The 55,920-nt window shown below is 58.9% G+C and carries 58 protein-coding genes and 4 tRNA genes (2 of these 62 cut by a window edge); 24 read left to right on the forward strand and 38 right to left on the reverse strand.

What is annotated here, in order from left to right; genetic code table 11:
* Positions 1-270 carry the start of a coiled-coil domain-containing protein gene (locus LLY24_RS14985; protein WP_259037106.1) on the reverse strand. Its footprint begins 561 nt before the window's first position, so 270 of the gene's 831 nt are visible here — the first part of the coding sequence; its start codon is at positions 268-270; its stop codon lies off the left edge, out of view.
* Positions 271-279: 9 nt separating this feature from the next.
* Positions 280-1,572 carry a nucleotide sugar dehydrogenase gene (locus LLY24_RS14990; RefSeq protein ID WP_259037107.1) on the reverse strand — a complete coding sequence of 431 codons (1,293 nt, stop codon included), beginning with the start codon at positions 1,570-1,572 and terminating at the stop codon, positions 280-282.
* A 273-nt stretch (positions 1,573-1,845) separates the two neighbouring features.
* Here LLY24_RS14990 and ubiG point away from each other — a divergent pair, with 273 nt between their 5' ends.
* On the forward strand, positions 1,846-2,604 hold the full coding sequence (ubiG, locus tag LLY24_RS14995; protein WP_259037108.1) for a bifunctional 2-polyprenyl-6-hydroxyphenol methylase/3-demethylubiquinol 3-O-methyltransferase UbiG: 759 nt from the start codon (positions 1,846-1,848) through the stop codon (positions 2,602-2,604).
* Entirely contained in the window at positions 2,601-3,269 is a 669-nt protein-coding gene (locus tag LLY24_RS15000; RefSeq protein ID WP_259037109.1) for an HAD-IA family hydrolase, read from the forward strand. The genes ubiG and LLY24_RS15000 overlap by 4 nt, the downstream gene beginning before the upstream one ends.
* 40 nt (positions 3,270-3,309) lie before the next feature.
* Here the strand turns inward: LLY24_RS15000 and LLY24_RS15005 are convergent, their stop codons facing one another.
* From LLY24_RS15005 to LLY24_RS15065, 13 genes are all read right to left on the reverse strand, one after another.
* Complete coding sequence (locus tag LLY24_RS15005) at positions 3,310-4,071, reverse strand: YciK family oxidoreductase (RefSeq protein ID WP_259037110.1); 762 nt, start codon at positions 4,069-4,071, stop codon at positions 3,310-3,312.
* Positions 4,072-4,139: 68 nt separating this feature from the next.
* Positions 4,140-4,937 (reverse strand): tol-pal system protein YbgF, encoded by a 798-nt coding sequence (gene ybgF / locus LLY24_RS15010; RefSeq protein ID WP_259037111.1) that lies wholly within the window; start codon positions 4,935-4,937, stop codon positions 4,140-4,142.
* A gap of 21 nt (positions 4,938-4,958) precedes the next feature.
* A complete protein-coding gene (gene pal / locus LLY24_RS15015) occupies positions 4,959-5,495 on the reverse strand; it encodes a peptidoglycan-associated lipoprotein Pal (RefSeq protein ID WP_259037112.1) in 537 nt (178 codons plus the stop codon).
* A gap of 37 nt (positions 5,496-5,532) precedes the next feature.
* Positions 5,533-6,822, reverse strand: coding sequence for a Tol-Pal system beta propeller repeat protein TolB (gene tolB / locus LLY24_RS15020; RefSeq protein WP_259037113.1), 1,290 nt, complete (start codon positions 6,820-6,822; stop codon positions 5,533-5,535).
* Positions 6,822-7,982: a cell envelope integrity protein TolA gene (gene tolA / locus LLY24_RS15025; RefSeq protein WP_259037114.1), complete on the reverse strand. Its 1,161-nt coding sequence runs from the start codon at positions 7,980-7,982 to the stop codon at positions 6,822-6,824. The genes tolB and tolA overlap by 1 nt, the downstream gene beginning before the upstream one ends.
* A 7-nt stretch (positions 7,983-7,989) precedes the next feature.
* Complete coding sequence (tolR, locus tag LLY24_RS15030) at positions 7,990-8,433, reverse strand: protein TolR (RefSeq protein WP_259037115.1); 444 nt, start codon at positions 8,431-8,433, stop codon at positions 7,990-7,992.
* A gap of 12 nt (positions 8,434-8,445) precedes the next feature.
* Positions 8,446-9,141: a protein TolQ gene (gene tolQ / locus LLY24_RS15035; protein WP_259037116.1), complete on the reverse strand. Its 696-nt coding sequence runs from the start codon at positions 9,139-9,141 to the stop codon at positions 8,446-8,448.
* Between the two features lie 39 nt (positions 9,142-9,180).
* Entirely contained in the window at positions 9,181-9,594 is a 414-nt protein-coding gene (gene ybgC, locus LLY24_RS15040; RefSeq protein WP_282563410.1) for a tol-pal system-associated acyl-CoA thioesterase, read from the reverse strand.
* Positions 9,591-10,628: a Holliday junction branch migration DNA helicase RuvB gene (ruvB, locus tag LLY24_RS15045; protein ID WP_259037117.1), complete on the reverse strand. Its 1,038-nt coding sequence runs from the start codon at positions 10,626-10,628 to the stop codon at positions 9,591-9,593. Before ruvB ends, ybgC begins: the two co-directional genes overlap by 4 nt.
* 7 nt (positions 10,629-10,635) lie before the next feature.
* Positions 10,636-11,241, reverse strand: coding sequence for a Holliday junction branch migration protein RuvA (ruvA, locus tag LLY24_RS15050; RefSeq protein WP_259037118.1), 606 nt, complete (start codon positions 11,239-11,241; stop codon positions 10,636-10,638).
* Positions 11,242-11,320: 79 nt separating this feature from the next.
* Positions 11,321-11,893, reverse strand: a complete 573-nt coding sequence (gene ruvC / locus LLY24_RS15055) for a crossover junction endodeoxyribonuclease RuvC (protein ID WP_259037119.1) — start codon at positions 11,891-11,893, stop codon at positions 11,321-11,323.
* A gap of 71 nt (positions 11,894-11,964) precedes the next feature.
* On the reverse strand, positions 11,965-13,746 hold the full coding sequence (gene aspS, locus LLY24_RS15060) for an aspartate--tRNA ligase (protein ID WP_259037120.1): 1,782 nt from the start codon (positions 13,744-13,746) through the stop codon (positions 11,965-11,967).
* A gap of 60 nt (positions 13,747-13,806) precedes the next feature.
* Complete coding sequence (locus LLY24_RS15065; RefSeq protein ID WP_259037121.1) at positions 13,807-14,076, reverse strand: FmdB family zinc ribbon protein; 270 nt, start codon at positions 14,074-14,076, stop codon at positions 13,807-13,809.
* Positions 14,077-14,290: 214 nt separating this feature from the next.
* Between LLY24_RS15065 and LLY24_RS15070 the strand changes: the two genes are divergently transcribed.
* Positions 14,291-15,220, forward strand: coding sequence for a D-2-hydroxyacid dehydrogenase (locus tag LLY24_RS15070; RefSeq protein WP_259037122.1), 930 nt, complete (start codon positions 14,291-14,293; stop codon positions 15,218-15,220).
* Position 15,221: 1 nt separating this feature from the next.
* On the opposite strand, the gene yccX is transcribed toward LLY24_RS15070, so the two are convergent.
* The 9 genes from yccX to LLY24_RS15115 form a co-directional block, all read right to left on the reverse strand.
* Positions 15,222-15,497, reverse strand: a complete 276-nt coding sequence (gene yccX, locus LLY24_RS15075; protein WP_259037123.1) for an acylphosphatase — start codon at positions 15,495-15,497, stop codon at positions 15,222-15,224.
* Positions 15,498-15,533: 36 nt separating this feature from the next.
* Positions 15,534-16,460 (reverse strand): YihY/virulence factor BrkB family protein, encoded by a 927-nt coding sequence (locus LLY24_RS15080; RefSeq protein ID WP_259037124.1) that lies wholly within the window; start codon positions 16,458-16,460, stop codon positions 15,534-15,536.
* Positions 16,461-16,587: 127 nt separating this feature from the next.
* The gene (locus tag LLY24_RS15085) at positions 16,588-17,502 is read right to left on the reverse strand and encodes a LysR family transcriptional regulator (RefSeq protein ID WP_259037125.1); all 915 of its coding nucleotides are present in this window, start codon (positions 17,500-17,502) and stop codon (positions 16,588-16,590) included.
* Between the two features lie 70 nt (positions 17,503-17,572).
* Positions 17,573-18,991, reverse strand: coding sequence for a cardiolipin synthase (gene cls / locus LLY24_RS15090; protein ID WP_259037126.1), 1,419 nt, complete (start codon positions 18,989-18,991; stop codon positions 17,573-17,575).
* Positions 18,992-19,135: 144 nt separating this feature from the next.
* The gene (locus LLY24_RS15095; protein WP_259037127.1) at positions 19,136-20,641 is read right to left on the reverse strand and encodes a fumarate hydratase; all 1,506 of its coding nucleotides are present in this window, start codon (positions 20,639-20,641) and stop codon (positions 19,136-19,138) included.
* A gap of 170 nt (positions 20,642-20,811) precedes the next feature.
* Positions 20,812-21,639: an endonuclease VIII gene (nei, locus tag LLY24_RS15100; RefSeq protein ID WP_259037128.1), complete on the reverse strand. Its 828-nt coding sequence runs from the start codon at positions 21,637-21,639 to the stop codon at positions 20,812-20,814.
* Between the two features lie 58 nt (positions 21,640-21,697).
* Positions 21,698-23,722 (reverse strand): excinuclease ABC subunit UvrB, encoded by a 2,025-nt coding sequence (gene uvrB, locus LLY24_RS15105; protein WP_259037129.1) that lies wholly within the window; start codon positions 23,720-23,722, stop codon positions 21,698-21,700.
* Positions 23,719-24,156, reverse strand: coding sequence for an OsmC family protein (locus tag LLY24_RS15110; RefSeq protein ID WP_259037130.1), 438 nt, complete (start codon positions 24,154-24,156; stop codon positions 23,719-23,721). The genes uvrB and LLY24_RS15110 overlap by 4 nt, the downstream gene beginning before the upstream one ends.
* Positions 24,153-24,350: a hypothetical protein gene (locus LLY24_RS15115; protein ID WP_259037131.1), complete on the reverse strand. Its 198-nt coding sequence runs from the start codon at positions 24,348-24,350 to the stop codon at positions 24,153-24,155. Before LLY24_RS15115 ends, LLY24_RS15110 begins: the two co-directional genes overlap by 4 nt.
* 168 nt (positions 24,351-24,518) lie before the next feature.
* Here LLY24_RS15115 and ygfZ point away from each other — a divergent pair, with 168 nt between their 5' ends.
* Positions 24,519-25,487, forward strand: a complete 969-nt coding sequence (ygfZ, locus tag LLY24_RS15120; protein WP_259037132.1) for a CAF17-like 4Fe-4S cluster assembly/insertion protein YgfZ — start codon at positions 24,519-24,521, stop codon at positions 25,485-25,487.
* A 21-nt stretch (positions 25,488-25,508) separates the two neighbouring features.
* Here the strand turns inward: ygfZ and LLY24_RS15125 are convergent, their stop codons facing one another.
* Together LLY24_RS15125 and LLY24_RS15130 are read right to left on the reverse strand one after the other, a co-directional pair.
* Positions 25,509-26,273: a TatD family hydrolase gene (locus LLY24_RS15125; RefSeq protein WP_259037133.1), complete on the reverse strand. Its 765-nt coding sequence runs from the start codon at positions 26,271-26,273 to the stop codon at positions 25,509-25,511.
* Between the two features lie 24 nt (positions 26,274-26,297).
* Positions 26,298-27,887 carry a peptide chain release factor 3 gene (locus tag LLY24_RS15130; RefSeq protein WP_259037134.1) on the reverse strand — a complete coding sequence of 530 codons (1,590 nt, stop codon included), beginning with the start codon at positions 27,885-27,887 and terminating at the stop codon, positions 26,298-26,300.
* Positions 27,888-28,117: 230 nt separating this feature from the next.
* Between LLY24_RS15130 and LLY24_RS15135 the strand changes: the two genes are divergently transcribed.
* Positions 28,118-28,315, forward strand: coding sequence for a hypothetical protein (locus LLY24_RS15135; protein ID WP_259037135.1), 198 nt, complete (start codon positions 28,118-28,120; stop codon positions 28,313-28,315).
* Positions 28,284-28,739, forward strand: a complete 456-nt coding sequence (locus LLY24_RS15140) for a DUF2335 domain-containing protein (protein WP_259037136.1) — start codon at positions 28,284-28,286, stop codon at positions 28,737-28,739. Before LLY24_RS15135 ends, LLY24_RS15140 begins: the two co-directional genes overlap by 32 nt.
* Positions 28,740-28,804: 65 nt before the next feature.
* Here the strand turns inward: LLY24_RS15140 and LLY24_RS15145 are convergent, their stop codons facing one another.
* The 5 genes from LLY24_RS15145 to LLY24_RS15165 form a co-directional block, all read right to left on the reverse strand.
* On the reverse strand, positions 28,805-30,046 hold the full coding sequence (locus LLY24_RS15145; RefSeq protein WP_259037137.1) for an NAD(P)/FAD-dependent oxidoreductase: 1,242 nt from the start codon (positions 30,044-30,046) through the stop codon (positions 28,805-28,807).
* 389 nt (positions 30,047-30,435) lie between these two features.
* Positions 30,436-30,510 (reverse strand) — tRNA-His (locus LLY24_RS15150).
* Positions 30,511-30,538: 28 nt separating this feature from the next.
* Positions 30,539-30,613: transfer RNA gene (locus LLY24_RS15155), tRNA-His, on the reverse strand.
* Between the two features lie 47 nt (positions 30,614-30,660).
* Positions 30,661-30,737 (reverse strand) — tRNA-Arg (locus LLY24_RS15160).
* Between the two features lie 81 nt (positions 30,738-30,818).
* Positions 30,819-30,895, reverse strand: a tRNA-Pro gene (locus tag LLY24_RS15165).
* A gap of 231 nt (positions 30,896-31,126) precedes the next feature.
* Between LLY24_RS15165 and folD the strand changes: the two genes are divergently transcribed.
* A complete protein-coding gene (gene folD / locus LLY24_RS15170) occupies positions 31,127-32,008 on the forward strand; it encodes a bifunctional methylenetetrahydrofolate dehydrogenase/methenyltetrahydrofolate cyclohydrolase FolD (RefSeq protein WP_259037138.1) in 882 nt (293 codons plus the stop codon).
* Positions 32,005-32,712 carry a 5'-methylthioadenosine/S-adenosylhomocysteine nucleosidase gene (gene mtnN / locus LLY24_RS15175; protein WP_259037139.1) on the forward strand — a complete coding sequence of 236 codons (708 nt, stop codon included), beginning with the start codon at positions 32,005-32,007 and terminating at the stop codon, positions 32,710-32,712. Before folD ends, mtnN begins: the two co-directional genes overlap by 4 nt.
* A gap of 4 nt (positions 32,713-32,716) precedes the next feature.
* On the opposite strand, the gene pyrC is transcribed toward mtnN, so the two are convergent.
* Positions 32,717-33,763 (reverse strand): dihydroorotase, encoded by a 1,047-nt coding sequence (gene pyrC, locus LLY24_RS15180; RefSeq protein WP_259037140.1) that lies wholly within the window; start codon positions 33,761-33,763, stop codon positions 32,717-32,719.
* A 201-nt stretch (positions 33,764-33,964) separates the two neighbouring features.
* Between pyrC and LLY24_RS15185 the strand changes: the two genes are divergently transcribed.
* From LLY24_RS15185 to LLY24_RS15195, 3 genes are all read left to right on the forward strand, one after another.
* Positions 33,965-34,384 (forward strand): hypothetical protein, encoded by a 420-nt coding sequence (locus LLY24_RS15185; protein WP_259037141.1) that lies wholly within the window; start codon positions 33,965-33,967, stop codon positions 34,382-34,384.
* Positions 34,385-34,390: 6 nt separating this feature from the next.
* Positions 34,391-35,659 (forward strand): ATP-binding protein, encoded by a 1,269-nt coding sequence (locus LLY24_RS15190; protein WP_259037142.1) that lies wholly within the window; start codon positions 34,391-34,393, stop codon positions 35,657-35,659.
* Between the two features lie 72 nt (positions 35,660-35,731).
* Positions 35,732-36,268 carry a response regulator transcription factor gene (locus LLY24_RS15195; protein WP_259037143.1) on the forward strand — a complete coding sequence of 179 codons (537 nt, stop codon included), beginning with the start codon at positions 35,732-35,734 and terminating at the stop codon, positions 36,266-36,268.
* A gap of 6 nt (positions 36,269-36,274) precedes the next feature.
* Here LLY24_RS15195 and LLY24_RS15200 read toward each other — a convergent pair whose 3' ends face one another.
* Positions 36,275-37,048: a 3-hydroxybutyrate dehydrogenase gene (locus LLY24_RS15200; RefSeq protein WP_259037144.1), complete on the reverse strand. Its 774-nt coding sequence runs from the start codon at positions 37,046-37,048 to the stop codon at positions 36,275-36,277.
* A 168-nt stretch (positions 37,049-37,216) separates the two neighbouring features.
* Between LLY24_RS15200 and LLY24_RS15205 the strand changes: the two genes are divergently transcribed.
* Positions 37,217-37,474, forward strand: a complete 258-nt coding sequence (locus LLY24_RS15205; protein WP_259037145.1) for a GrxA family glutaredoxin — start codon at positions 37,217-37,219, stop codon at positions 37,472-37,474.
* A gap of 177 nt (positions 37,475-37,651) precedes the next feature.
* The gene (locus LLY24_RS15210) at positions 37,652-38,395 is read left to right on the forward strand and encodes a VOC family protein (protein ID WP_259037146.1); all 744 of its coding nucleotides are present in this window, start codon (positions 37,652-37,654) and stop codon (positions 38,393-38,395) included.
* Between the two features lie 113 nt (positions 38,396-38,508).
* On the opposite strand, the gene LLY24_RS15215 is transcribed toward LLY24_RS15210, so the two are convergent.
* Both LLY24_RS15215 and LLY24_RS15220 read right to left on the reverse strand, forming a co-directional pair.
* A complete protein-coding gene (locus LLY24_RS15215) occupies positions 38,509-39,171 on the reverse strand; it encodes a CoA transferase subunit B (protein ID WP_259037147.1) in 663 nt (220 codons plus the stop codon).
* Positions 39,172-39,252: 81 nt separating this feature from the next.
* Complete coding sequence (locus LLY24_RS15220; protein ID WP_259037148.1) at positions 39,253-39,954, reverse strand: CoA transferase subunit A; 702 nt, start codon at positions 39,952-39,954, stop codon at positions 39,253-39,255.
* 193 nt (positions 39,955-40,147) lie between these two features.
* Here LLY24_RS15220 and LLY24_RS15225 point away from each other — a divergent pair, with 193 nt between their 5' ends.
* Positions 40,148-41,029, forward strand: coding sequence for a 1-acylglycerol-3-phosphate O-acyltransferase, YihG family (locus LLY24_RS15225; RefSeq protein WP_259037149.1), 882 nt, complete (start codon positions 40,148-40,150; stop codon positions 41,027-41,029).
* A 170-nt stretch (positions 41,030-41,199) separates the two neighbouring features.
* Positions 41,200-41,988, forward strand: a complete 789-nt coding sequence (locus tag LLY24_RS15230; protein WP_259037226.1) for a LysM peptidoglycan-binding domain-containing protein — start codon at positions 41,200-41,202, stop codon at positions 41,986-41,988.
* A 33-nt stretch (positions 41,989-42,021) separates the two neighbouring features.
* On the opposite strand, the gene gcvT is transcribed toward LLY24_RS15230, so the two are convergent.
* Complete coding sequence (gcvT, locus tag LLY24_RS15235) at positions 42,022-43,134, reverse strand: glycine cleavage system aminomethyltransferase GcvT (protein WP_259037150.1); 1,113 nt, start codon at positions 43,132-43,134, stop codon at positions 42,022-42,024.
* A gap of 139 nt (positions 43,135-43,273) precedes the next feature.
* Positions 43,274-44,641, reverse strand: coding sequence for an alanine/glycine:cation symporter family protein (locus LLY24_RS15240; protein WP_267135366.1), 1,368 nt, complete (start codon positions 44,639-44,641; stop codon positions 43,274-43,276).
* A gap of 365 nt (positions 44,642-45,006) precedes the next feature.
* Here LLY24_RS15240 and gcvH point away from each other — a divergent pair, with 365 nt between their 5' ends.
* Both gcvH and gcvP read left to right on the forward strand, forming a co-directional pair.
* Positions 45,007-45,396, forward strand: coding sequence for a glycine cleavage system protein GcvH (gcvH, locus tag LLY24_RS15245; protein ID WP_259037152.1), 390 nt, complete (start codon positions 45,007-45,009; stop codon positions 45,394-45,396).
* A gap of 85 nt (positions 45,397-45,481) precedes the next feature.
* Positions 45,482-48,376: an aminomethyl-transferring glycine dehydrogenase gene (gcvP, locus tag LLY24_RS15250; protein WP_259037153.1), complete on the forward strand. Its 2,895-nt coding sequence runs from the start codon at positions 45,482-45,484 to the stop codon at positions 48,374-48,376.
* Between the two features lie 29 nt (positions 48,377-48,405).
* Here gcvP and LLY24_RS15255 read toward each other — a convergent pair whose 3' ends face one another.
* Entirely contained in the window at positions 48,406-49,308 is a 903-nt protein-coding gene (locus tag LLY24_RS15255; RefSeq protein WP_259037154.1) for a LysR family transcriptional regulator, read from the reverse strand.
* Between the two features lie 191 nt (positions 49,309-49,499).
* Here LLY24_RS15255 and ppnN point away from each other — a divergent pair, with 191 nt between their 5' ends.
* The 7 genes from ppnN to LLY24_RS15290 all read left to right on the forward strand — a co-directional run.
* Positions 49,500-50,882 carry a nucleotide 5'-monophosphate nucleosidase PpnN gene (ppnN, locus tag LLY24_RS15260; protein ID WP_267135354.1) on the forward strand — a complete coding sequence of 461 codons (1,383 nt, stop codon included), beginning with the start codon at positions 49,500-49,502 and terminating at the stop codon, positions 50,880-50,882.
* A gap of 72 nt (positions 50,883-50,954) precedes the next feature.
* Complete coding sequence (locus LLY24_RS15265; protein WP_259037155.1) at positions 50,955-51,683, forward strand: sulfite exporter TauE/SafE family protein; 729 nt, start codon at positions 50,955-50,957, stop codon at positions 51,681-51,683.
* A gap of 137 nt (positions 51,684-51,820) precedes the next feature.
* Positions 51,821-52,051, forward strand: coding sequence for a DUF2188 domain-containing protein (locus tag LLY24_RS15270; RefSeq protein WP_259037156.1), 231 nt, complete (start codon positions 51,821-51,823; stop codon positions 52,049-52,051).
* A 93-nt stretch (positions 52,052-52,144) separates the two neighbouring features.
* Positions 52,145-52,354, forward strand: a complete 210-nt coding sequence (locus LLY24_RS15275; RefSeq protein ID WP_259037157.1) for a hypothetical protein — start codon at positions 52,145-52,147, stop codon at positions 52,352-52,354.
* 525 nt (positions 52,355-52,879) lie between these two features.
* Positions 52,880-53,767, forward strand: coding sequence for a GHMP family kinase ATP-binding protein (locus LLY24_RS15280; protein ID WP_259037158.1), 888 nt, complete (start codon positions 52,880-52,882; stop codon positions 53,765-53,767).
* A 3-nt stretch (positions 53,768-53,770) separates the two neighbouring features.
* Positions 53,771-54,775 (forward strand): pyridoxal-phosphate dependent enzyme, encoded by a 1,005-nt coding sequence (locus LLY24_RS15285; RefSeq protein ID WP_259037159.1) that lies wholly within the window; start codon positions 53,771-53,773, stop codon positions 54,773-54,775.
* 3 nt (positions 54,776-54,778) lie between these two features.
* Positions 54,779-55,920: the 5' portion of a lyase family protein gene (locus LLY24_RS15290; protein WP_259037160.1), read on the forward strand. Its footprint extends 1,426 nt past the window's final position; the window shows 1,142 of its 2,568 coding nt (coding positions 1-1,142); it begins with the start codon at positions 54,779-54,781; its stop codon lies beyond the right edge, outside the window.

The following is a 55,920-nucleotide window of genomic DNA, read 5'->3' on the forward strand; positions in this document are numbered from 1 at the left end:
CATGTAAGCCAGCGTGTCATCGGATTCGAGATCGCCGGACTCCAGCCGCGCATGCATGTTCGAGACTTCACCGCTCATGCTACGCAGCTCTTCGTTCATCCGCTCCCGCTCCCACCAAAGCGCCGCTGCGCTGGCGCCTAGCAGCGCAATGATCAAAATCACCACGAGCCACAGCGGCCATAGCGATGGCCCACGCCGCTGACGCAAATGCTGCGCCGTAACGCTTTGACCAACCTCGGGAACGATGCGATCTGGAGCGGAGTCTGGCATGGCGGTTCCTTACTGAGTGAGCGGGTCGGCGCGGCGGCCGATGCCGCGATAGATCAACCCACAGCTAGCGACGAAATCGGGATCGAAGATGTTGCGTCCATCGAGGATCAGACGCGCCCCGAGTAGTTCACGCAGGCGTGACCAATCAGGGTTCCAGTAGCTCTTCCATTCGGTAACGAGCATTAGCGCATCGGCGCCTTCGCAGGCAGCGTAAGGATCCTGACTGAAGGTGACGAGATCATCGCGCTGGCCCACCAGCGCTTCAAGCGCAGGCACGGCTGCGGGGTCGTGCAACCTTACGCGCGCGCCCTGAGCCCATAGCGCTTCTAGCAGCACGAGTACGGGCGCATGGTCGATACGCGTGGTTTCGGGCTTGAAGGCCGCGCCCCAAATGGCCACGGTGCGCCCGGCAAGCTCCCCATCGAAGTGCGCCCATAGCTTACGAAACAGGGTCTCCTTCTTCTGCTCGTTGATATCCATGACCTGATCGAGCAGCGCCGAGTGGCGTCCGCTTGCGTGCTGCACATCGGCTAGGCGAATCAAGTCGCGGGAGAAGTTCGGCCCACCGAAGCCGCAGCCAGGATAGAGGTACTCGAAGCCGATACGGCTATCGGCACCCATGCCCTGACGTACGTGTTCGACATCGACACCCAGGGTATCCGCTAAGCCAGCGATTTCGTTCATGTAGCTGATACGGGTGGCGAGCATGCCGTTGATCGCAAGTTTGGTCAGCTCGGCGGCACGCTTGGGCATACGTTGGAAGACTTCACTGCGGCGATTGAAAGCGCGCAATAGCTCGCGCACCCGCTGCTCGCCAACCGCCTCGTCGCAGCCCAAGAGCCAGCGTGACGGCCGGGTGAATGCTTTCCAGGCGCGGCCCTCTTCGAGGGTGTCGGGCAGTGCAACACTTGTGTGCTGGGCGCCGAAAACCGCATGCAGGCGCTCGGTCTCACCAACAGGAAAGGTGGAGTTGTTGACCAGTACACAGCCTTGGTGATCCGCGAACAGCGGCGACTGCAGCCAGGCATGGGCATCCTGACGCTGACTCGGCGACAGAGCCAGCCAAACGACATCGGGGGCGGGCGTTTGATCGAGTTGCTCGATGATCTGGAGATTGCCCTCTTCCTGGGCATGCTGGAGCTGGTCGATCAGCTGCGGCTCGCGTTTGAGCCAGCCTAGCTGGGACAGCGCGCTCCAGGGCACGTCAGGATGGGGCAGCCAAGCGACCCGATGACCTACCCAGGCCAGCGCAGCAGCAGCGGTGGCAGCACTTAACTCGCTGCCATAAACGATCACGCGCACGTCACACCCTCCTCACGGTCGGCCATAGAGGCAGCGCATCCAAAAGGAAGCACTTCCACTGTGCGGGCAACCAGCGTCATATCCGGAGTCCTTATACCAGAGGTCCTTTTCATGCGTTCGATCTCGCAAGCGGTTAGAATGACCATCATACGTCACCCACCGCGCGTTGCCACCTTAGTGGTCACCATGGGATTGTTAACCCACTGGTTTTTTCGCGTGGCAGCGCTGGGTCGACATCAAGTTGCCAGCCGAATGGTCATTGGGAGCAAGAGAATGGAAGCGACACCACAGGATAGCACTGCTTATCGTTATCAGGGCAACGTCGACGCGGCCGAAGTCGCCAAGTTCGAGGCGCTTGCTAGCCGCTGGTGGGATCCACATAGCGAGTTCAAACCGCTGCATGACATCAACCCCCTGCGCCTTGACTTCATCGACGCCCGCGCCGGGCTTGCGGGTAAGCGCGTGCTCGACGTGGGCTGCGGCGGCGGTATCCTGAGCGAAGCCATGGCTCATCGGGGGGCAACGGTCACCGGTATCGATATGGGCGAGGCGCCGCTGGGGGTTGCCCGCCTGCATGCTGAAGAGAGCGGCGTGAGCATCGATTATCAGCGCATCAGCGTCGAGGAGTTCGCCGCCAACCATCCTGGCGAATTCGACGTGGTGACCTGCATGGAAATGCTCGAACACGTCCCCGATCCGGCGGCGGTGGTACGCGCCTGCAGCCAACTGGTTCGCCCAGGGGGTTTCGTGTTCTTCTCCACGCTTAACCGCACGCCCAAAGCCTACGCCTTTGCCATTCTGGGCGCGGAGTACGTACTCAAGCTGCTGCCGCGCGGTACCCACGACTACAAGAAATTCATTCGCCCGTCGGAAATGGCGGCCTGGTCGCGCCTCACAGGTCTCGACGTGCGCGAGCAGACGGGGCTGACCTACAATCCAGTAACGCGTCGCTACCGCTTGGTGGCTCACGACGTATCGGTCAACTACATGATGTACTGCCGCCGCACCGACGCCGTCGAGGGCAGAGTATGACGGCACGCCTTGCACCTGCTGAGGCGGTCATCTTCGATCTCGATGGCACCTTGGTGGATACCGCCCCCGACCTGGCGCGCGCCACCAACGCGCTGCGTGCGCATCACGGTTTGGCGCCCCTACCCTTCGAGCGCATTCGAGGTCAGGTCTCCAACGGCGGCAGCGCCTTGGTGACGCTAGCGCTCGGTCTTACGCTTGAAGACGAACATCACGCCCCCGCGCGTCAGTGGCTGCTGGATGCCTATGAGCAAGCCGTGGCCGTCGAGAGCCGGGTCTTCCCCCCCCTCGATGCCTGGCTTGACGAGCGCGAAGTCATCGAGCTTCCCTGGGGAATCGTCACCAACAAGCCGCGCCGCTATACCGAGCCACTGCTCGATGCGCTGAGGCTCGCTCCCGGCGCCCTGCTCTGCGCTGACGATCTAGCGGTCAAGAAGCCTGCACCCGAACCGCTATGGGAAGCGGCGCGAAGGCTCGGCGTGGCGCCAGAGAAGTGCTGGTACGTAGGCGATCACATTCGCGATATGCAAGCCGCCCGTGCGGCGGGGATGGTCGGCGTTGCCGTAGGCTACGGTTATATCGCTGAAGAGGAGGATTACCGCCAGTGGCCGGCGGATGTATGGTTCGAGGATTGCGCTGCCCTGGTCGAAACGCTGCGGGCACGTTAGCCCGCAGCATCACCTTCTTACCGCGCCGGGTGGCGTCAACTTACTGGCGTGGCGGTTGGGCGTCGAACTTCTGCCCGCTAATGCCTTGGCTATCGGGCCCCATCAGCCATAGATAGGTCGGCATGATGTCTTCGGCGCTGCGCAGGGTCATAGGGTCTTCGCCCGGGTAGGCGCTACGCCGCATTTGGGTGCGGGTGGCTCCAGGGTTGAGCGTATTCACGCGCACCTGAGGCTGGTTGACGAGTTCGTCGGCCAGCACTTCCATGAAGCCTTCGGTGGCGAACTTCGATACCGAATAGGCTCCCCAGTAGGCGCGCCCTTTTCTTCCCACGCTGGACGAGGTGAAAATCACCGAGGCGTCCTCGGACTGCTTGAGTAGCGGCAGTAACGCCTGGGTCATCCAGATCGGCCCGTTGACGTTGACCTGCATCACCTGCTCCCACAGCTCCGGAGGATAGTGATCGAACGGCGTAATACGTCCAAGCAGGCCTGCATTATGTAGGAGGCCATCCAGACGCCCGAACTCTTTCTCCAGCGTCTCGGCCATCTCGACGAAATCGGCCAAAACGGCGCCTTCGAAATTGAGCGGGAAGATGGCAGGCTGAGGACAGCCCGCCTCCTCGATCTCATCGTAGACGCTCTCCAGCTTGTCGATCGTTCGACCCAGCAGAATCACGGTGGCACCGTGGCGTGCGTAGCTCAGCGCAGCGGCGCGGCCAATACCGTCGCCCGCGCCCGTCACCAGAACGACGCGGTCGGCCAAAAGGTTGGGGATAGGGCGATAATCGATCTTGCAGCTCATGACACTCTCTTACGCTCTCTTCTGCTTTCCCTGATCAAATTAACTTTCATTGGCGCAAAGGAGGCAGACTAGCCGCCCGCTTGGCGCAGGAAATCACCGGCAAGCCCGGCAGCGCTACTTTGCGGGTAGTCGTTGCGTACCCGCTCGAGAAGCGCACGACTCTCTTCGGCATCGCCCTGGCGGGCTTTGACCAAGCCAAGCTTGTAAAGCGCATCGGGAACTTTGCTGCTGCCGTCATAGTTTTCGATAACACGCGAGAAGGCCGCGTCGGCTTTATCGAGTTCCCCTTCGGCAGCATAAAGCTCGCCAAGCCAGTAATGGCCGTTGGGTGTCAGGCTGGTATCAGGGTGGTTGCTTACGAAGGATTCGAAGGCCTGAATCGCCTGACCGAACTCACGCGCTTGAACGTGGGCAAAGGCGGCCTGATATTCGCTTTGGGCGTCCTGGCTCACATTGCTGGCGCTCGGGGCGTTGGCAACCTGCTGCGCGGCTTCCGGCTCGACCTGCGGTGTGGCCTGCTCGATTTGGCTCGGGCCGCTGCTCATCAGGCGATCTTCGATATCCAGATACTGCTGCTGCGTCTGGCGCTTCAACTGCTCCAACTGGTGACGCAACTCTTCGATTTGCCCGCGCAGTTGTTGGATCTCCTGTTGGTGCTCCTGCACCTGGTTGAAGATGACCAGGCTTCCGCCCGAGCTCTCCTGGCGCTGCGTTTGGTTATAGAAACCGCTGTTGGACGAGGATGAGAGGTCTTGAACCAGCGGCTGCTGCTGAGCAACCGCTGCCAAGGGCAATACGGACAGCGGGAGCGCAATGGCTCCCGCTCCGCACAGCCTCTCAACAAACCGCTTGAGACTGTGATTCATGCTGACTCCGTAGACGAAGGATCAGTAGTTGAAGACCACGCGACGGTTCTGCGAGTAGGCTTCTTCGCTGGAACCGCGTACCGCAGGGCGCTCTTCACCGTAGCTGACGACGCTCATCTGAGACGGGGATACGCCTTGGCTATTGAGGAAACGCTGTACGGCGTTGGCACGACGCTCGCCGAGCGCCATGTTGTATTCGCGGGTACCGCGCTCATCGGTGTGACCGTGGAGAACGACGCGCGCGTTGGGGTTAGCACGCAGGTAGCGAGCGTGAGCCATGACGACAGATTCGTAGTCGCTCTTGATGGTATCGCGGTCGAAATCGAAGTAGATGGTACGTACTTCGGGAATACGCGAATCAGCTTGCTGGTTGGCACCACCAGTGGACGAGCCGTATTGGCCGCCAGTACCTGCGCCTGACGTGCTGGTACCTACGCCGCTGCCACTCTGGCTACCGTAAGAGTCGCCATCTTGGGTGCCGCCGGTGCTGGAACAGCCGGCCAGAACCGCCAGAGAGAGCGCTACTGCCAATGAGCGAGCTAATGTCTTGACTTGCATGATCAGACTCCTTGCCTGAAATATTTCTTAGGTATGACTAGTTTAGAAAAGGTGACCATGCGGGATCGCGAATGTCACCCTGTGCTGCTGGTAGTCTGAATGACGAGCGCCCATCGGCTGAAACTGCACTCAGTACCCCGTTGTTACCCTGTTGGGTAGCGAAGAGTACCATGGTCCCGTTCGGCGCAACACTAGGAGATTCATCCCGCGTACTGTCACTCAATACGACCAAGCGGCCGCCATCACTGTCCTGACGGGCAACCTGGTAACCACGGTTGGAGCGGTGGATCAAAAACAGCTGATCACCGTCCGGCGAGTACTGCGCGCGAGCGTTATAGTTGCCGGTAAAAGTCAACCGCTGCGCTTCACCGCCGCCTAACGTGTACTGGTAAATCTGCGGGCCGCCGCTGCGATCCGAGGTGAAGATGATCGAACGGCCATCCGGCGCCCAAGAGGGTTCGGTATCGATGCTGTTACTTTGAGTAATGCGCTCGATCGACCGGTTGGCGATATCCATGATGTAGATTTCCGGCTGGCCATCTTTGGAGAGCGACATCGCCAGACGTCGGCCATCGGGTGACCATGCAGGGGCGCCATTGATGCCGTCAAAGGAGGTGGCCATAACGCGTTGGCCGCTACCCACATCCTGAATATAGATGGCCGGACGCTCGGTCTCGAAAGAGACGTAGGCAAGTTTGCGTCCATCGGGCGACCAAGCAGGCGACATGATCGGCTGATCGGACGTCAGCACCTGCTGGGGGTTGTGTCCATCGGCATCGGCAACGTAGAGGCCGAACTGCATATTGTCGCCCACACCTTGCGAGGTGACATACGCAATACGCGTGGAGAACGCCCCCCGAATGCCGGTGATCTCTTCGAAGATCTGGTCGCTGATGTAGTGCGCCGCACCACGCAGGTCGTTAGCGTTGGCGTTGACCGTTTCGGTCAACATACGCCGCTGGCCGCTGATGTCCATCAGCTCGAACTGTAGGCGTACGCCGCCATTGGCGGGCTCGGCGCGTCCTACGACGAGGTAACGCACATCGAGTGAGCGCCAGGTGCCGAACTGCACGTCTTGGCTTTGGGTGGGGCGCTCGAACATCGAGCCCCGCTCGATGGGCGCGAAGAAGCCACTGCGTTCGAGATCGTCCTGGACGATCTGCGCCACGTCTTCGGACAGGCCATCGCCACCGCCGAAAGGCACGACCCCGATCGGCAAGGCTTGATCGCTACCGCGGGTAATTTCGATAGTCAGGTTTTGGGCGTTTGCCAAACTGCTGACCAATAGCAGCAGGCAACCCAGGCACACATTTCTCAAAGCTTGCATCAGCGTACATCCCCCGGAGTAAACCGCAGATTGAACTGTCTTAAATTGCGCTGCTGATCCGACGGCAAGTCTCTCAACTCGCTGAAGGGAGCGGCTTGTTCCACCGCCTGCATGGCGGACCGATCGAAGGCGCTGTCGCCGCTCGATGACGCTACCGACGTCGCCAGGACTTCCCCAGAGGGGCCCAGGCGTACCTGAATGGTAGCACTCATATTGTTACCCGACCCGGGCGGGATTATCCACGCCTGCTCGACGGCACGACGAACGATATTAATGAAGCTGTTGGCTGCCTGTTGCGCCTGCTGGGCATTGGCAGCTGCCTCGGCTTCACCGGCAAGCTGACGCTGCATCGCTGCCTCTGCTGCTTCGCGTTGGCGCTGCGCTTCGGCCTCTGCTTCACGCTGGCGTTGGGCTTCTGCCTCACGTTGACGCTGGGCCTCCGCTTCGGCTTCGCGCTGACGTTGCGCTTCGGCTTCTGCCTCACGCTGACGTTGGGCCTCCGCTTCCGCTTCGCGTTGGCGCTGTGCTTCGGCTTCTGCCTCACGCTGACGTTGGGCCTCCGCTTCCGCTTCGCGTTGGCGCTGTGCTTCGGCTTCTGCCTCACGCTGACGTTGAGCCTCTGCTTCCGCTTCGCGTTGACGCTGGGCTTCGGCCTCTGCTTCACGTTGGCGTTGGCGTTGGGCTTCGGCTTCCGCCTCGCGCTGCGTTTCGGCGGCGCGTGCGGCAGCTTCTGCTGCAGCGGCTTCTTCGCTACGACGCCGGGCCTCGGCTTGTGCCTGGGCTTCGGCATCGCGCAGCGCTTGCGCTTCGGCCTCGGCGCGCTCGGCTGCTTGCTGGCGCGCCTGCTCGGCTTCGGCGGCCTGCTGAGCGGCTCGCTCTGCCTGTTCGGCTTGCTCGGCAGCCTGGGTATCGGGCTCTGGCGGCGGCTCGGAGGAGGCATTGAGGGCTGCCTGCTGATCGTTGACCTGCTGCGCCTGGTCGGTAAAGGTCTCGGTGCTGACCCAGGTAGCCTGCACGATCGACGACGAGTCGGGCTCTGCCGTACGGCTTGGCAGAGTGATCAGGCTCGCCACCAAAATGCCCACGTGCAGCAGCACGGCGAGCACCGTGGGCCAGCGGTAGCCGACATCCTGCGGGTCATGGAAGGGCTTGAGTGCCATCGCGTTCTTATCCCTGCCCGTCCTGTGGCGGATCGGAAAGTAGGCCGACGTTGGCCACGCCCGAGCGCTGCAGCGTACTCATCAAAATCACGATCTGGCCGTAAGTGACGTTACGATCGCCACGTACCATCACCGGCGTGTTGGGTACACGCTCCAAAATGGCAATAACGCGCTCGGCCATTTCATCCAGGGTCAGCGACGTGGTGTCTTCGCCCAGACTCATGAAATAGCTGCCGTCGCGGTCTACCGAGATGATAATCGGGTCGGTCTCTTCCGGCGTTTCGATGGGCTCGGAGCTTACCTGGGGCAGCTCGACCTGAACGCCCTGGGTCAGCATCGGGGCGGTAATCATGAAGATGACCAACAGCACGAGCATGACGTCGATAAAGGGGACGACGTTGATTTCGCCCATGGGCTTGCGCTGCCCGGCGCGGTGAAAAGGTCCTTGCATGAGCTTTTTCTCCTAGCGCGCGGGAGGTGTGGCGTCGCGCCCTTGTAGATTGCGGTGCAAGATGGCATGAAACTCTTCGGCGAAGTTTTCGTATTTGCCTAGCAACCGGGCCGACATATTGGCGTAGCGGTTGTAGAAAATGACCGCCGGAATAGCAGCAAAGAGCCCCATGGCCGTCGCGATCAGCGCTTCGGCGATCCAGGGCGCCACCGTTGCAAGGGTGGCCTGCTGGGTCAGCGAGAGCGACTGGAACGAGCCCATGATGCCCCAGACCGTACCGAAGAGGCCGATATAGGGACTCACCGACGCGACGGTAGCCAGCACGACCAAATGCTGGGTAAGGCGCTCTTCTTCCCGCGACCAGGCAACGCGCATGCTGCGCTGTACCCCGGCGAGGACGGTATCGGCCTGGCGCGTTTTCGCCGCCAGCCGATTGAACTCGCGAAAACCGACCTGAAAGATGTGCTCGGCGCCGTGGCGCGGCTCGTCAGCGGGAATCTCGCGGTAGAGTTCGTTGAGATCTACGCCTGACCAGAACGTCTCTTCGAACTGGTTGTACTCTTGCTTGGCACGGCGCAAGGCAATGCCGCGTTGAAAGATGATCACCCAGGAGAGGATTGACCCTATCACCAGTATCAGCATGACCAGCTGGACGACCGTGCTGGCGCTCATTATCAGGTGGGGAATGGACATGGTGTTATCGTTCACAGGTGCCCTCATTAAAATGTCGGTCAATCGTGGGTTGCGCTAGGCGTCGAAAGAGGCCAGAAGCGTTAGGGGCCAGGGTTTGGGCCGCATGCGCGCTGCCGTAAGGCAAGCTATCTCGACTGTCGCACTGCACAGGAGTTCCTCGCCGCGCATTACGCGCTGCTCGAAGGTCATGCGGCAGCGGCCAATCTCTGCCACGCGGGCACTCACGCTCAACGCATCGTCGAGCCGTGCCGGTTTGGCGTAGTGGCAGGCCAAGCGATATACCACTAGCTGCGTGTCGTCGTCTAGCAGTGTTTGCTGATCGAACCCGGTTTGGCGCAGCCATTCACTGCGGGCGCGCTCCATAAACTTCAAGTAGTTAACGTAGTAGACAATACCACCGGCGTCAGTATCTTCCATATAAACGCGCAGCGGCATAGTGAACACGGGGGTATCGTTCTGTGTACTCATGGGCGCTGCTCCCCTTGGGCGTCGAGTGCCTTATCGTGGGGCGTCTTTTGGAAATGCAGCCACGCTTGGCGGGTAACCATGCGCCCGCGCGGCGTGCGCATCATCAGCCCCTGCTGAATCAAGTAGGGCTCGATCACGTCTTCGATGGTATCGCGCTCTTCGCCGATGGCGGCCGACAGCGAATCGACGCCTACCGGGCCGCCGTCGAACTTGTCCATCATCGCCAGCAGCAAGCGCCGATCCATATGGTCGAGCCCGTGATGGTCGACGTTGAGCATGTTGAGCGCGGCATCGGCAATGCCACGATCGACGATGCCGCTGCCCTTGATTTCGGCGTAGTCGCGCACCCGGCGCAGTAAGCGGTTGGCGATACGTGGCGTGCCCCGCGAGCGTCTGGCCACCTCAACGGCGCCCTCTTCGGTCGATTCGACCCCAAGCAGGTGCGCCGAGCGCGAAACGATGCTGGTCAGCTCAGCCAAGTTATAGAACTCGAGTCGCTGAACGATACCGAAGCGGTCACGCAGCGGTGAGGTCAGAAGCCCCGCGCGCGTGGTCGCCCCTACCAGGGTGAAGCGCGGAAGGTCGAGCTTGATCGAGCGCGCGGCCGGGCCTTCGCCGATCATGATATCGAGCTGAAAATCCTCCATCGCCGGATAGAGCACCTCTTCGACCACCGGCGATAGGCGGTGGATCTCGTCGATGAAAAGGACGTCACCGGGTTCGAGGTTGGTCAGCATCGCCGCTAGATCGCCAGCGCGCTCCAACACCGGACCCGAGGTGGATTTCAAGCCCACTTCCATTTCGGTGGCGATGATGTTGGCAAGCGTCGTCTTACCCAGCCCTGGTGGGCCGAAGATCAGGGTGTGATCGAGACTCTCTTCGCGGCGCCGGGCGGCACCGATGAAGATATCGAGCTGCTCGCGCACACGCGGCTGGCCGATATAGTCGGCTAATCGCTTGGGACGAATGGCGTGATCGTGGCGGATTTCACCCTGCTCGGGGGCGGCGGCGATGAGACGGTCGTGCTCTAACATAGCCGCCCTATCCTGCCATGCGCCGCGTTAGCGCGGCTTTGATCAGTGCTTCGGTCGACTGCTCGGGATCGAGTTCAGCGAGCATCTTCGACGCCTCGGTCAGCTTGTACCCTAGGCTCACCAGCGCGGCTTCGGCATCGGCGAGATGATCGCGCGGCGCGCCCTGGCCATTAGCTGCCTCCATGGGCAACGGCGTATTCTCGTCTTGCCACTCGGGGAAGCGGTCGCGCATCTCGATGATCAGCCGCTCGGCGGTCTTCTTACCCACGCCGGGCAGGCGCGTTAGTCCCTTGCTGTCGTTGTCGCGCACGCAGCGCATGAAAGCCGCCTCTTCCATACCGGAAAGGATCGCCAGGGCGAGCTTGGGGCCAACGCCGTTGACTTTGATAAGGGCACGAAAGAGCGCGCGCTCCTGAGCGCGGGCAAAGCCGAACAGCAGATGCGCATCATCGCGAATGCTGAGGTGGGTGTAGAGCGATACGCTTTCACCGACGCCGGGCAGGGCCAGTAGCGTCGTCATCGACGCCTCCACCTCATAGCCTACACCGTGAACATCGATGACGACCCACGGGGGCTGCTTCTCCAATAACTGACCGTTCAGGCGTCCTATCATCTACTCGCTACCAATCGACATGAATAAAGTGACGTCCACTATAAAGTGACTCTGTACAGGTGACCAGTAGTGGCCGCCGTCAGAGCCGCCAACGGCCTGTCGAGCGGCGAGACTTTCGCGCGCCGGCGGTATTTGAGCTCAGCAGTCCGCTGACGCTATAGGCGTGCGTCAGGGCAATGGCCAACGCATCGGCGGCGTCGGCTTGGGGCGTGGTGGAGAGGCGCAAAATGGCCGTGACCATGTGCTGAACCTGGTCTTTCTCCGCACCGCCCTGCCCGGTGACCGCCTGCTTGATCGCCCGTGGCGCGTATTCGCTGATGGCAAAGCCATGATTGGCCATGCACACCAGCGCCGAACCGCGCGCCTGGCCCAATTTGAGCGCTGAATCGGCATTCTTGGCCATGAATACGCGCTCAACGGCCACCTGCGCCGGACGATGCAGCGTCACCACCTCGGCAAGCCCGGCGTAGATTTGAGCCAAACGCTGCTCGAGGGCCTCATCGGCGGTGCGAATGCAGCCGCTGGCCACGTAGTGAGGCTTGCCCGCCACGAGGTCTACGACGCCATAGCCGGTGATGCGCGATCCTGGATCGATACCCAGAATACGCACGGGCGGCGATAGGGAGTGCTTTGCTAGGTCTTTATCGTTCATAGCCAGCCCGTTGTAGCCAGATACAAAAACACCGACGCCTGTTGGCGTCGGTGTTGGCGTTGCTTGCGCGCTTACTCGCTAGCAGCGTCGGCTTGCGCCTTCTGCCGCAGACGAATGTTCAGCTCCTTGAGCTGATCGGCGCTCACCTCGCCCGGGGCGTCGGTCATCAAGCAGGCCGCGCTTTGGGTTTTGGGGAAGGCGATCACTTCACGAATGGTCTTGGCACCGGCCATCAGCATGACCAAGCGGTCCAGACCAAAGGCCAGCCCACCGTGAGGCGGCGCGCCGTACTGCAGGGCGTCGAGCAGGAAGCCGAACTTCTCTTGCGCCTCCTCTTCACCGATGCCGAGAATATCGAACACGGTGCTCTGCATGGTCTGATCGTGAATACGGATAGAGCCGCCGCCAAGCTCGGTGCCATTGAGCACCATGTCGTAGGCGCGCGAGAGTGCCTTGGCAGGATCGGCTTTGAGCTCTTCCGGCGAGCACGAAGGCGCGGTGAACGGGTGGTGCAGCGGGCTCAGGCGGCCGTTGTCGTCAGCTTCGAACATGGGGAAGTCGACGACCCACAGCGGCGCCCAGGGCGCAGTGTAAAGGTCAAGGTCGGCACCCAGCTTGACGCGCAGCGCACCGATCGCCTCGTTGACGATACGTGTCTTGTCGGCACCGAAGAAGATGATGTCGCCATCTTTGGCATCGACGCGATCGAGCAGCTCTTCGACCACGTTCTCCATGAACTTGACGATGGGCGACTGCAGTCCCTCAAGGCCCTTGGCACGCTCGTTGACCTTGATCCAAGCCAGGCCCTTGGCGCCGTAGATGCCTACGAACTTGGTGTATTCGTCGATCTCTTTGCGCGAAAGCGTCGCGCCGTTAGGCACTTTCAGCGCGGCAACGCGGCCATCGTCGGCATGGGCCGGGCCAGAGAAGACCTTGAAGTCGACCTGCTGCATCAGATCGTCGACATCGGTGAGCTCGAGGGGAATACGCAGATCGGGCTTGTCGGAACCAAAGCGATCCATGGCTTCTTGCCAGGTCATGCGCGGGAACGTCGGCAGCTCGACGTCGAGCACTTCCTGGAAAAGCTGACGAATCATGGCCTCGGTGATGGCCATGATGTCATTCTCTTCGACGAACGAGGCTTCGATGTCGATCTGGGTGAACTCGGGCTGACGGTCGGCGCGCAGATCCTCATCGCGGAAGCACTTGGCGATTTGATAGTAGCGGTCGAAGCCCGCCACCATCAGCAGCTGCTTGAAAAGCTGCGGCGACTGCGGCAGAGCAAAGAAGCTACCGGCATGAGTACGGCTCGGTACCAAGTAATCGCGCGCGCCTTCTGGCGTAGCACGCGTGAGCACGGGCGTTTCGATGTCGAGGAAGCCTTCGTTCTCTAAAAACGCCCGTACGCTGTGCGAAATGCGCGAACGCAGGCGCAGCTTCTCGATCATTTCAGGACGACGCAGGTCGATATAGCGGTGCTTGAGGCGAACTTCTTCGCCCACCTTACCGTGCTCATCGAGCTGGAACGGCGGCGTGGCCGCAGCGTTAAGGATTTCCACTTCCTTGCCCAAAAGCTCGATCATGCCGGTCGGCATGTTGGCGTTCTGGGTGCCTTCGGGGCGCAAACGCACGCGGCCGGTAATGCGCAGAACGTATTCACTGCGGGCGCGGTCGGCATTGGCGAACGCCTCGGCGGTATCGGGATCCACGACACACTGCGCGATACCGTCACGGTCGCGCAGATCGAGGAAGATCACGCCACCGTGGTCACGACGGCGGTGCACCCATCCGCAGACGGTGACCGTCTGATCTACCAATGTTTCGTTGAGCTGGCCGCAATAATGGCTGCGCATGTCAAATCCTGTTCTGTTACGTGGCAAATAGAGGGTAGCGTGCTACCCATGCACCGCCGCTTAAGCCGCGGTGTCCTTTTTCTTTGGCGTGTCACTCTTGGCATCGCTGGCCGAGCTTTTACCATCGGCAACGAGGTTCTTCTTGCTGCCGGTTTTGAAATCGGTTTCGTACCAGCCGCCGCCCGCCAGACGAAAACCCGCGGCGGATACCAGGCGCTCGAGCGCCGATGTCTCACAGGCGGGGCATTCGCTCAGTGGCTCGGCACTGATTTTCTGCAGTTTTTCCATGCGATGGCCACAAGCCTTGCACTCATATTCATAGATAGGCATGTTGATGACTCCTAAAAAGCTCATTCCAAAGCAAAGATCGACAAATGCGATGCTGCCAATATGTGGCCAAGCAAGATAAATTCCAAGACGGCGCTGGTTCGAGCGGCGTCATTATACCCTTTTGTCACCCCTGCCGAGCAAGGTTAAGCGACTATTGACCGCTGCCGACATGCCATCACGATAAGACGATCAAGCGATACAAGGAAACGCTGCCATGACCCACGCGGTAATGCTGGATGCCCAAAGCATGGGCCCGAACATCGACCTAAGCCCCATCGAGGCCGTGGTCACCACTCTCGAGACTTTCGATCAAAGCACCACGGCGCAGGCACGTGAACGTCTACACGGCGCTCAGATCGCACTGGTCAACAAGGTAGTGCTCGATGCCGAGACGCTAGGCGCCCTACCCGATCTACGTTTGGTATGCGTCATGGCAACAGGGCTCAATAACGTCGACCTCGACGCCGCCAAGGCGCTTGGTATTGTCGTCAAGAACGTCACCGCTTACGGCACCGCCAGCGTTTCGCAGCATACCCTCATGCTGATGCTAACCTTGGCCAACCGGCTGCCGCTCTATCAGCGCGAGGTTGCCAGCGGCGCGTGGCAGCAGAGCCCCTTCTTCTGCCTGCAGGATCACCCTACGCTGCAGCTCTCGGGCAAGCATTTGGTTATGGTGGGAAGCGGCGAGCTCGGCTCCGAAGTGGCGCGTTTGGCCACCGCCTTCGGCATGCACGTGACCTTCACCGCGCGCCCAGGCGGTGAGGCGGACGACCAGCGCCCTTCGCTGGATAGCCTTATGGATAAAGCCGACGTGATCAGCCTGCACTGCCCGCTCAACGACTTCACCAAGCACCTGATCAATGGCGAACGCCTGGCACGCGCCAAGCCATCGCTACTGCTGGTCAACTGCGCCCGCGGCGGCATCATCGATGAAAACGCCGCACTCGATGCCCTGCGCGCGGGCAAGCTTGGCGGGCTCGCAGTGGATGTTCTGCCCAGCGAGCCACCGCGCGATGGCCATGCGCTGCTGGATGCCTTGAGCGAGCCGCTGAACCTTATCGTGACCCCGCATAACGCTTGGATCACACCGGAAGCGCGTCAAAACATCATCAAACTCACGGCTGAGAATATTCGTAGCGCCTGATTCAGCGCGTCGAAAAGTGATCCGGTACGTGCACGTCATCCACCACTTCGATATCCACGTGGGTGACGTGCGCGTTGGGTGGCCCTTGACGTAACCATTCGCACAATTTGACGATCGACTCGGCAGGGCCGCACATCAGCGCCTCTACTCGGCCATCGGGCAAATTGTGCGCGTAGCCGGTCACACCAAGCGTTAGCGCCTGCGACTGCATACTGCGTCGATAACCCACGCCCTGAACTTTGCCGGTCACCCAGGCACGCACACATTGATCTGGCATCTTACCCTCCTTGCACTATCGTCGTATTCGCGGCGTTTAGCGCTCATAAACCTGGCCATCGCGGCGCAGCAGTTCCTGCTTGACCAGCACGGCGCTGTTACGCGGAACCAGCGGACGGCCACGGCGCAGCAGCAGTGAACGAGTGAAGGCCGCACCGAAGAGCAGAATCAGCGAGCTGTAATAGACCCAAAGTAGAATCATCACGATCGAGCCTGCCGCGCCGTAGGTGGACGCTGTCGCGGTATAGGCCAAGTAGACGGCGATGACGTTGCGCCCGATGGTGAACAAGAGCGCTGTGACCACGGCGCCTAAAAAGACGTCTTGCCATTTCAGCTCGACATCCGGCAGGACTTTAAAGATGGTGGCAAACAGCAGCAGCACGACGCCAAAAGACGTTAGCGATTCGAGCCACGCCGAGAGCACGCTCATGTAAGGCACCATATCGTTGGCGCTGGCCAGTATCGAACGTAGCGCCACCCCGAGCACCAGGGATACCAACAAAATAAAGCCGATTGCCAGCACCACGGTGAGAGATAGCAAACGGCCCTTGAGAAAAATAAAAATACTGTTGCTGGTCGGTTTGGCGACCACGCCCCAGATGGTATTGAGCGAGAACTGCATCTGCGCGAAGACGGTGGTCGCACCGATCAGCAGCGTACCGAAGCCGATCAACGTAGGCATCAGCCCCGACTCCTGAATACGGGACTGCGAGACGGCCTGCTCGATGGCCGTGGCAGCATCGGTGCCGATGGTATCCGCCAGCTGCGCCACGATTTGGCCTTGGGCTGCGTCTTCCCCTAGCACGATGCCAATCACGGTCACCGCAATGATGATGGTGGGAGCCAGCGAAAACAGCGTATAGAACGCCAGCGACCCGGCATAGCTGAAGGCGTTACGCTCGAGCCACAGCGAGACCGCTTCTTTAAATACCCCCACCCAAAACATGGCCATACGTTTGATCATAAATATTCCCTAGCGATCGTAGTCGGCAACGGCGTTGCCTCTATGTGGTTATCCTTTCCAGCATACTCAACCTGGCGCCGGTTCGCAGACGTAATGCGATGAGATCGCATCAGCGCTAGGCGACCGTCTATCCTTGCAAGAAGTCTCGGGGCAGCTTCATCATTTGACGCCATAGCCGCTCGACCCCAGGTTTGTGCACCAGCGAGCAGCGGTAAAGGCGAATTTCCAGCGGAATGTCCCAGCCCTCACCGCCCGCGCGAACGAGTTTTTTTGATTTGAGCTCGTCGCGAATGCAGAAATCGGGAATCCAGGCCAACCCCACTCCCTGTAGCACCATCCCCTTCAAGCCTTCGGCCATGGCGGTTTCATAGACCGTACGCAGCCTCAAGCGTAGCGGCTCGTTTTTTAGCAGCATACCGACGCTACGGCCAAGAAAGGCGCCTTGGGTGTAGCTCAAATAGGGTATCGACTCATCCTCCAACGAAAAGCGCGGCGAACCATCGACGTTGGGCAGCGAGACGGGCAACATTTTTACCTGCGCAATGGAGAACGAGGGAAACAGTTCAGGATCGAGCTGCATCGTGGCGAAAGGATCGTAGTAGGCCAGCATCAAATCGCAGTTGCCTTCGCGCAGCACATGAATGGCCTCCCCTACGTTCATCGCATTCAAGCGCGTTGGTAACTCTCCGACGCCTTTTTGTAGGCGCGAAATCCACGGCGGAAAGAAGCTCAACGCCAATGAGTGTGCTGCCACGATATCCAGCGCTTCGTTGGCAATCGAAAGCCCACGCAGGTGGCTCAATGACTCGTTGAGCTGATCGACCAAGTTACGCGCCGTGACCAAGAAGAGCTGGCCTTCTGGTGTCAGGCCAATAGGGGTCGTGGTGCGATCGACCAATGTTACCCCCAGAGCTTGTTCCAAAGCGCGTATACGGCGGCTGAACGCAGGCTGGGTTACATGGCGTTGGCGCGCCGACGCCGAGAAGCTATGGGTATTGGCCAGGGCGACGAAATCTTCCAGCCACTTGGTCTCGAGGTTCACCTAACTACTCCTTAAACGCGCTGACCTTCGTGTGGTGTTCAGCGCGTTACAATACGACGCGTCTAGCCGCTCACTGAATCGGTGAGGTCAGATAAGCCGCGCGTGATATCACTTTTTTCCATAGCGGTCGTTGGCTGATCTCATCGAGCGTCACCCGACGGCACTGGGCAAAATCTTTTTCCAGCATGGCATGAACGTCGCTGGCGAAGGTGCGGCTAGGCACGAACGCCGTTACCTCGAAGTTGAGCCTAAACGAACGGTTATCCAAATTTACCGTACCCACGGTGGCGGCTTCACTATCGATCAAGATCACTTTTTGGTGGAGGAATCCGGGAAGATAACGGTATATTTTAACACCGGCTCGAAGCATATCGGGCAGAAACGAAAACGCCGAGAGAAACACTAGCAGGTGGTCTGGACGCTCGGGCATCATCACGCGTACGTCGACGCCGCGCATGGCCGCTAGGCGCAGCGCATCTTGCACGCCTTGGTCGGGCACGAAATAGGGGCTCGTCACCCAAAGGCGCTCCTTGGCATTATGAATCATGTGCTGAACCAGCAGGCTCGCCGTATCCTGGCGATCGGCCGGTCCCGAGGGCACCACCACGACGTGATGGTTTTCCTGGTGCACGCCTTTAGGCTTCCAGGTCAGGCTGAGCACGCTATCGGTAGCCCAGTGCCAATCTTCCCAGAAGGCCTCCTGCAGCCCGAGCACGCTCGGTCCTTCCAGTTTCAGGTGCGTATCCCGCCAAGGACCGTGGCGCTTGTTTTGCCCCAGGTACTCGACGCCCACATTGAAACCGCCAAGCCACCCCTGGTAGCCATCCACCACTGCCACCTTGCGATGGTTACGGAAATTGAGCTGAAAGCGATGCTTGAACCCGCGTGATGAACGAAAGGCGCTGACGTCGACACCTGCATCGCTCAGCTCGCTCAAAAAGCCATCCCCAAGCTTACGGCTGCCAACTTCGTCATACAGAAAGTAGACCCGCACTCCTCGCTGCGCGGCGCTTTTGAGATGCTGCTGTAAGCGTTGCCCTAAAGCGTCGTCACGGACGATGAAAAACTGCAGAAGAACGTAGTCCTGAGCGCTGTCGATGCCCGCAAAGAGACTTTCGAAGGTCGCCTCGCCGTCGATCAGAAGCGAGGCGCGATTGCCGCGCGTCAGCGGCATCATGGCAAGTTGCTCAACGGTGTGTACGTCAGGCCCCTGGTTTTGGGCTACATATGGCATGCTATCGGCGCGGTAGCGGGCCAAAACGCGGCGCAATACCGTATCGCGCTCTCCGCGTGCCGAGACGTAACCATAAAAACGCGGGCGCCCGAAGAGCCAGTAGGCAGGCACCGCCAGATAAGGAAAGGTCAATAGTGAAATGATCCAGGCAACGGCGCCCTGGGAGGTACGGCTGGACATGAGTGCCATGATGGCCGACAAAATCCCCAGCAGGTGCAACGTCATAAAGCCCACACCCAACAACCATGAGGCCATAAAGCTATCCTTATCTTTTAAAATGGCGCGTGTTGATCGGCCCACAGTGTATCAGGTTGCTCAACGAAAAAGGCCCCGCCAATGCGGGGCCTAGCGCTGTATTAACAGTGCCTGGAATCGAAGCCTGTTATCTAAGCCAGTGTCTTAGGCCATCTCAGCGATGATCTCTTTCCACTTGGCAGGACCGGTCTGATGCACCGAGGTGCCTTGGGTATCCACCGCCACGGTGACCGGCATGTCCTCTACTTCGAACTCGTAGATCGCCTCCATGCCCAAATCCTCGAAGCCCACGACGCGGGATTTCTTGATCGCCTGAGCCACCAGATAGGCCGAGCCGCCCACTGCCATCAGATAAACCGCCTGGTTGTCGCGGATGGCGTCGATGGCTGCCTGGCCGCGCTCTGCCTTGCCGACCATACCTAGCAGGCCGGTCTCTTCAAGCATGGTGCGAGTGAACTTGTCCATGCGCGTTGCCGTGGTGGGACCCGCTGGCCCTACGACTTCATTGCCGACGGGATCGACCGGGCCGACGTAGTAGATAAAACGCCCTTTGAGATCGACCGGCAGCGGCTCGCCCTTGGCCAGCATATCGACCATGCGCTTGTGCGCCGCATCGCGGCCGGTGAGCAGCTTCCCGTTGAGCAGCAAGGTATCGCCCGGCTGCCAGCTTTTGACGTCTTCCGGCGTAATGGTATCGAGGTTCACGCGTTTGACGTTTTCACCCACTTCGCGGGTGATTTCCGGCCAGTCTTCGAGCTTCGGCGGTGCCAGAGCAGCGGGGCCGGAACCGTCGAGGGTGAAGTGCGCGTGACGCGTCGCCGCGCAGTTGGGGATGATAGCTACCGGCTTGTTGGCGGCGTGGGTCGGGTAGTCCTTGACCTTGATATCGAGCACCGTGGTCAAGCCGCCAAGGCCCTGAGCGCCAATACCGCTCTTATTGACCTTGTCGAACAGCTCCAAGCGCAGCTCTTCGGCGCGGTTACTCGCGCCGCGCGCCTGCAGCTCCTGGATATCGATAGGATCGAGCAGCGCCTCTTTAGCGATCTCCATGGCTTTTTCCGCCGTGCCGCCAATGCCGATGCCCAGCATGCCGGGCGGGCACCAGCCAGCGCCCATCTTGGGCAGCTGTTCGAGCACCCAGTCGACCACGTTATCGGAAGGATTGAGCATGGCAAATTTCGACTTGGCCTCGCTACCGCCACCCTTCGCAGCAACGTGGATATCGACCTTATCGCCCGGAACCAGCTTATGATGAATGATCGCTGGCGTATTGTCCTTGGTGTTTTGGCGCTTGCCGTCGGGGTCTGCCAGCACCGAGGCGCGCAACACGTTGTCAGGATTCAAATACGCCCGACGCACGCCTTCGTTGACCATATCGTCGAGGCTCATCTCGGCGTCCCAGGTCACGTTCATGCCGACATGAACGAAGACGGTGACGATACCGGTATCCTGACAGATGGGCCGATGGCCAGTGGCGCACATGCGTGAGTTGATCAAAATCTGGGCAATGGCATCTTTTGCGGCGGGATTTTCTTCGCGCTCGTAGGCAGCGGCCATGGCGTCGATGAAATCTTTAGGGTGGTAATACGAGATGTACTGCAGGGCATCGGCGACGCTTTGGATCACGTCGTCCTGGCGAATCACGGTCATGAACTGCTCCTGGGTTATCGTTTTATCACCGCCGCAAAGCCCCTAGGCGAGTATTTTGCGGCTGAATTTGCGCCCACGAGTATACTGTATCCCTCCTTCGCAAACATTGACCTCACACATTTCCGTTTAGTATGGGATGTTTTTTAAAAATCAAAGATAACGGTATAAAACTATAATGTGGCTGATTGGCATTTCGGACAGAGGTAGAGGCGCCGGGAGCCTACCATGAGGCGTTCGATCACGCTGGCACAGCGGTGGCAAGCAAGTCCTGCCCGGTCGAAAACCGCAAAGCGCCACTGTCGTCGCGCTTCTCCGGCCGCTTGAGCCTGGGCCACCCAGGTCTCATCGTTGGTCACCCCCGCTTGTCGATAGGCACGCTGGGTCAAGGAAACGATAGCGTGGGAAAGGCGCTCAAGCTGAGCGGCATCGAGCGATGCCGGCGTTAGGTTGGGATGCAGCTCGGCGAAAAACAGAATCTCGGAGCGTAGGTAGTTCCCCAACCCCGCGACGAGCCCTTGATCGAGCAATAATCCACCCAAACGGCGGCGGCGAAAACGCGGCAGCAACAGGCGTTCACGTACTTGCGTGGGGGTGAGGCCCTCGCTCAACAGATCAGGCCCTAAGCGGGCCAAAAAAGGGTGAGTGTCGATATCCTCGGCCTGCCACAGCGACACATCGGAGGCGCTATATAGGCTTGCTGCCCTGCCCTCGGCCACGAGGCGCACGCGCAGCGAGCGCTGGGTATCGGGCAGCGCGTCGGCTTTATGCAGTTTCCAGACGCCATAGAGTTGGTTGTGCGAATAGAGCACGTGCCCATCATCGAAGCGGATCAGCATGGCTTTGCCTCGCGTCTCCACGCGCTCTACGTGCCTGCCAAGCAGGCTTTCTGCGTGAGGCGAAAGCTCGGCAAAGGCAAACCACACTGCTTCGAGCGGCTTCCCATTGAGCTGACGCTCGATACGATCCGCCGCGCGGCGGATCTCTGGGCCTTCGGGCATGTAACGCTCCTTGTTATGGCTGATATATCGTTGCGGCCATCGTCCTTGAACTCGTCTTTCATCCCAGCGCCAGCTGTCGCTCCTTTAACTGGCTGAGCTGGTCGCGCAGGCGGGCGGCTTCCTCGAATTCGAGGTTTTGTGCCGCTTCGAACATGCCGTCTTCGAGCTTGGCAATGGCATTTTGCAGCTCCTGTGGGCTCATCTGGGTAACGTCGTAAATACCCTCGCGATCGGCCACTTTGCGCTCGCTACCCCGCTTGCGCGTGGCTTTTTTACCCGGCGCCTGCGCGGCTTCCATGATATCTGCCACCGAGCGCGTCACCGTCCGTGGGACGATACCGTGTTTCTCGTTGTGCTCCTGCTGCTTGGCCCGACGCCGCTCGGTCTCTTCCATCGCGCGACGCATCGAGTCGGTGATGCGGTCGGCGTAAAGAATCGCCTTGCCGTTGGCGTTACGCGCCGCGCGACCAATGGTCTGAATGAGCGAACGCTCAGCGCGCAGAAAGCCCTCTTTGTCGGCGTCCAGAATTGCCACCAAAGACACTTCGGGAATATCGAGCCCTTCGCGTAGTAAGTTGATGCCTACCAGCACGTCGAACTTGCCCAAACGCAAGTCGCGAATGATCTCCACCCGCTCGACCGTATCGATGTCCGAGTGCAGATAGCGCACGCGCACGTCGTGCTCGTCGAGGTACTCGGTCAGGTCTTCGGCCATGCGCTTGGTCAAAACGGTAACGAGTACACGCTCGCCTGCTTCGGTGCGCAGACGAATCTCGGAAAGAAGATCATCCACCTGAGTGGTGGCCGGGCGCACTTCGAGCTCAGGGTCGAGCAGGCCGGTTGGCCGAACTACCTGCTCGACCACCTGGCCCGCGTGCTCGGCCTCGTAAGGCCCGGGGGTCGCGGAGACGAAGATCGTCTGCGGGCAGATCGACTCCCACTCTTCGAACTTCATTGGCCGGTTATCCAGCGCCGATGGCAGACGGAAGCCGTACTCGACCAGCGTCTCTTTACGCGAGCGGTCGCCTTTGTACATGCCGCCCACCTGGGGCACGCTGACGTGGGACTCGTCGATGAACAGCAGTGCATCGTCGGGCAAGTAGTCGAAGAAGGTCGGCGGCGCTTGGCCGGGATTACGCCCGGAAAGATAGCGCGAGTAGTTTTCGATGCCGTTGCAGTAGCCAAGCTCCAGCATCATTTCGATATCGTATAGCGTGCGCTGTTCCAGGCGCTGAGCCTCGACCAGACGATCGTTCTTACGCAGCCACTCCAACCGTTCCTTGAGTTCTGCCTTAATGGCGTCAATGGCACCCAGGATCGTTTCGCGCGGGGTAACGTAGTGGCTCTTGGGGTAGATCGTCATCCGCGGCACCTGAGCGCGAATGTCGCCGGTGAGCGGATCGAACAGGCGGATGGAGTCGATTTCGTTGTCGAATAACTCCACGCGCACCGCTTCGTCTTCGGCATCGGCGGGGAAGATATCGATGACGTCACCGCGTACCCGGTAGGTGCCGCGGCGAAAATCCATGTCGTTACGCGTGTACTGCAGCTCGGCCAAACGGCGCAGGAAGCTGCGCTGGTCGATCAGCTCGCCACGCGTAAAGTGCAAGCGCATCTTGAGGTACTGGTCAGGATCCCCCAAGCCGTAGATCGCCGAGACCGATACCACGATCAGCGCATCACGCCGCTCTAACAGCGCTTTGGTGGCCGAGAGACGCATCTGCTCGATATGGTCATTGATCGAAGCGTCCTTCTCGATGAAGGTGTCCGACGACGGCACATAGGCCTCGGGCTGATAGTAGTCGTAGTAGGAGACGAAATACTCGACCGCGTTGTCGGGAAAAAACGCCTTGAACTCGCCGTAGAGCTGGGCTGCAAGCGTTTTGTTGGGCGCCATGACGATGGTCGGGCGCTGCAGCGACTCGACCACATTGGCCATCGTAAACGTCTTGCCCGACCCGGTTACCCCAAGCAGCGTTTGATGGGCGAGCCCTGATTCGAGCCCTCCGATCAGCGATTTTATCGCCGTAGGCTGGTCACCGGCCGGCTCGAACTTGGATTGCAGTCGAAACGCTTTGCTCATCGTCTCTCCGTGGACGCGGTATGGGGGTTCAGCGCGGTATGCACATCGATCTCGGCAGCGGTCACCAAGCGATGTACGGGGCAGCGATGGCTTATTTCGAGCAGTCGCTGGCGCTGGGTCTCGTCTTCGATGCCATGCAAGGTCAAGACGACGTCGAGCCGGTAGTGGCCCTGGGGCTCCTGGCTGTCGTCACGGCTAATGGCGACTTCGACGCGCTCGAGCGGCCAGCCCTTGCGCGCCGCATACATCTGTACGGTGATTGCCTTGCAGGAAGCAATGGCAGCATCGAAGTAATCGTGAGGATCCGGCGCACTTCCCTCACCACCAAGCGCCTTGGGTACGTCGACGAAGAACTCCTCGCGCCCCGGCACCTGAACGCGCTGGCGATAGCCGCCCGCCGCTTCGGTGACGACGCTGATCGGCGCGCGGCTCATGACACCTTCACCTTGAGTTTAAGCGCCGCCACCGCTTTGATCAGTTTGTCGCGTGATGCGCGCCCTTCTACCTCGGCGCCGTGACGCCCGACCTCGGCGCTTTCAACGCCGTCGACCATCATCAGTGCCGTAGTGATCGCATTGACCTGGTCGGCATTGTCGACGCCGCTAAACGTGAGTGATTGATAGGCCATGCTGTGCTCCTCGTGCGGGTTCGGCGTCTTCGCCGAATGGGGTTTCGACCCTCCAGTCTAGCACGCTAACGGCTAGCGCCCCGCTTCACCCAGGAGCGGCTATGCAGCTTGCTTGCGCATGGTAGACTGGCCTTAACGTCACCAACGCTTACATAAGGAGATGACCGTATGGCACTGCCTGCCTCCCTGAACGCCTCGGCAACGCTCGACCACTTGGCCGCGCTGGATATCAAGGGCCCCGATGCGGCCAAGTTTCTTCAAGGCCAGACCAGCGCTCAGGTCAACCTCGCCGATGGTCGCTTTGCCCCGCTCACCTGCTTCTGCACTCCCAAGGGACGCATGCTGGCCAACGCCTTAATGATGAAAGTGGGAGATGATCATCTTCGCTTGGCCTTGAGCCGTACGCTGGCCGAACCCTTGGCCCAGCACCTCAAGAAATTCGCCGCTTTCTATAAAACCGAACTGAGCATCGAGAACGGCATCGCCTTGGTCGGCGTCATGGGCAGTGACGTTAGCGCCATTACTTCCGAATTAGCACTCTCCGCACTCGCCGATTGGGAGCAGCACAACATTGATGATGAACGCTTCGCCGTCGCCCTTCCCGGCGAGCGCCTGCTGCTTTGCCTTCCGTCAGATGATCTTGCTGCAACGACGCTGGGCGCCGATGTCGCCGCGTGGCAGTTGGCCGATATCGAGGCGGGGTTGGCTTGGCTTGAGGGTGAACAGTCAGACCAGTTTCTGCCCCAGATGTTCAATTGGGAGGCGCTGGGCGGCGTAAGCTTCAAGAAAGGCTGCTATACCGGCCAAGAAGTGGTGGCCCGCGCGCATTTTCGCGGCCAGGTGAAAAAACGCCTCGCTCGGGCCCGCCTGGATCGCAACGAAATCCCAGCGCTAGGCAGCAGCGTCACCGATGCCAACGACAAAAGCGTAGGCGACGTGGTCGCTGCAGCTAAAAACACCGAAGGTACGGTCGATCTTCTCGCGGTCATGAGCACTAAAGCGATTGAGGCTAATGAAGCGCTCGCACTGGAAGGCGCGGCGGTAACGCTACTGCCCCTACCCTACGCCATCGAGCGCCGCGACCCGGAGCTGATTGCCGCCGCGATCAAGGAGCGCACGGCGCAGGTGCTGTCGTAAGGCTGCGCTATTTAATTAAGGCTAAGGCTTAAGGCCGAACAGGAGCTCGGCCGTTTGGCTCGTTTGGCGTGCCACGGCTACTTCATCGACGCCACGTAGAATGGCGATATGGCGCGCCACCAGCGCAACGCGGCTAGGTTCGTTGCGCTGCCCCTGGTACCCCGCTAGCGGCATATCAGGGCTATCGGTTTCGAGCACGAAACTGTCGTCGGGCACCGCACGCACCGCCTCGTGCACCCGCTTGGCCCGCGCAAACGTCGTCACTCCGCCAAAACCCAGCACGTAGCCAAGTTCGATGAAGCGCTGCGCCTGCTGAGCCGAGCCCGCAAAGGCATGAATCAATCCCCGCGCAGGCAGGTCTGCCTCCTTCAAGCACTTGGCAACTTGATCATTAGCCTGCACGCAGTGGACGACGATAGGAAGGTTGAAGCGTTTGGCTAGCGCTAGCTGGGACTCGAAGTAGTGCCATTGGCGTGAGAGGGTGTCATCGAAGCGCGCATCGATACCGCACTCGCCAAGCCCGACCACGTCGGGGTGCGCGTCGAGCATTTCTGCCAGCGCATCGAGGTCGGCATCACGATGGGCATCGATGAAGTAAGGATGTAGCCCCAAGGCCACGCTAACGTCGCGTCGCTCCCCCAGCGCCAGCACGCGCTTCCAGTGCGCGCGCTGGGTACCCGGCACGACGAAGTGACCAACGCCCACTTTTCTCGCCGCCTCGATGACCGCCTCACGGTCGGCATCGAAGTCGGAAAAGTCGAGATGGCAGTGGGCGTCGATCAGCACAGGAGCCTCCTCAAGAGCGCCTTGTTAGTGCTCCCGCGTGGGCTGGAAGCGTACATCGGGCCAACGCTCTTGGGTCATCTGCAGATTGACCCGCGTAGGAGCAATGTAGGTCAGGTAGCCACCGCCGTCGATGGCGAGGTTGGTGCTGGCCTTACGCTTGAACTCTTCGAGCATCTTGGCATCGTCGCAGTAGACCCAGCGAGCGGTCTGAACGTTCACCCCTTCGTAGATACAGTCGACCTTGTACTCCTCCTTCAGGCGGTGGGCAACAACATCAAACTGCAGCGTACCCACGGCGCCCAGGATCAGATCATTGTTGTCCATCGGCATGAACACCTGGGTCGCCCCCTCTTCTGAGAGCTGCTGCAGACCTTTTTGCAGTGCCTTCATTTTCAGCGGGTCTTTCAGGCGCACGCGCTTGAATAGCTCTGGGGCAAAGTGAGGAATGCCGGTGAAGCGCATGTCCTCGCCCTGAGTGAAGGTATCGCCGATCTGGATGGTGCCGTGGTTGTGCAGGCCGATGATGTCGCCCGGCCATGCCTCTTCCACATGGGCGCGATCCGACGCCATGAAGGTCAAGGCGTCGGCGATCTTGACGTCTTTGCCAATCCGCACGTGACGCATCTTCATGTTCTTTTCGTATTTTCCCGAGCAAACCCGTAAAAAGGCGATGCGGTCGCGGTGATTCGGGTCCATATTGGCCTGAATCTTGAAGACGAAGCCGGTAAAGCGCTCGTCCTGGGCAGGCACCTCGCGGGTATCGGTTTCACGCGGCTGAGGCGGCGGCGCGTATTCGACGAAACCATCGAGCATCTCGCGCACGCCGAAGTTACCCATGGCCGTACCGAAGTAGACCGGCGTTAGCTCACCGCGACGGTAGCTTTCCAGATCGAATTCGTGAGAAGCGCCGCGCACCAGCTCGACTTCCATGCGCAGCTCCTCGGCGGCCTCTTCGCCAAGCACGCGGTCGACCTCGGGGTTGTCGAGGCCCTCGATGCGCTTGTCGTCGGGAATGCGGTTACCCTGCCCCTGGGTGTAGAGGTGAAGTACATCATTGTAGAGGTGATAAACGCCCTTGAAGTGACGACCCATGCCAATCGGCCAGGTCATCGGCGCGCACTGGATGTTGAGCACCGTTTCGACTTCATCCATCACCTCGATGGGGTCACGAATGTCGCGGTCCATCTTGTTGATGAAGGTGAGAATCGGCGTGGTACGCAGACGACACACTTCCATCAGTTTGACGGTACGGTCCTCGACGCCCTTGGCGCCATCGATCACCATCAGCGCAGAGTCGACGGCCGTAAGCGTGCGGTAGGTGTCTTCGGAGAAGTCCTCGTGCCCAGGCGTATCCAGCAGGTTGACGATGCGGCCACCGTAGGGAAACTGCATCACCGAGGTCGTCACCGAGATCCCCCGCTCCTGCTCCATCTTCATCCAGTCCGAGGTCGCGTGACGGTCGTTACGCTTGCTCTTCACCGACCCCGCTAGCTGAATGGCATTCCCAAACAGCAGCATCTTCTCGGTAATCGTGGTCTTACCCGCATCGGGGTGAGAGATGATCGCAAAGGTGCGTCGAAGCTCGGCCTCTTGGGCCAATTGCGCGTCTTTCATCTTGCCTCAGCTAAACTAGGTACTCAGCCATGCATCCAAGCGTGCGCTTGCTATTGGCTAGGGATTCGAAGTGGGCGAGATTGTAACGTTACGGCGCATTCGGTGCTATGTTCATTCCCACTTCCCTAGTGCAGACGATATTGCACACGAGCAGAGAGATCTTTTGCTCCCCCTATCTAATTCATAGCTAAATGCGTTATTTTGAGAGCATGAAGATTATGAGGTGCATCATGAAACTCATCGACTACGTAAAAGCTGCCAGCTCAATCAGCATCTTTCCGCGTAAAAGGAAATTAATAGAGCCCATCACGTTTACACATAACGGCAACGACGCAGCGGCCATGCAGAGCGATTTTCTGAAAGTTGGACAAGATATGCAGATGGCAATGGAACGCTATGGACGACAGCAACAGCTCCCGCACCACTGAATTTTCTCCAGACCTTCAGCGCTCGGAAACCGACAAGCGGCCTCGCTCGCTAGAAGCCAGGAGCGTCACCTACTCAGGCCCGCTCCCTCCTTCAGCTGAGATGGAGCGCTATGAATCGATCACCCCGGGCGCGGCAGACCGCATCTTGACTATGGCGGAGCAGCAACAGCGCCATCGACATATACAGGAAACCCAAGAAAACGAAGCGAACCTACGCATCGCCGATTCCAATATCCGCACTCAGGATGCGAACATCCAAGAAATACGCCGCGGGCAGTGGATGGGCTTTATTCTTGGCCTTACTTTTTTGGGCGTCACCACCACTCTCGGACTTCATGGGCACGAGATAGCAGCCTCAGTACTTGGCCTAGGCGGCGTCGCTGCTGTTGCCACCGTGTTCATTAAGGTGCGCAGTAAGCAGTAGAATTTACCACCACAACGCAAGAAGCGCCTGATGAGGCGCTTCTTGCGTATAGGGCTAGCTAAATTCTAGAAACGATCAGCGCGGAAGGGGCGCATGTCGATCTCGGTGGGGGCGCCGTCCATCATGTCGGCGAGGAGCTGTCCGGTTGCGGGGCCCAGGGTAAAGCCCTGGTGGCCGTGGCCGAAGGCGAGCCAGAGCCCTTTGTGGTTGGGCGCCGGGCCGATGACCGGTTTCATATCGGGCAAGCAAGGGCGAGCGCCCTTCCAGGCTTTCGGGTCGCGCCGCTCATCGAGCGGAAAGATCGAACGGGCGACGTTTTCGGCGGCGGCGAGCTGATGCTCGTCGGCAGGCGCGTCCAAACGGTCGAGCTCGGCGCCGGTGGTCAGGCGCACTCCTGCGTTCATTGGCGCCAGCAGATACCCCACCTCGGCATCCATTAACCAGTTATGCAGCTTGGTGTCAGGCTGCGTCGAGTAGTGCATATGGTAGCCGCGCTTGACGAAGGTGGGGAAATCGTAGCCGAGCGCCTTGAGCCATTCGCCCGACCAGGGCCCCAAAGCAACGACGACCTGATCGGCTGGCTGAGCACCCTCGGCGGTTTGTACTTGCCAACCCTCGCCATCCTGCTCGAGGGCATGGATATCGCTTTGCAGAATACGCCCACCGGCAGCGACGAAAGCATCGGCGTAAGCAGCTACCAGCGCTCCCGGATCAGCGACTGTCCAGGGGTCGAGCCAGTGGATGGCGCCAATGATCTCTTTACCCAAATTGGGCTCTTTGGCCTCGACGCCTTGGCGGTCGAGTACGTTGAACTGCACGCCATAGAGGTCGCGTGCCTCGTTGGCCTCCTTGACGCGTTTATCCAGGCGCTCTTGGGTACGGTAAATCTCGAGCCAGCCCTCACGACGCACGAGGTGGTCGGCCTTGGCCGCTTCGATCATCGGCCCATGAGCTTTGAGGCAAAGCTGAATCAGTGAGGCATACTCAGGCACGATCTTACGATAGTGGCGCCCGCCCGAATGGTGCCAGTAGCTCAGCAGCGGAGAGGCGGCATTGACCATTCCCGCAGGACGATAGCGAATATCCACGCGCCGGTTGGGCAGCACGCTCAAGATCGTCTTGACGTCACGCGGGAAAGGATACGGCCGTACCGCTTCGCGCTGGATGATCCCGGCATTGCCGAAGGAAGTTTCACGGCCGGGCTGCCGACGGTCGATCAAGGTGACCGCTTCGCCCCGCTGCTGCAGGTGCCAGGCAATGCTCACCCCAACCATGCCCGCTCCCAGTACTACCGTTTGACGCGCCATCTCAGCCTCTCCTACCACCGTGAACACACATCGGCGGTCGATCCGCCAACGTCTTGAAAGCGTAGTAGAAAGTAGCACTTGCGCAGAAAACTTAATACGGTGGAAAGCGCTTTTTTCCGCCCTTAAACTGGCCTTAACATCCAAATCATATGGCAAAATCAGGCTTTTCACCTAGCCAGTAGGTTATCAGCCACAATATCTCATGCCGAACGCGATCTTAAGCGAAAAACACGCATACGGAAGGGAGGAAGATGGATAAAAATAAATAGATAAAAAGAGGGAGTAAGCAGACGAAAAATAGACAGCGACTTGAAGTCCGCGATAAGCGCTTTGAAGGTGCTTTAAAAAAGGAAGAGAAGCAGTAAGGAAAAAACTAAAACATGAGGTTATGGGGTGGATGATGGGGATCGAACCCACGACCACCGGAGCCACAATCCGGGGCTCTACCACTGAGCTACATCCACCATAACCTGGGGAGGGTCTGCGTTGTCATGGGGTGGATGATGGGGATCGAACCCACGACCACCGGAGCCACAATCCGGGGCTCTACCACTGAGCTACATCCACCATTGACAATACAGCGCTTGATCATGCTTAGGTTGGCACCCATCGAATGGCACGCCCAGCAGGACTCGAACCCGCAACCTACGGCTTAGAAGGCCGTTGCTCTATCCGGTTGAGCTATGGGCGCACGTGAATCGATAAAGATACCGATGAGCACTTGACCACAACCAACGCCGGGCAAAGCAATTGCACACTCAGGCGTTAGGCGTGGTCGGGGAGGAGGGATTCGAACCCCCGACATCCTGCTCCCAAAGCAGGCGCGCTACCAGACTGCGCTACACCCCGATTGTTACCTAGACACCACTGCGTGGCCCGTCTCAAGCGAGGCATATATTACTGTTTTTAATTTTAAAGTCAACCACGGGCCTGTCTATTTAGCATCACGCCATCGTGGCGTAGAGCGTCTCTGCCTATCGCCCTGCGGCATTAGACCTTTGCCTTATTGGGTGAGCATGAGAAAATCGCCGCGTTTTCATTCTCACTCCTTCACTCTTTTACCGTTAGGAACCACCTTACATGACCGCCCAGCTCATCGATGGCAAGGCCATTGCCGCTCAGGTTCGCCAACGCGTTGCGACGAAGATAGCCTCGCGCCTAGAAAACGGCCTGCGCGCACCGGGACTCGCCGTGGTAATCGTGGGCCAGGACCCCGCCTCGCACGTCTATGTCAGCAACAAGCACCGCGCCTGCGAGCAGGCGGGCATTCTCTCGTTCCAGCACCAACTACCGGCCACCACGAGCCAAGCCGATCTCGAAGCGCTGGTCGACCAGCTCAACCAGGACCCCAGCGTCGATGGCATTCTGGTTCAGCTACCGCTGCCCGATCATCTCGATGCCCGCCCGATTCTCGAACGCATCCTGCCCAATAAGGACGTGGATGGCTTTCACCCCTACAACCTTGGTCGGCTGGCTCAGCGCTTGCCTGCCCTGCGCCCCTGCACGCCGAAAGGCATCATGACCCTACTCGAGCAGAGCGGGCTCAACGTACGCGGGCTGGACGCTACCATCATCGGGGCGTCGAACATCGTTGGCCGCCCCATGGCGCTCGAGCTGATGTTAGCGGGCTGCACGACCACGGTGTGCCACCGTTTCACGCAGGATCTCGAAGCCCACGTGCGGCGCGCGGATCTCGTCGTGGCGGCCGTAGGCAAGCCACACTTCATCCCCGGCGAGTGGATCAAACGGGGCGCCATCGTTATCGATGTAGGCATCAACCGTCTGGAGGATGGGCGTCTCGTAGGTGACGTCGACTTTGCCGCCGCCTCCACGCTAGCAAGTCATATCACCCCCGTTCCCGGCGGCGTTGGCCCGATGACGGTCGCCACCCTGCTCGAAAACACGCTGCAAGCCGCCGAGCAGCACGACGCCGCCGCTCGCTCAGAAGGAGCCGCCTCATGAAGCGTATCGGTATCATTGGCGCCATGGCGCAAGAGGTAAAGATTCTGGCAGGCCAGCTGGAGAACGCTGAGCGTATCGAGCATGCGGGCTTCGTCTTTCATACCGGCACCCGCTATGGCCTGGAGATCATCGTACTGCAGTCGGGCATCGGCAAGGTCAACGCGGCGGTAGGCACCGCCATCTTGCTCGAACGCCACCAACCGGACGTGGTGATCAATACTGGCTCCGCCGGTGGCTTTGCGGCTGATCTGGCCATTGGCGATATCATCGTATCGGACGAAGTGCGCCACCACGACGTGGACGCCGTGGTATTCGGCTACGAAATGGGCCAGGTACCCGGCATGCCTGCCGCCTACACCGCCGACCCAGCGCTTCGCGCGCTAGCACGCGAAGCCATTGACGAGCTTGGCGAAGTGCGCGTACGCGAAGGGCTCATCGCCACTGGCGATGCCTTCATGGCCGACCCGGTTCGCGTCGAGGCCACGCGCCAGCAGTTTCCTGCCATGCTAGCGGTGGAGATGGAAGCAGCGGCCATCGCCCAAACCTGTCACCTCTATCAGTGCCCTTTCGTCGTCGTCAGAGCACTTTCGGACATTCCCGGTAGCGGCGACAACCATCTCTCCTTCGAGCAGTTTCTCGACATCGCCGCCGACCACTCCTCGCGCATGGTCGACGTGATGCTAAAACGGATCAGTCAGCGCTAACGTTTTAGGCGTCTAGATCGCGACACTTCCAGCCGATGGTCTCACCCGCCAATAGCGGTACGATGGTCTGACCATCGGCATAGGGGAAGCTCTTCGGCATGGTCCACGTTGAGCGCTCGAGCCGCACGCGGTCGGCATTGGGCGCCAAGCCATAGAAACGTGGGCCATTGAGACTGGCGAACCCTTCCAGGCGATCAAGCGCACCCACTTGATCGAAAGCCGTGGCATAGAGCTCGATGGCCGCTGGCGCCGTATAGGCACCGGCGCAACCACAGCTCGACTCCTTGTCGCCCTTGGCATGGGGCGCACTATCGGTGCCGAGAAAGAATTTGTGGCTCCCCGAGGTCGCCGCTTCGAGCAGCGCTTCGCGATGGCGTTCGCGCTTCAAGATTGGCAGGCAGTAGTAGTGCGGACGAATTCCCCCCACCAGCATCTTGTTACGGTTATAGAGCAAATGATGCGCGGTGATGGTTGCGCCGATGGTATCCGGCGCCGAAGCGACGAACGCTGCAGCATCTGCAGTGGTGATGTGCTCGAAAACCACCTTCAAGGTGGGGTGGCGTTCGAGCAGCGGCTTCATTACTCGCTCGATGAATACTGCCTCGCGGTCGAAGATATCGATCTCCGGCGTCGTCACCTCACCGTGTACCAGCAGCGGCATGCCCAAACGCGCCAACATGGCAATACTCGCATCACAGTGAGCAAGATCGGTCACGCCCGAGGCCGAATTGGTCGTCGCCCCGGCCGGATAAAGCTTAACTGCTTTTACCAAACCGCTCTGCACGGCGCGCTCGATCTCATCGGGCGTGGTGGTATCGGTAAGATAGAGCGTCATTAGCGGCTCGAAGCGGCTGCCTTCGGGCAGTGCGGCGAGGATGCGATCACGATATTCCAGAGCAAGCGCGGTGGTAGTGACCGGCGGGGTCAGATTGGGCATGATGATCGCCCGGCCCATTTGGGCAGCCGTATGAGCAACTACGGCGTTAAGCGCCGCACCATCGCGCAGGTGTAGATGCCAGTCGTCGGGGCGAGTCAGGGTTATAGCGTCCACGGCACATCCTATCGGGATAATTTTTAATCGTTGAAAGCGGCTGGGCAAGCGGCGACCCCACCTACCCAGGTAAGGAGCGGCGCCTAGTATACCCAATCACGCCGAGGCTTGAATCACGCCTGCTTGCGACATCCCCCACAGCGAGGCGCAAGTGGCGTATGATGCCCTCTTCAAGATACGCCTGAGTAAGAGCACCATTGCATGCAAAGAGTGAGACGCTACGCCGACGTGATCGCAAGCCTCGAGGGTCTGGCCTGGCTGGGGCTGGCCTGGTCGATCACCCTGTCGCTACACCGTGGCAGCACCGAACCCACCCTCGCCTGGCTATTCATTATTGGCGCCATGATTTTCTTCGCCTGGGCGCATCGTCCCATGCGCCTTTTGCTACGCCGGTATCACGTGCGTAAACGGCGCACCGATATGTGGATTCATTTGCTTGCTCTGCCGCTACTGCTCGCGATGATTCTGCATATCGCCATCGAGACGGTGTTAGGTAGCGCCTGGCTGCCCTCGAAGGTGCTGCTGTTCAATCTCTTTGCCAGCGCTGGCTGGCTCACCTACGTCATGACACTGGCGATCAAGTCGGTCATTCACGGCCTCAAACAGCCGGCCACGCGGTAATCTGCCATGCAAAACGCCCTTCCGCTTCCGCTCTCGACGCCCAACCGCAACTTGGTGCGCCTGACCATCGTTCGCGGCATCACCTGGACGGGCTTTTTGCTGCTGATCGTCGTCGGTATCAAGCTCCTCGATTTCAAGTTACCGGTGGCCGAAATCTTCGGTGTGGTCGGTGCCATGGGCGTGCTCAACATTGCCACCTGGTGGCGCCTGGGCCGCCCCAGGGCCGTGGATCACACTGAATATTTGCTCCATCTTTTGGCCGATGTCGCTGGCCTCAGCCTGCTGTTCTACTTTTCCGGCGGCTCGACCAACCCTTTCATCAACTACTACTTGGTACCGATCACCATTGCCGCTGCCACCCTACCCTGGCGCCACGCCTGGACCATCGCCGGCTGCGCCATGGCGGGCTACACCTTCTTGATGTTCTTCTACTATCCAGTAGCCCAGCTGGGCCACGTACATAGCGGCACGCCCTTGAGCCTTCACGTACTGGGTATGTGGTTGAATTTTGGCCTTTCGGCGGGGCTTGTGACCTTTTTCATCTACAAAATGGCGCATGCGTTGCGCAGTCGTGATCAGGCGCTTTCGCGCACCCGTGAAGGCGCGCTACGTAACGAGCAGGTGCTGGCGGTGGCAACGCAGGCGGCAGGCACGGCTCACGAGCTGGGTACGCCACTCTCGACGATGGCCGTGTTGCTTAAGGATATGCAGCACGACACCTCGGCCAGCACCCTGCTTAAAGAGGACATCACCCTACTGCGCCAGCAGGTGGATTTGTGCAAATCTCACCTACAGCGCTTGGTCAGCAATGCCGATCGGCGGCGGATGGCCGAGCCAGAAATTCGCGACGCCGAAGCCTGGCTCGATGACGTGGTACAGCGCTGGCTGGTGATTCGCCCAGACGTGAGCCATACCCTCGATGTCGTCGAGCGGCGTGGCCGCCCCTGGATTGCCGTCGACGCCACCCTCGATCAGGCGCTGACCAACTTGCTCAATAACGCCGCCGATGCCAATCCCGAACAGATCGCCATTCACTTGGAGTGGCAAGAAGAGAGCGTGGTCATCGATATCCGCGATCACGGCCCAGGCATCGCCCTGTCGATTGCCGACCAGTTGGGAGACACCTTCGTGTCTACCAAGAGCAAAGGCATGGGGATCGGGCTCTTTCTCACCCACGCAACGATCAACCGCTTCGGTGGCGGGGTGAGTCTGTACAACCACCCCGAAGGTGGCACCCTGACCGAGGTAACGCTACCCCGCGCCACGGCGCCGTGAGCTCACGGGGGTGAGGTCAGAGGTGGAACAAGCGTTTAGAGTCATTACCGTATTTGCTTGAAAGAGGTCACCATGGAAAACGCGCAACGCCTGCTGATCGTCGACGACGACGAAATGTTCTGCCATGTGCTTAGCCGCGCCCTGACGCGGCGTGGGTTCGACGTCAGCGTCGCCCACGACGCCGAACAAGCCCTGGCCCTGGCAGCCTCGTCGAAGCCTGCACTGGCCACGCTCGATCTCAAACTCGAACACAGCTCCGGTCTCAAACTGCTACCCGAACTCTTGGACGTAGTTCCCGACTGCCGCGTCATCGTGCTCACCGGCTATTCGAGCATCGCCACGGCAGTGGAGGCGATCAAACTCGGCGCGGTCAACTACCTGTGCAAGCCGGTCGATGCCGACGACGTCATGGCCGCCTTCGAGCACCAGGAAGCCGACCCTAATATCGAAGTTGCCGATAACCCACCCTCGATCAATCGCATCACCTGGGAGCACATCCAAAAAGTGCTGCAAGAGCACGATGGCAACATCTCCGCGACCGCGCGTGCACTCGGCATGCACCGCCGTACCCTTCAGCGCAAGCTGCAAAAACGCCCGGTACGACGCTAAGCCGACTTAGTGCGCTGTCCAACCCAGATCGATGTTAAAGCTCGATCCAGTGACCGCCCCGGCGGCATCGGAGATGAGATAGGCGACTAGCACGGCGACCTCTTCGGGATCGATCAAGCGTTTGATGGCGGCATTTTTGAGCATCACCTTCTCGATGACCTCTTGCTCGTCCATGTGATTGAGCTTGGCTTGATCTGCAATTTGGTTCTCGACCAGCGGCGTTTTGACGTAGGCAGGACAGATCGCGTTAGCGGTGATGCCCTGCTCGCCGCCTTCGAGGGCAGCGGTTTTGGTCAGCCCGATCAAGCCATGTTTGGCGCTGATGTAGGCGGCCTTACCTGGAGAGGCCACCTGAGCATGAATGGAGGCGATATTGACGATACGCCCCCAGCCCCGCTTACGCATGTGAGGCCAAGCGGCTTGGGTAAGCAAAAAAGGCGCCGTAAGCATCAAGTCGATGATTTGGCGCCACTTCGCTTCGGGGAAGGCTTCGATGGACTCGACGTGTTGAATACCGGCGTTATTGATCAAGATATCTACGCCGCCAAAGCGTTTGACCGCTTCATCGATGGCACCACGGCAGCTTTCCGCGTCGCTCAGATCGGCTTGGTAAAACGCTGCGCCAGCCGCCTCAGCTACTTCTTTGCCTTTGGCATTGAAGTCGACGGCCAGCACCTGATGCCCTTGCGCACAGAGCCCCTTGACCACCGCCGCACCGATACCGCTGCTGGTCCCCGTGACCACGGCAATGCGCGGAGTGTTATCGCTTGCATGTGACATACGCCTCTCCATATCGAGTTATCGAATACCGCTGCCTGTCAGCATAGCCGTCGCGCACGGGTGGCGCTCGCAAAAGCGGACGTGTAAAGACGGCATTGGTCAACGCTGCCCGTCTGCGTCACAATGCCGCCATCGCCGCTTTTATCACTATCGAGGAGTACGTTGACTATGTTCGTCGTCATCTATGGTCGCATGAGCTGCCCCTTCTGCGTTCGCGCCAAGCATCTGGCCGAGCAGTTGGAGCAGGCCGACAAGATCGAGGGCTATCGCTACATCGATATGCCAAGCGAAGGCGTCACCAAAGAGGACATTGCCAAGACCGCTGGCAAGCCGGTTCACACCGTCCCCCAGGTATTTATCGACCAGCAGCATATCGGCGGCTTTACTGAGTTCGCCCAGTACGTTCGCGCCAATGGCTTACTCTAAGCGCCCAAAAGACTCACTTGATGGCCCACTTCATTGAACGCCTCGCTCCTTCGCTTGCCTATAGTCACGAATAACGCCATAAAGTAAGTGTCTAGCCTGTAGGAATGGCTTGCTTTGAATAACAACCACAATACGTCCATCGACCGTAGCGGCCTTCGGGCTGGCGAGGAGGAGACGATGCAACGCGAAGAGTTCGTCCAGCAGCTGTGGCTGGATTACGTTCATACCTACCCGGATATAGGTGCCCTACCGCTATGGCCTGCCGATGCGCGCGTGGACTACCTCGCGCTGGTCACATTCGATCAAGGCCCCTTCGCAACGCAAGCGCTGTTACCCAAGCTTGGCCATATGGGGTATCGACTACGCCACCAGCAAGACGACATCGAAACCGGCTGTCGACTCACCGCGCTGTCACCGCCCGGCAACGAGGCGTGGCTCGTGCTGATCGAGTTAAACACCAAAGCGTTGCAGGACGATGCCGATATCGCCCTGCTTGAACTGGTCAACCAGGCGCATCCGCAGGATTGTAAAGGCCATAACCTACTATGCCGTGGCCGTCCCTGGCCCATGCCCTCCTGGGAGCGCTATCTCACGCTCAGTGAAGCGCACCCGCTGGCGGGATGGCTTGCGATCATGGGGCCACGCATCCACCACGCCGGGTTCGACTGTCGCGCGCTGGGTAGCCCGCTCGATGCTCTCGATAGCGCCTTTCAGGCCACGGGAATGGAGAGTCTCGACGGCAGCGCCCATGGCCTTTTCCCCTCCCACCCCGCGCTCGTCTCACGCTTTTATCCTACCCTAGGGCAAAAGGTGGTCTTCGGGCACGGTGACGAGCACCGCCTCTGCCTGGGTGGCCTGGGCGTCAATCAGGTCTGCGCCAGCGATCGGCGCCGCAGCGTCGAGGTCATGTGGGCCGCCTAAGCGCATAAACCACCATCTCGAAGCGATTATCTCGTAAAGACAAAAAAGCCGAGCCCACCTGGGCTCGGCTTTTTGCAGGTTTTGGGGATGCTCATCGACGGCAGCAAGTGCGTTTAGGCGTCGAAGGTCATCTCGGGCACGTGGTCGGGTACGATCAGTTTGCCTGCCGTTTTCTCTTTGATCTCCTCGACGCTGACGCCCGGCGCGCGCTCCTTGAGAATGAAGGCGCCATCTTTGATCTCAAGATACGCCAAATCGGTCAAGACTCGGTTGATGCAGCCCGCCCCCGTCAATGGCAATTCGCACTTTTCCAACAGCTTCGACTCGCCGTGTTTGGAGGCGTGGGTCATGGTGCAGATGATGTTCTCGGCACCAGCCACCAGATCCATGGCGCCGCCCATGCCCTTGATCAATTTACCGGGAATCATCCAGGAGGCGATATTGCCATACTGATCCACCTCAAAGGCGCCAAGGACGGTAAGGTCCACGTGGCCGCCGCGGATCATGGCGAACGACTCCGCCGAGGAGAAAATCGCCGCCCCTGGCCGCGCGGTAACCGTCTGCTTACCCGCATTGATCATGTCAGGGTCGAGTTCCTCTTCGGTAGGAAAACGCCCCATGCCGAGCAGACCGTTTTCGGACTGCAGCATGACGTCGATACCGTCGGGAATGTAATTAGCCACCAAGGTCGGAATGCCGATACCGAGGTTGACATAGAAGCCGTCTTCGAGCTCGCGCGCTACGCGCTGCGCCATTTGTTCGCGGGTCAGTGCCATGGTACGTGCCTCTGTTCGATACGAGTACGGGTAACGTGTTAGGAGTAACGTCAAATCAACAGTACGAAAAGCAGCAGCGCCTTATCCACCGTGTACGGTGCGCTTTTCGATACGCTTCTCGAAGCTTCCCTGAATGATGCGGTCGACGTAGATGCCCGGCGTATGAATCTCGCTCGGCGCAAGCTCACCCGGCTCGACGATCTCCTCAACCTCGACGACGGTGATCTTGCCCGCCGTGGCGGCCAAGGGGTTGAAGTTCTGCGCCGTATGGCGATAGACCACGTTACCGTAGCGATCGGCTTTCCAGCCTTTGATGATGGCGAAGTCGCCAGTGAAGGCCTCTTCCAAGATGTAGTGACGGCCGTTGAACTCGCGTACCTCCTTCCCTTCGCCAATGGGCGTGCCATAGCCGGTAGCGGTATAGAAGGCGGGAATGCCTGCGCCCCCTGCGCGCATCTTCTCGGCGAGCGTGCCTTGGGGGGTCAGAATCACCTCGATTTCGTCGTTGAGCATCTGCTGTTCGAACAGGGCATTTTCGCCGACATAAGAGGCGTAGATACGGCTTACCTGCTTGTCCTCGAGCAATAGCCCTAAGCCAAACCCATCGACGCCACAGTTATTGGAAATGAGCGTCAGATCCATCACTTGGCGCCGTTTGATTTCGGCGATCAGGTTCTCGGGAATGCCGCAGAGCCCGAAGCCACCAGCGATCACGGTCATACCGCTCTCGATACCGTCCATTGCCTCTTCATAGGAAGAAACGCGTTTGTCGAATCCTGCCATGTCGAACCTCGCTTTTTTAGTAAGCCGGCCACCGATGATCGCGCCATCGGCCTCTTGTTAAGCTAGCAGGGTGTCGCCCGCTTGCGGATAAATTTATCCCTACCGCCACGACCTTGGCCTGCCATGTCGCTCCAATTACCCACTATCCTGTGATAAAACTACGCGGCTGAAAATACGCCCTAAGGACAACGCCATGCCAATCATCAAAGGAGTCGTCAGTTGCCTGCTGCTGGTCCTAAGTACACTTTTTTGGGGCGTACCGCTCATACTGCTCACGCTGGCCAAACTCCTAACGCCGAGCCAGCGCGGCCGCCAGTGGCTGCTGCTGCGCCTCAACCGTGTGGCACTTAACTGGATAGGCGCTAACCTATGGTGGATGAAGCGCTGGCTACGCCCACGTTTGGATGCCGAGGTGCCCGAGCAGTTGAGCACCGACCAGTGGTGGCTGGTGATTTCCAACCATCGCAGCTGGACGGATATCTTCATGCTGCTGATGGTGTTTCATCGGCGCATCCCCATGCCACGCTTTTTCATCAAGCGCCAACTGGTGTGGATCCCCATCGTTGGACTCGCCTTTTGGGCGTTGGAATTTCCGCTGATGCGGCGTTTTAGTCGCGAACAGATCGCTACCAACCCTAAACTTGCCTCGATCGACCGCGAGTCGACCGAGCGGATGTGCCGACGTGCGCGCACCTCACCCATTGCGATCTTCAATTTCGTCGAAGGCACGCGCTTCACTCCGGCCAAACGCAGCGCTCAAGGTAGCCCCTATGGGTATCTATTACGCCCTAAAAGCGGCGGCGTGGCGCAGGTGATTAGCCTGCTAGGCAGCCAGTTAGATGGTATTCTTGACGTCACGCTCAGCTACGCCAATCCCAAGCCCAGCTTCTGGGGATTTCTTTGCGGCAAGGAGCAGGCCATTCTTCTGCGCGCACGCAAACTCGAGGTGCCCGCCTGGATGCTCGAGGCCAACTACCACGAAAAAGCGCAGCACAAGGAACGCTTCCATTCATGGATCAACTCTCTTTGGCAGGAAAAGGACGCCCAACTGGAGCGTCTCTCGTCGCACGACTGAGCGCCTCGCGCGATAGCCGTATGAAAAGCCGCACGAGGACGCCCCGCACGAACCTGAGCAAATGGGCGGGGCTCTGCATGATCATGCTGGCGCTGTCAGGCTGTGCGGGGTCGCCCGCCACGTCGAATCGGGTGGCGCCACCAGAAAACGCCCAGGTGGGCGGCAACTGGATTCAGGTCCAGCGCGGTGACACCCTAGGCCAACTGGCACAGCGCGCCAATGTACCTATCGAGCGACTACAGCGCTTCAACCCTGGCGTCGATGCCAGCCGGCTGGCCGTGGGACAGCGTTTATTGATGCCCACACAGCAGGAGCGCGCGCCTTCGGGTGGCCCCTACCGCTACCAAATTCGCGCGGGAGACACCTACTCCGGTATCGCCCGCCATTTCGGTACCACCAGCGGACGCATCCAGAGCGCCAACCCCGGCGTATCGGCAACGGCGCTGCGTATTGGCCAGGTCATTAGCGTGCCCATTGGTTCCGCCTCGGCGTCGGCATCAAGGGCAAGCTCAGCGGCCACGGCCTCACGCAATACCGCAGCCAGCGCGCCCAGTGCGCCTGCGCGTAGCCAATCACTGCCCGCCTCGGCTCGCCGCTGGCCCTGGCCGCTCGACGACTACCGCGTAGTCCGCAGCTTTGGCGCCGATAGCCACGGCACCTTGCAGCCGATGCTGTTGGCCACTCAAACGGGCGCGCGGGCCAAGGCGGTCGCCGCCGGGGAAGTCCGCTTTGCCAGCAGCATGCGCCAACTAGGTCAGGTGGTCATCGTCCACCACCCGGATAACCTGCAATCGGTCTACGCGCTGTGCGAGCGACTGTTGGTAAAGGTAGGCGATAACGTGACGCCGGGGCAGGAGCTATGCGTGGTGGGTCAGAACAGCGACACCCAGCGCCACGATCTGCTTTTCGACCTGCGTCAGGCCGGTAAGCCAGTCGATCCACGCCAGGTGTTGCGCTAGGGATGATCTGCTAGCAGTTAGTGATAGCGCCGTTTAACCACGATAGTAATTGGCCGCCACGAAAGGCGTGGCGGTCACGGTCATGGGGAGCGCTTTGCCGCGCACCACGGCAAAGACGCTGCTCCCCGGCGCCTCGTACGCGCGCTCGACGTAGCCCATGGCCACGGGCTTGCCTAAGCTTGGCCCAAAACCGCCCGAGGTAACCTGACCAATCACCTTGCCATCGGCATCGGTGAGCTCGGCGCCTTCGCGTACGGGGGCACGGCCCTCGGCGACGAGGCCTACCCGCTTGCGCCCGTGATCCTTGGCATCGATCTGGTGCAAAATGAGATCGGCGCCGGGAAAGCCCCCCGCACGTTCGCCGCCGTGACGGCGAGGCTTGGCGATAGCCCAGATCAATCCTGCTTCTACGGGCGTCGTCGTTTCGTCCATATCGTGGCCGTAAAGACACAGGCCCGCTTCCAGACGCAACGAGTCACGCGCGCCAAGGCCAATCGCCTCCACTTCAGGCTCGCCCAGCAGCAGACGTGCCACGGCCTCGGTCTGCTCGGCGGGAATCGAAATTTCGAAGCCGTCCTCACCGGTGTAGCCGCTACGGCTTACCCACACTTCGACGCCTCCCAGGGTAAAGCGCCCATGCTGCATGAAGATCAATTCGCAGGCGTCTGGGCAGTGGCGCGCCATCACCTCGGCCGCCTTCGGCCCCTGCAGGGCCAAAAGCCCACGCTCCAGCACGTCGATCTCGTGGGTATTGCCCAGGTTGACGCGCAGATGCGCCAAATCCTGCTCCTTGCACGCCGCGTTGACCACGAGATAGAAGTGATCACCGGCGTTGACCAGCATCAGATCATCCAGAATACCGCTCTCGGTACCGGTGAAGAGACCATAGCGCTGACCGCCCACGGGTAGGCCGAGCAGATCGGCCGGGATGAGCGTCTCCAACGCCTCGGCAACGTCCGCGCCTGACACACTGATTTGTCCCATATGAGAGACATCGAACAAGCCGCACTGGGCACGGGTGTGCTCGTGCTCTTTTTTGACCCCCAGCGGATACTGCACTGGCATGTCATAGCCGGCAAAAGGCACCATCTTAGCGTCCAGCTCCTGGTGCAGTGCGTGAAGCGGCGTGTGTTTGAGATCCGTCATGCTGAGCTCCTTGTCCTTGAAAGCATGTGCCTGCGCATCGAAACGCAGCGAAAAAAACGGGAAGCCACCCTGGGTGCCTTCCCGGCATTGGCAAGCACCGAGCACTTGCATTCGATGCCGCTAACGTTTAAACGCTCGGTTATTTATCGTTGCCCGGCTGATCATGGTCGAGCTCTTCGCCCGGCAGCACGTCTTTACCGTTGAAGTAGTCCCGCGCCAGCTTGAACACTACCGGCGACAGCAGCGCCAGAGCGATCAGGTTCGGAATCGCCATCATGGCGTTGAAGGTATCTGCCATCAGCCAGATAAAGCCGAGCTGGGCAATCGCACCCAGCGGGATCGCCAGCACGAAGATGACCCGGTAGAGCATGATCGAGCGAGTGCCGAAGAGGAACTGGAAGCACTTCTCGCCGTAGAACGACCAGCCCAAAATGGTGGTAAAAGCAAAGATGGCCAGCGCCACCGCCACGATCTGATTACCAAAGCCTGGCAGCGCCGCATCGAAGGAGAGCGCGGTGAGCGAAGCACCTTGCTCCCCCTGCACCCAGATATCCGAGGTGAGAATCACCAGTGCGGTGATAGTGCAGACCATGATGGTATCGATAAAGGTACCCAGCATGGCGATCAGCCCTTGGCGCACCGGATTTTTGGTGCGCGCTGCGGCGTGAGCGATTGGCGCGCTGCCCAGTCCCGCCTCGTTGGAGAAGATACCCCGTGCCACGCCGAAGCGGATGGCGGCCATCACGGCAGCGCCAGCAAAGCCACCGGCCGCAGCAATGGGGTTAAAGGCGTAGTAGAAGATCAGGCGGAAGGCTTCGCCGATTTGGTCGGCGTTGATGACCAGTACGATGAGACCGGCCAGGATATAGGCCACGCCCATTAGCGGCACGAGCTTACCCGCCACCTTGGCGATACGCTTGATGCCACCCAAAATGACCGCTCCGGCCAGCACCATGATGACCACGCCGGTCAACCAATGTGGTACACCGAAGGTCGACTCCATGGCATCCGCCACCGAGTTCGACTGTACGGTGTTGCCGATCCCGAAGGCCGCGACCGCGCCGAAGAAGGCAAACAGTACCCCGAGCCACATCCACTTCTTGCCCAGGCCATTTTTGATGTAGAACATCGGCCCACCGACGTGAAAGCCGGTGCTATCGGTTTCCCGGTAGCGCACGGCAAGCACGGCTTCTGAGAACTTGGTCGCCATGCCCACCAAGGCGGTGATCCACATCCAGAACACCGCCCCTGGGCCGCCTAGGGCGATGGCGGTCGCCACACCGGCAATGTTGCCCGTACCAATGGTCGCTGAAAGCGCCGTCATGAGGGCGTTGAACGGGGAGATTTCACCTTCGTCGTCTTTTGTCGCGCTTTTGGCAACGTCTTGTTTGGGCTTGGGGTCTCGCCCTTGCCATAGCAAACTAAAGCCCATACCCAGCTTACGTACGGGCAGAAGCTTGAGCCCCACCTGCAGATAAATGCCCACGCCCAGCAGCAGTATCAACATCAAAGGGCCCCACACGACCCCATTGATGGCCTCCACGGCTCTCGTCAAAATGTCCACTATGCTGTCCTCGCCCTTCTTGCCTGCATTATTAGTGTCGCGTTCGGCATCTGCCGCAAGCGCTATCGTGGCCCCACATGGGCCTATGTAACGCTCTCTTTTTTACACCAACTGCGCCATTGGCATCTACGCTTTTATCCAGCGTGCAGAAGGAGCCGATGTCGCGGAAAAGAAACTTGTTTCCGATCGGAAACACGTTACCATAGCGCCATCTGTCGACGATGCAACCCTTTTCCGCCAGTCGTCATCGGCTGCGATACGCGTTAGTATGCTTTCGTCCAGACAACTGTTTCATATAGGAAAATACAATGAGCAACATTCCCGCGAATCTCCGTTACGCCGCAAGTCATGAGTGGGTACTCGATCATCAGGATGGCACGGTCAGCGTCGGCATCACCGACCACGCGCAAGAAGCGCTGGGCGATGTCGTGTTCGTCGAGCTGCCCGAGGTAGGTCGCACGCTCGAAAAGGGTGAAGAGTTCGGCGTCATCGAATCGGTCAAAGCTGCTTCTGATCTTTACGCTCCCGTTGCAGGGGAAGTCATCGCCGTCAACGACGCACTCGAAGACGCTCCTGAAACGGTCAACGACGCGCCCTACGAAGGCGGCTGGATCATGAAGATACGCTTGGCCGATAGCGCCATCGACGGCCTCCTCGATGCTGACGGCTACAAAGCTGCGATCAGCAGCGACGCCTAACTGCACGATACGAGCCTGCCCTGTGGCAGGCTTTTTTTCACCGTGGCACCTGCCTGGGTTCACTTCACCGTCTGGAAGCTCCCTCATGTCCTTTGAAACCACTCGCCTGGCCGAACTGGCCGATCACGACGCCTTCATCAAGCGCCACAACGGCCCAAGTAGCGACGATATGGCGCGCATGCTCGACGTTTTAGATACCCCGAGCATCGAAGCGCTGATCGACAAGACGGTGCCCAGCGACATTCGCCTAGGGCGAGAGCTCGATCTGGACGCTCCGCGTAGTGAAGCCGAAGCGCTGGAGTATTTGGGACATCTGGCACGCCAGAATCGCGTAGCCAAAAGCTACATTGGCCAGGGCTACTACGCCAACCACATGCCCGCCGTGATCCAGCGAAACGTGCTCGAAAACCCAGGTTGGTACACCGCCTACACGCCCTACCAGCCGGAAATCTCCCAGGGTCGCTTGGAAGGTCTGCTCAATTTCCAGCAGATGGTGATGGACCTCACCGGCATGGAGCTTGCCAACGCCTCGCTGCTCGATGAGGCGACCGCCGCCGCCGAAGCCATGGCGCTGTGCCAGCGCAGCAACAAAAAGCGCAAGAGTAAGACTTTCTTCGTCGCCGACGATGTCTTTCCTCAGACCCTCGACGTGGTCAAAACTCGCGCCGAATTTTTTGGCTTCGAGCTTATCGTTGCTCCCGCCGCGACGCTCGCCGAGCACGACGTCTTCGGTGCGCTGATCCAGTACCCCTCGGCCAGCGGTGAGCTACACGATCTCAAACACCTGATCACGCAAGCGGCCGAACGCGACATTATGACCTGCGTGGCGACCGATCTCTTGAGCTTGGTGCTGCTCAAAGAGCCGGGCGCTTTCGGCGCCGACATCGTCGTCGGTAACAGCCAGCGCTTTGGCGTGCCCATGGGCTTTGGCGGACCGCACGCGGCGTTTTTTGCCACCGCCGACAAGCTCAAGCGCTCGATGCCCGGGCGTATCATCGGCGTCTCTAAAGACAGCCGAGGTAACACCGCGCTACGCATGGCGATGCAGACCCGCGAGCAGCACATTCGCCGTGAGAAGGCGACCTCCAACATCTGTACCGCACAGGCGCTGCTGGCTAACATCGCCGGTTTCTACGCCACTTATCATGGCGCCGAGGGGCTACGCAAAATTGCCCATCGCGTTCACCGCCTGACCACGCTGCTGGCCACGGGCCTCAAACAGGCAGGCGTGGCGCTTGCCCACGACAGTTGGTTCGATACCCTGCGCCTGACCGGCGTCGATGCAGGCAAAATCCACGGTCGCGCCATGACCCATGACATCAATCTGCACTACTTCGCCGATGGCGACGTTGGCCTGAGTCTCGACGAGACCACCACCGCCGCCGACGTGGCGACGCTTTTTGACGTGCTATTGGGCAGTGAGCACGGCTTAGCCGTCGGCGTGCTCGACGAAGAGGTCATCGAGAAGAAACTGACGGGCATTCCAGCGGAGCTTACCCGCGAGAGCGATTTCCTCACCCACCCCACGTTCAACCGCTACCGCAGCGAAACCGAGATGCTGCGCTATCTCAAGCGCCTGGAGAACAAGGATTTGTCGCTGGCGCATGCGATGATTCCGCTAGGCTCCTGCACCATGAAGCTCAACGCCACCAGTGAGATGATTCCGATCTCCTGGCCCGCCTTCGCTCACCTGCACCCCTTCGCGCCACGCGATCAGGTCGCAGGCTACCAGCAGATGATCGACGAGCTCGCCGCCTTCCTGGTCGAAGTGACGGGCTACGATCATATCTCGATGCAGCCAAACTCCGGCGCCCAGGGCGAATACGCGGGCCTTCTCGCCATTCGTCGCTATCAGGCTGCCCAGGGCGAAGCGCATCGTAACGTCTGCTTGATTCCAAGCTCAGCGCACGGCACCAACCCGGCCACTGCTGCGATGCTGGGCATGCAGGTCGTGGTGGTGGAGTGCGACGCGCGCGGCAACGTCGATGTCGATGATTTGAGTGCCAAGGCGGCTAAACATAGCGATGCGCTCTCCGCGATCATGATCACCTACCCCTCTACCCACGGCGTGTTCGAAGCGCGGGTACGCGAAGTATGCGAGATCGTTCATCGTCACGGCGGCCAGGTGTATGTCGATGGTGCCAACATGAATGCCCAGGTCGGTCTCACGCGCCCTGGTGACTTCGGCGGCGACGTCTCACACCTGAACCTGCACAAGACCTTCTGCATTCCCCACGGCGGCGGCGGCCCCGGCATGGGCCCCATCGGCGTGAAGGCGCACCTGGCGCCCTTCGTGCCCAATCATAGCGTGACCCCGATTGCGGGCGTCGATGCTGCCAGCGGCGCAGTGGCTGCAGCAGCTTTCGGTAGCGCTTCGATCCTGCCGATCTCCTGGGCCTATATCAAGATGATGGGCGCGCGCGGGCTACGCGAAGCTACCCAATTGGCCATTCTCAATGCCAACTACATCGCCAAGCGTTTGGAAGATGCCTACCCGATTCTTTACCGCGGCGAAAACGGCACGGTAGCCCACGAGTGCATCATCGACGTGCGCCCGCTCAAAGCCGAGAGCGGTATCAGCGAAGAGGATATCGCCAAGCGTTTGATGGATTATGGTTTCCACGCGCCGACGATGTCCTTCCCGGTGCCGGGCACACTGATGATCGAGCCCACCGAGTCGGAATCACGCTACGAGATCGACCGCTTCTGCGATGCCATGCTGGCGATTCGTAAAGAGATCGATAGCGTCACTGCCGGTGAGTGGCCCGCCGATAACAACCCGCTGGTCAATGCACCGCACACCCAAGCGGACTTGGCCGATGATAACTGGGAGCGGCCGTATAGCCGTGAAGTAGGCGCCTTCCCCAGCGACGCGGTGAAGGCGGCGAAATATTGGCCGGCGGCCAACCGCGTGGATAACGTCTTCGGTGACCGCCAGTTGGTGTGCAGCTGCCCTAGTATCGACGCCTACCGCAGCTAATTCTTGAGAAGATGAGTCGTTAGCAGCGTCTATTCCAGCAGCGCAGGCGCCGTCTCTTGAAGGCGCTGCTGCTGGAACCCATCGAGCAGTTTTTGATAGCGCTTGGGCAGTGCCGCACCGCGGCGGCGAACCACGTAGAGCGTCTCGTTGACGGCGTTGGGCAAGCTCAACGCTTTGACCTGGCGCTGCCACGGCGAGGTTTCGAGTACCAAGCGCGACACCACAGTAAAGCCCAGGCCCCGCGCTACCGCGTCGAGCACCATGCTGACCTCGTTGGTGAACCCCTGCTGGCGAAAGTGCGCCATGGAGCGAAACTCATCGGCGTAGTTGGCCTTGAGCAGCGCGGTGGCGTGATTGACCCCATCGTAGTAATTGATGAAGCCTATCCCCATCAACTCGCTAAGCGTGGTGCCGGTGAAGTCGGCGGGTACCACGAGACAAAGTGGCTCGGCATGCCATAGCTCAGCGTTGATCTCGGGATGATTGACCGCTTCGGTGACGATACCCAGGTCGTAGCGTCCCTCGATCAAGTCGCCGACGATCTCGTGATTGAAGGCGAAACTGTAGTTGACGGTCAGGCTTGGATGCATCTGCTGCTGCCCGAGCAGATAGGGATAGAGCATCAGCCCCACGCTTCCCGGCGAGGCGATCCGACATTCACCGCTATCCAGCGAATCATCGTCTAAACCGTGGCGAAACTGTTCGTGCTCGGTAAACAGCTTCAGTGCATAGTCGTAGGCCCGCCTGCCGGTTTCGGTCAGGGTGAAGGTGCGGCCATGGCGCTCCAAAAGCGGCTTGCCAAGATAGTTCTCTAACTTACGGATATGTTGACTAACGCCTGGCTGGGTCATTTCCAGGCGTTGCGCGGTACGCGTGAAACTCCCCGTTTCGACCAGCGTGATATACGTGCGGAAGTAGTGAGCGTTGAACATGAGAAACGCCGTCAGTTATCGAATTGGCCAAATTCTATCATATTCCGTTATGAATTAAGCCGCTAAACGTCTCAGTTTACGCGTGATAGAATCTTTTCTTATTTCAAGGATTTCTCTTAACGACTGTTCTTAACGACTGCTGCCAAGGGCTACACTCAACGACCGGTCTCAAGCATAAGGAAAGCGCGTTCATGTCCGCCATTGTCACACCTCGAGAAACGATCTCCACCATTATCTCCCCGGAAGGCAGCCTCGAGATTCTTTCCCAGCAGGAGGTCAACCGGCTGCACCGCACCTCGCAGACCGGGCTGCACGACCTACTGCGTCGCTGCGCCTTGGCGGTGCTCAACTGCGGCAATCCCACCGATGACAGCGTCGCGCTTCTGGAAGCCTATAAAGACTTCGATATCGAAGTGTTACAGCAGGATCGCGGCATTCGGTTGAAGCTAACCAATGCACCCGCCGATGCCTTCGTCGATGGGCGCATGATTCGCGGTATTCGCGAACACCTCTCCTCAATCCTGCGCGACATCGTTTACGTCTACAACGAAATCCAGCACCACAACCGCTTCGATTTGACCACGGGCGAAGGCACTACCAACGCCGTGTTCCATATCCTGCGCAAGGCGGGCGCGCTCAAACCGGGGCGTGATCCGAGTCTAGTGGTCTGCTGGGGCGGGCACTCGATCTCGCGCGAAGAGTACGAATATACCAAGGACGTTGGATACCATCTGGGCCTACGCGACTTGGACATCTGCACTGGCTGCGGCCCCGGCGCTATGAAAGGGCCGATGAAAGGCGCCAACGTGGCGCATGCCAAGCAGCGGCGCAAGGAGGGGCGTTACCTCGGCGTATCCGAACCCGGCATCATTGCCGCCGAAGCTCCCAACCCAATCGTCAACGAACTGGTGGTGATGCCCGACATCGAGAAGCGCCTGGAAGCGTTCGTACGCCTGGGGCACGGCATCATCGTCTTTCCGGGGGGCGTGGGCACCGCCGAAGAGATTCTTTACCTGCTCGGTATTTTGCTCCACCCGGGCAACCAAGATATCTCCTACCCGCTGGTCTTCACTGGTCCCGAAAGCGCCAAGGAGTACTTCGAGAAAATCGACGAATTTCTCGTCTATACCCTGGGTGAAGAGATCCGCCGCTACTACACCATCATCACCGGTGACCCGGTGAGCGTGGCCCGCACGATGCGCGAAGGCATCGATCGCGTCGCCGAGTCCCGTCGCGAGCGCCAGGACGCCTTCTACTTCCATTGGCGTTTGAACATCGCGCGCGAGTTCCAGGCACCTTTCGAGCCAACGCATGAGGCCATGCGAGCGCTGGCGCTTCACCGCAACCAGCCAACGCACGAGCTTGCTGCCAATCTGCGTCGCGCGTTCTCGGGCATCGTGGCCGGTAACGTCAAGGAGCAGGGTATCCGCGCCATCGAAGCTCACGGTCCCTTCGTTCTCACCGCCGAACCCGAACTCATGCGCCGCCTGGACGAGCTATTGACCTCCTTCGTCGCCCAAGGGCGGATGAAGCTCGACGGCCAACCGTATACGCCCTGCTACGTACTTAAATAAGCTACGTACTCAAATAATGCACTTACGTCATCATTCGGCTCTCCAAGGAGGGCCCTTCGTTCAGAGACGCCCATGCTGATCACTCTCTTCACCCTTTTGGCGGCAGGCGTCGTCAAAGGCGCCATCGGCTCCGGCGTTCCGGTCATCGTCGTGCCCGTACTCACCATGCTTTACGACGTCAAACTCGCCATTGCCACCCTGGTCGTGCCGAATCTCGTCACCAATGCCTTACAGGTTTGGCAGTTTCGGCGCCACCTTCTGCCGCTGCGTTTTTTAGCGGCATTTTCCATTGCCGGGGGGCTGGGCATCATGCTGGGCACCTGGGGGCTCGTCGTGCTCTCGCCTGAACAGCTCTCCCTGGGCGTGGCCGTCGCCATCGTGCTCTACTTGATCATCAAACTAACCAGGCGCCAGCTTGCGCTCCCCTTCGAGCTTGCTCAGCGCGTGGCGTTTCCGGTCGGCCTCATAGGTGGCGTACTGCAAGGGGCGGCAGGTATGTCGGCTCCCGCGTCGGTCACCTTCCTCAACGCCATGCGTCTTCAGCGTCCGGTCTTCATCGGTTCGATTTCGGTCTTCTTCGTTGCCATCACCGTCGTACAGGTGCCTTCGCTACTTTCAGCCGGGCTGCTCGATGCACACCGAGCGATGATGAGCACGTTAGCGCTACTAGTGATACTGGCGGGAATGCCCTTGGGCGCCCAATTGGGTAAGCGGCTACCACACCACTGGTTCGACAACCTCATCATGCTGCTCTTGGCAACCATCGCGGTGAAGATCGTCGTCGATTTCCTCACCCACTGAAGCTCGATTGGTTAAAGTTTATACATGTCTTCTTGCAGGAATACGCTTCACCTACGATCCTGTATAAATAGAACGAGGTAGAAACGACACTATCAGACAGGCACGTTTGATCGCATTCCATGGACGAGGGACGCATCATGAACAGCAACATCTGGGTCATCCCCCACCCCATTGGCTGGGCGTTGAAGCGGCGTAACGCCCAGACTTCCCAGCGCATTTTTCCTACCCAGCGCTCGGCGGTGGACTACGCCAAGGCCGTGGCCCGCCGTGAGGGGGTGGAATTGGTCATCGAAGAGCGCGATGGTAGAGTTCACCTCTTCGGCACGGAAACCTGCTTACCGTCTTCGCCAAGAGATAATCTTGCGTAGTTCTTGTTGGCCCTACGCTCGGCTCTAACTATCGCGGCGAACGCGGGCCATTTTTAACCCCTCTGATAATTTAGATTTGAGAAAGGAGTTTTCATGTCATTGATCGAACAGTTAAGCGACGAACGCACCCGCGCTTTTGCTCAGCACTGCATCGAAAAGAAATCGACCGAAGAGCTGCGCGAGATGACCAACACTGCCGGTGACGAATCGGAAATGAAGCATTGGGAGATCTCTCAAGGCCAGTGGGAAGAAGCCGTCGCCGCAGCCTTGGCAGACCAAGAAGCGCAGGAGGGCGAGCCTTAATATTGGCTCTTTTTATATCCTTTATACCCTACCCCTACCCCGGCACCTTGCTGGGGTTTTTATTTGCCCTTTCCTCTCGGGAGAAATTCTGCCGTACGAAGCCGCCCGACACACTCACTCGAAGTTCTGCAAACCGGCCACTTACTCTTCGTGCCATATTCAATATATCTGGATGATAAAGACTTGACGGCGCAATAGGGCCTTGGACAACCCGAACGTGCGCTTGAAAGCATCGTCGAGACGGCTTGTTTGAGTCATGATATCGGCAGCCCATCGGTTGAACTGCCCCAGCTTTACGTTAACGATCCAGTCACTTACCTCCACTACGACATGCTTACCAAGACGTTTCTGTCTGTCCCGCCACGCAACCCTTGGGTTTTATCTGCGCTTCAAGTTTCTCATTTAGCAAGCAACTTTTGAAAACAGGAAGGCAATTCTTCCAAAGCAATACAAAAAACAGCTTATATAATCAGGATTCAGCATGGTCGACCTTTTTTATTGGGGGTAAATATAGATGATCATCAAGTGCTAAATGGTTCCTCCCTCGGGGGTGAGGCATTCTCTAAACGTGCAACCGGTCAGTGCTTTGGAACCTTTGGCGAGTTGCTTCAGGGAATGTTACCCAATAACCGAAATTTCCTGGTGACACTTCCCGTTAACATTGAAACCGTGGTCGATTTTGAAGTGAATGATGCCTCCCGAGTTTCAGCTTCAATACTTTCTCGAACCAAAGCTTGCCGAGCAGTTGATAAGTATCTACGTCTCAACGATTTCCCCCCTGGAGGAAAACTTCACTTCAAGTCCGTATTCCCCGTAGGTAAGGGACTCGCAAGTTCATCAGCAGACATGGTCGCAGCTATACGGGCTGCTGCAAGAGCTTATCTGCATGAAGTGCTTCCCAGTGAGGTCGAGTGCATTCTGCGAAATATCGAGCCAACTGATGGAGTGATGTATGACGGTGTCGTCTCCTTCTACCACCGCGATGTTGAGCTGGATGAGAGACTCGGCGATGCTCCTCACCTTTCAATCATAGGCGCCTGTCGACCAGGAAAGTGCGACACTATCAAGTTCAATCAAGCTCAACATCAAGTTTCAGCTCGGCTGCGGGGAGAATATCAGGAACTGCTCGAGGCGATGAAAATTGCTTTCCGCTCTAACGATCTTAAGGAAATTTGTGTAATTTCAACACGCAGTTGTGAACTATCGCAAACCTTCAACCCCATGCCCCATTTAAACACCATGCACTCTCTAATGATTGAGACAGGTGCACTAGGACTTATCGCTGCCCACTCAGGAACCTATCTGGGACTGCTCTATGACATGAATGATCCTGAGCAAGCCAATAAATCGACCTACGCGCAGATGAAACTTCAAGCACAACGAATCAACTCCCAACATTTCAGGACGGTATAAAAAATGATTAGATATGAATCCGTGTTGGATGAGATGCGTAACGCTACCCTGTTCATGTTGGGAAAAAATCTTCACATGGTGTCCTTCAAAGCCATGAAGATTATCCCTGCAAACTACATCATCAAGAAGGCCCTGTACCGTGGAGACCTGAAGCCCGGAGGTTTGGTCGTTGAGACATCAAGCGGTAACTTCGCTCTAGGGATGGCTATCGTTTGCAATAGCATGAACCTTCGCTTCATTGCCATCGGCGACCCTGCTATAGACGAGTCGTACAAGCGTCAGCTTGAAATGCTTGGTGGCCGTGTTGAGATCATTACCGACAAGAATGGATCAGAGGGATATCAAAAAGCTCGACTTGAGCGACTTCACGAAATTCTGAATAGCCAGCCCGATGCATTTTGGTGCCGGCAATATGACAACGAGGACAACGCAAATGCCTACTCAAATATCGGACATCAGCTTAAAGAGCTCATTGGTCCCCAAGCATTCCTGGTTGCTCCCGTAGGCTCTGGTGGCTCTAGTTGCGGCATAGCATCATCTATGCGCAGTACTGGCGCGGACTGCACCTTGATTGGGGTAGACACATTCAACAGTGTTCTCTTCGGTCAGGGGGGCGGCCCTGTCAGGCTACGAGGACTCGGCAATACGGTTATGCCGAAAAATCTACGTCATCAACTATTTGATGATGTGCACTGGCTCACTCCAGAGCTTGCAAACCACAATACACGCCTACTCTACAGCTCTACCGGTCATTTCCGCGGCCCAACTACAGGGGCTGCATACACCGTTGCTCGCTTTGTGCACGACCAGAACCCGGGTATACCCATTGTATTTCTGAGTCCAGATGATGGATCAAGGTACACCAACACCACCTATCTTAAGGAATCGAATACTGCTGGCTTCGAACACCTGGCCCCTCATCGCCTGCAATGGCCGACCGAGTACGATGAACATACTCATTGGGCATGGATGAACTGGAATCGTCAACCAATTCAGGCTTATCACTGACATATGGCTATTATTTACATCGAGTCCAATACCACAGGCTTCGGCGAAGCACTTTTATCGGCATCATTGCCTTATGATGATGTTTATTTTTTGATTCGGAACCCGTCGAAATATGCTTTTCTCAACAAGCTAAATCCCCGTATCCAAATTAAGATATGCGATACCTCTTCCATTGATGCTATCGCTGAAACAATCACTGACATAGATGACATTCGCTATGTGACGTCGACGAGTGATGGATTCATACAGGTCTCTTCTGAGATTAGCGAGCTCCTTAACTTAAACGGAAACTCCCCAAGCTCTGTCAACTTATGCCGTGATAAATTCAGCTTACAAAACGTGCTAAGAGACTATGGCGTCAACTATCCAATGACAAGAGAGATTCGACAGCCAGACGATTTGAGGGACATTGATTACCCAGTAATAGTGAAACCCCGCCAAGGCACAGGGAGCTCTGGTGTTCAGTTCATCGATAGTCAAGATCACTTACCACAATTAATTGGAGGTAGTTGGATTTTGCAGCAGTTCACTCCGGGGGCAGAGTTTTCTGTTGAGACGTTCACCGATGATCGAGGACATCATGTGCTGGCAGTGACTCGCAAGTTCGTCACAAAGCCTCCCCACTTTCTCGAAATTGCACATGTTCTCCCACTAGATCTAGACGAAGCAAACCATCAAAAAGTTGCCGAGACCGCCATCCAAGCTCTTGACGCAGTAGGGTACAAATTTGGGCCAGCGCACACGGAACTGAAAACTCACGCTGATAGTGTGACTGTGATTGAGATTAATGCTCGGTTAGCCGGAGGCATGATTCCACGCCTAATGGAGCATGCCTATGGCTGGTCCCTGGTAGACCTTTACATCCGAAGCTATCTCTCAGGGCGCTGCCAGTTCAAAATCACCGAGCCTTACTTAACCGCTTCTGTGTCGTTCATAGTTCCGGAGATCGGCCGATCTTACTTGGGTATTGAATTTCCCGCTGAGTGCTTCGAGTCTGGCGAATTCTACACTACAGGCAGAAATGAAGGAAACTTCGACTTCTCTGATCGTGCCGGCTACGTTATTGCTACAGGCACTCATGGTTTGGCAGCCCTTCGTAGTTCAGTGAGGAGTAAGAAATACAGCCGTGTACTATACGTTGATAC

The organism is Halomonas dongshanensis (genome assembly GCF_024790395.1).
Classification (GTDB): Bacteria; Pseudomonadota; Gammaproteobacteria; order Pseudomonadales; family Halomonadaceae; genus Vreelandella; species Vreelandella dongshanensis.

Coding starts and splice junctions, on each gene's coding strand:
- LLY24_RS15265 (WP_259037155.1), top strand. CDS start 50,955: ATGCTGATCACTCTCTTCACCCTTTTGGCGGCAGGCGTCGTCAAAGGC.
- LLY24_RS15145 (WP_259037137.1), bottom strand. CDS start 30,046: ATGGCGCGTCAAACGGTAGTACTGGGAGCGGGCATGGTTGGGGTGAGC.
- LLY24_RS15005 (WP_259037110.1), bottom strand. CDS start 4,071: ATGAGCTGCAAGATCGATTATCGCCCTATCCCCAACCTTTTGGCCGAC.
- LLY24_RS15185 (WP_259037141.1), top strand. CDS start 33,965: ATGCAAAGAGTGAGACGCTACGCCGACGTGATCGCAAGCCTCGAGGGT.
- uvrB (WP_259037129.1), bottom strand. CDS start 23,722: ATGAGCAAAGCGTTTCGACTGCAATCCAAGTTCGAGCCGGCCGGTGAC.
- tolR (WP_259037115.1), bottom strand. CDS start 8,433: ATGCAAGGACCTTTTCACCGCGCCGGGCAGCGCAAGCCCATGGGCGAA.
- LLY24_RS15140 (WP_259037136.1), top strand. CDS start 28,284: ATGGACGACAGCAACAGCTCCCGCACCACTGAATTTTCTCCAGACCTT.
- gcvP (WP_259037153.1), top strand. CDS start 45,482: ATGTCCTTTGAAACCACTCGCCTGGCCGAACTGGCCGATCACGACGCC.
- yccX (WP_259037123.1), bottom strand. CDS start 15,497: ATGCCAGATCAATGTGTGCGTGCCTGGGTGACCGGCAAAGTTCAGGGC.
- cls (WP_259037126.1), bottom strand. CDS start 18,991: ATGGCCTCATGGTTGTTGGGTGTGGGCTTTATGACGTTGCACCTGCTG.
- LLY24_RS15065 (WP_259037121.1), bottom strand. CDS start 14,076: ATGCCTATCTATGAATATGAGTGCAAGGCTTGTGGCCATCGCATGGAA.
- LLY24_RS15270 (WP_259037156.1), top strand. CDS start 51,821: ATGAACAGCAACATCTGGGTCATCCCCCACCCCATTGGCTGGGCGTTG.
- LLY24_RS15190 (WP_259037142.1), top strand. CDS start 34,391: ATGCAAAACGCCCTTCCGCTTCCGCTCTCGACGCCCAACCGCAACTTG.
- LLY24_RS15195 (WP_259037143.1), top strand. CDS start 35,732: ATGGAAAACGCGCAACGCCTGCTGATCGTCGACGACGACGAAATGTTC.
- LLY24_RS15240 (WP_267135366.1), bottom strand. CDS start 44,641: ATGTTGATACTGCTGCTGGGCGTGGGCATTTATCTGCAGGTGGGGCTC.
- LLY24_RS15215 (WP_259037147.1), bottom strand. CDS start 39,171: ATGGCACTGACCCGCGAACAAATGGCGCAGCGCGTAGCGCGCGAGCTC.
- ppnN (WP_267135354.1), top strand. CDS start 49,500: ATGTCCGCCATTGTCACACCTCGAGAAACGATCTCCACCATTATCTCC.
- LLY24_RS15080 (WP_259037124.1), bottom strand. CDS start 16,460: ATGATCAAACGTATGGCCATGTTTTGGGTGGGGGTATTTAAAGAAGCG.
- folD (WP_259037138.1), top strand. CDS start 31,127: ATGACCGCCCAGCTCATCGATGGCAAGGCCATTGCCGCTCAGGTTCGC.
- LLY24_RS15285 (WP_259037159.1), top strand. CDS start 53,771: ATGATTAGATATGAATCCGTGTTGGATGAGATGCGTAACGCTACCCTG.
- LLY24_RS15095 (WP_259037127.1), bottom strand. CDS start 20,641: ATGACCGTGATTCGCCAGGACGACGTGATCCAAAGCGTCGCCGATGCC.
- LLY24_RS15000 (WP_259037109.1), top strand. CDS start 2,601: ATGACGGCACGCCTTGCACCTGCTGAGGCGGTCATCTTCGATCTCGAT.
- LLY24_RS15070 (WP_259037122.1), top strand. CDS start 14,291: ATGACCCACGCGGTAATGCTGGATGCCCAAAGCATGGGCCCGAACATC.
- LLY24_RS15255 (WP_259037154.1), bottom strand. CDS start 49,308: ATGTTCAACGCTCACTACTTCCGCACGTATATCACGCTGGTCGAAACG.
- ygfZ (WP_259037132.1), top strand. CDS start 24,519: ATGGCACTGCCTGCCTCCCTGAACGCCTCGGCAACGCTCGACCACTTG.
- LLY24_RS15110 (WP_259037130.1), bottom strand. CDS start 24,156: ATGAGCCGCGCGCCGATCAGCGTCGTCACCGAAGCGGCGGGCGGCTAT.
- LLY24_RS15220 (WP_259037148.1), bottom strand. CDS start 39,954: ATGGCAGGATTCGACAAACGCGTTTCTTCCTATGAAGAGGCAATGGAC.
- mtnN (WP_259037139.1), top strand. CDS start 32,005: ATGAAGCGTATCGGTATCATTGGCGCCATGGCGCAAGAGGTAAAGATT.
- aspS (WP_259037120.1), bottom strand. CDS start 13,746: ATGCGCAGCCATTATTGCGGCCAGCTCAACGAAACATTGGTAGATCAG.
- tolA (WP_259037114.1), bottom strand. CDS start 7,982: ATGGCACTCAAGCCCTTCCATGACCCGCAGGATGTCGGCTACCGCTGG.
- LLY24_RS15205 (WP_259037145.1), top strand. CDS start 37,217: ATGTTCGTCGTCATCTATGGTCGCATGAGCTGCCCCTTCTGCGTTCGC.
- tolB (WP_259037113.1), bottom strand. CDS start 6,822: ATGCAAGCTTTGAGAAATGTGTGCCTGGGTTGCCTGCTGCTATTGGTC.
- pal (WP_259037112.1), bottom strand. CDS start 5,495: ATGCAAGTCAAGACATTAGCTCGCTCATTGGCAGTAGCGCTCTCTCTG.
- LLY24_RS15210 (WP_259037146.1), top strand. CDS start 37,652: ATGCAACGCGAAGAGTTCGTCCAGCAGCTGTGGCTGGATTACGTTCAT.
- ybgF (WP_259037111.1), bottom strand. CDS start 4,937: ATGAATCACAGTCTCAAGCGGTTTGTTGAGAGGCTGTGCGGAGCGGGA.
- LLY24_RS15130 (WP_259037134.1), bottom strand. CDS start 27,887: ATGAAAGACGCGCAATTGGCCCAAGAGGCCGAGCTTCGACGCACCTTT.
- ruvB (WP_259037117.1), bottom strand. CDS start 10,628: ATGTTAGAGCACGACCGTCTCATCGCCGCCGCCCCCGAGCAGGGTGAA.
- ruvA (WP_259037118.1), bottom strand. CDS start 11,241: ATGATAGGACGCCTGAACGGTCAGTTATTGGAGAAGCAGCCCCCGTGG.
- LLY24_RS15275 (WP_259037157.1), top strand. CDS start 52,145: ATGTCATTGATCGAACAGTTAAGCGACGAACGCACCCGCGCTTTTGCT.
- LLY24_RS15225 (WP_259037149.1), top strand. CDS start 40,148: ATGCCAATCATCAAAGGAGTCGTCAGTTGCCTGCTGCTGGTCCTAAGT.
- ruvC (WP_259037119.1), bottom strand. CDS start 11,893: ATGAACGATAAAGACCTAGCAAAGCACTCCCTATCGCCGCCCGTGCGT.
- LLY24_RS15200 (WP_259037144.1), bottom strand. CDS start 37,048: ATGTCACATGCAAGCGATAACACTCCGCGCATTGCCGTGGTCACGGGG.
- gcvH (WP_259037152.1), top strand. CDS start 45,007: ATGAGCAACATTCCCGCGAATCTCCGTTACGCCGCAAGTCATGAGTGG.
- nei (WP_259037128.1), bottom strand. CDS start 21,639: ATGCCCGAAGGCCCAGAGATCCGCCGCGCGGCGGATCGTATCGAGCGT.
- ybgC (WP_282563410.1), bottom strand. CDS start 9,594: ATGAGTACACAGAACGATACCCCCGTGTTCACTATGCCGCTGCGCGTT.
- gcvT (WP_259037150.1), bottom strand. CDS start 43,134: ATGACGGATCTCAAACACACGCCGCTTCACGCACTGCACCAGGAGCTG.
- ubiG (WP_259037108.1), top strand. CDS start 1,846: ATGGAAGCGACACCACAGGATAGCACTGCTTATCGTTATCAGGGCAAC.
- LLY24_RS15115 (WP_259037131.1), bottom strand. CDS start 24,350: ATGGCCTATCAATCACTCACGTTTAGCGGCGTCGACAATGCCGACCAG.
- LLY24_RS15135 (WP_259037135.1), top strand. CDS start 28,118: ATGAAACTCATCGACTACGTAAAAGCTGCCAGCTCAATCAGCATCTTT.